Below are 57,671 nucleotides of genomic sequence, written 5' to 3'. Positions count from 1 at the left end.
CGAACAGCACGGGCGACAGCGCGATCGAGAACTCGTCAATCAGGCCGGCGTTTACGTACTCCAGAATCGTCGCTCCGCCACCTGCGATGCGCACGTCGCGGTCGCCAGCGGCCTCGCGGGCTTGGTCGAGCGCGGACTCGAAGCCGTCGTTAACGAAGTGGAAGGTGGTCCCACCCGGCCGCTCCCAGGGGTCACGTTTCTCGTGCGTCACGACGAACACCGGCGTGTGGAACGGAGCCTCCTCCGGCCACGCATGCTCGCCGGCGTCGAACATGCGTTTGCCCATCACGCTCGCGCCAGTGCGCTCGAACGTCTCCCTCACGATGTCGTTATCGCGCCCCTCCTCGCCGCCCTCGCCAAGCTGCAGGTTCTCCCGAAGGAACCGCTGCGGGAAGATCCACTGCTGCAGTTCCATCCACTGCTGCCCCATCAATTCCTCCGAGGATTCGGGGGCGATAAACCCGTCCAGCGACATCGACACGCTGAAGAACACCTTCCCAGCCATCAGCCCTCCGCTCCCTTCCGAACGATCTCGGTGACGTATGCAGCCAGTTTGCTCAGGGTCTGCTGGCCCCCCTCGATTGCGTGATGCTTCTCGGCAGCCTCGTCGCGCAGCTCCTTGGTGGGGAACACCGTGCGCATCTCTATCCGGGTCGCCGCACCGTCAGGCTCGAACGTCAGGACCGACCCGAAGGCGTTCGGGTCGCCGCGGAACTCACCGTGCAGCATCGCGATCCGCTCCGGCGGGGCGATCTCGGTCCAAGTGATCCACTCGGTGTAGTCCGTCCCGTCCGGTCCGTGCATCACGAAGTCCCACTCCCCGCCGACGCGGAACTCGAACGAGTGCGTGGTCGTGGTGAACCCCTCCGGCCCCCACCACCGCGACAGGTGCCGCACACCGGTAAACGCCTCGAACACCAGGTCCCGTGGGGCGTCGATGACCCTGGAGATCACAATCTCGCGGTCGGCCGTCGCGGACTGCGCCGGCACTCCTCGTCCCGTCTTGCTCATCAGCTACTCCTCCTGTTTTGCCTGCTTGAGTTCCTGCACGTAGGTGTCCAGACGGTCAAAGCTCTCGTTCCAAAACTGCTCGAACCCGCCGGTCCATTCATGGACAGCTCGCAGCCCACGAGCGTCAAGGCCGTACATGCGTTGCTTTCCAGCCTTGCGGTCCCGCACGAGCCCGACTTCTCGGAGCACGCGCAGATGTTTGGACGCCCCCGGCTGGGGTATCCCCAGCTCCTGGGCCAACTCGATCACCGGCCGTTCACCCGCCCGCAGCAGCACTAGGATCTCCCGGCGCCGTGGCTCGGCGATCGCGTTGAATACATCCGACGTTGTCGCTGCTCGTGCCATGCAACCATCATATACCCATATAGGAATGCGTGGAGTAAAGAATCAGGCCGGTCTTGTCAGACGACTATCGCGGCCCTTGTCCCTGACTCAGCCCAGGGTCCAGGTGGGGCGGTGTGAGAACTTCCGTCCCAGGGGGACCCGAAACCTGCCCGGGGACCAACGCGCCAGCCTGGCCTGCCACTCGACGCACAGCGGAGAGCGCGGACGCGACTTGCATCGATAGCCTTCCTCCGGCCAACAGGGGCTTTCCCATTCTCGAATTGTTATATGATGAAATCCTAAATTAATGAATGAGTGAAAGCTGCCCATGGTCGACCAACCCGATTTCCACGCCCCGCTTTACGAGGTCAAAGCGAATCTCTTCAAAGGCCTTGCCCATCCGGTACGCATCCGCGTGCTGGAACTCCTGGCGGAGTCGCCCCAGGTTTCCGTAGCCGACCTCATTGCCGGCACGGGCCAGGAAGCCTCGAACCTCTCGCAGCACCTGTCCGTATTGCGGCGCCATCATCTGGTACTGGCCGAGCGCCGCGGCCTGCAGGTGTTTTACCGGCTGGCCTACCCGCAGGTCGCTGACCTGCTGACGGTGGCCCGCAGCCTGCTGACCGAAGTGCTGACCACCACCCAGAAGAATCTTGAACTGTCCATGGCCCTGCCCAATGGATCGGCGAGCGCAGAGGACCGGCCGTGAACCTCCTGAGCTCGGCCCGCCAACTGCTGCCGGGCAAGGCAGACTATGCGCCGCTGAAGAGCAGTTGGAAGAATGATCTGATTGCCGGGATCACGGTGGGCATCGTTGCCCTGCCGCTGGCCCTGGCCTTCGGCGTCAGCTCGGGAGCCGGTGCCGCCGCCGGACTCATCACCGCCATCGTGGCCGGGATTGTGGCCGCTGTTTTCGGCGGTTCCAATGTCCAGGTTTCCGGCCCGACCGGTGCCATGGTAGTGGTGCTCGCCCCGGTTATTGCCCTGCACGGCATGCAGTCCCTGGCCCTCGTGACGATCATGGCTGGCGTCGTCGTTCTGGTCGCCGGCGCCCTGAAACTCGGCCGCGCGGTTGGCTACATTCCGTGGCCGGTGATTGAGGGCTTCACCCTGGGCATCGCCATCATCATCTTCCTGCAGCAGGTCCCGGCTGCCTTCGGCGTTCCAGCCGGCGACAGCACCAATGCCGCCGTCGCTGCGTTCCAATCACTGCAGAACACGGATCCTGCCACCTTTGTCTGGCCGGTTGTCCTGGTCCTGATTGTCGCCGCCATCATGCTTGTCGCACCGAAGGTCCATCCGCAGCTGCCCGGCTCCATCATCGGCATCATTGTCGCCACCTTGGTCGCCGGTTTGGCCGGGCTCCCCGTTACGAGAATCGGTGACCTGCCGGACTCGCTACCGGCACCGTCCGCTCCCTTCTTCGACCTGTCACTGGTCACAACGCTGCTTGCTCCCGCCCTGACCATCGCGGCGCTGGCCGCCATCGAGTCACTGCTATCGGCTCGGGTGGCCGCGTCCATCTCGGATACCGGGCCCTATGATCCGGACCGCGAGCTGGTGGGCCAGGGCCTGGCATCGGTGGCTTCGGGCTTCTTCGGCGGCATGCCGGCGACCGGCGCCATCGCCCGGACCGCCGTCAACATCAGGGCCGGGGCAAAGACCCGCGCCTCAACGATCGTGCACGCGCTGGTACTCCTTGGCGTCGTCTACCTGGCCACCGGGCCGGTGGGACAGATCCCGCTGGCAGCACTTTCCGGAGTGTTGATGGTGACCGCTTTCCGGATGATCTCACCGGCGACGCTGCGCAGCGTCATCGGCTCCACTCGTGCCGATACCGTCACCTTCTTCGTCACGGCCGTTATTACGGTGTCCTTCGACCTGATCCAGGCGGTGGAAATCGGCATCATCTTCGCGGCCTTCTTCGCTCTGCGTTCCCTCGTCAAAACAAGCGGTGTGCACCGCGAGGAACTTCCCGGCCTGGCACAGGACGGCGACGAACAGATCGCCCTCTTCCGCCTCGACGGGGCCCTGTTCTTCGGCGCGTCCGAGCGCGTGCTGGAACGGGTGAGCGCCATCCGCAATGTCCACGTGGTCATCATCCGGATGTCCCAGCTGCAGATCCTCGATGCCACCGGGGCAAGAGTCATCGCCGAGCTCGTGACCGCCTTGGAACGCCGCGGGATCACGGTCCTCATCAAGGGGATCCAGGAGCGGCACCTGAAGCTGGTAAAACACGTGGGTGTGCTGGAATCTTTGCGCCACCACAAACACCTGTTCGCAGAGCTGGAACCAGCCGTAGAACACGCACGCAGCCACGTGTCGCGTATCCGGCAACAAACAACGACGGCGGTGCGGCGCACACTTTAGGGGATCTACAACAGCGCCGGCAGCCTGTTCTGGATCATCGTTCTGCTTGGATGGGTCAACACCGTGCAGTCCTGCCTCGCACTCTCCTCGGGTAGCTTCACCGCCCAGGTCCGGAGGATTACCTGACTCGGCTGCCCCGATGAAATCGATGTGATAAGCCATTTTCATCTCCGTGACCACATTGGCGGACGCACCGTAGCAGGCTTGGCAGGAACAAATTTCTTGTGCACGTCTTCTCGGTCCTTCATTCCGGGGAGCGGGAGCGCCCCCAAGGGCACGCGGCGGACTTGTCCTGCGGTCGTGATGTTCCCCCTGTGAATCAAGTTTCGGGGGGCCGACCACTGACGGATCCCGACGACAAAGTCTGCGGGACCGGCCGAGACGATGACCTCGGCAGGCTCCTCCCCGGGATTGGTCAGCGAGACCTCCTCGTCCTTGAGGACCAGTGCAGAAGAGCCGACCTCTGTCAGCAGCCAGGAAAAACCGCCCATCGGCGGCCATCAGGAGGTGGCTGCAAGTGGGCCACTCCGCACTTGAAGAATTCCCAGATGCGAGGCGACCGATAGGTGCCCACGGAAGGTCGGCAACTTCATGAGTCCAGAGAGGTCAAGAGCGCTTTGAAACTGTCTGCGACGAGGAGGAGCCCCGGCCGCAGGCTTTCGGCCTTGCCCTTGTTTTCCAGGTCCGCCAGTCGAGGTCCGGCCACGACGCGGACCGAATGAACGGAAAGCAGCTAGGTTTGTCGCCTCATAATCGCGGCGTGAGCGGCGAGGTCCCATGCCCCCTGCATCCTCGATCGACGGCGTTTCAGCTGGCCGTCAGTGGGCAGCCCAAATGGCCATGAGGGCACAAATGGGCAGAGTCCCATTGGCCAATTATGGGCAGTCTCTATTGGCCGCCAACAAACCGCGACATCGACAGAGGTTGCGCCGTCTGTGATGGTTACCCGCCCTGCAAGGGGAGTGACGATAACGTCCGATCCTGCATGCGGCATTCCTCCTCCGGCAGAGATCCTCACCCGGACGAGGCCGACATCCGGCCTTGTTCCCTGATGGCGTCAGCCAAACCGGTTTTATGCACAGAGGAGCGTGTCCGCCTTGATACCTGCCATTACGGTGATCGGTCCGGGCACCTTTACCGGCTTTTCATCACATGGCAGTGCAAGGATCGAAGGAGGGGCTGGCAGTGCGGGAACGAGGTTCCGGCTCCCCCTGCTGGAACGCTCTGCCGCGCTGGCGTTGATCTACGCTGGATGCTCCCCAACGGGTTCGCTGACCAGATGTTTTGGGATTAACGCCGCCGGGGGATGGTGTCGACCTTGTCCCAGCCGCGCCGCCGTGCTCGCGAGCCCTCATGTGCATCGCGGCTGCGGTACAGCACGTAGGGGCGGAAGAAATATCCTAACGGCGCGGTGAACGCGTGGACCAGGCGGGTGAACGGCCAAAGCGCGAAGAGCGCGATGGCAGCCAGTGCGTGGATCTGGAAGCTGAGCGGGGCATCGGGCATCAACTCGGGGCGCGGGTTGAAGTAGAAGATGCTGCGGAACCAGACGGAGACGCCTTCGCGGTAATTGTAATCTCCGACTGCACCGGAACCGGTGTTGACCAGCCCGCTCAGAATAACGATGCCGAGCATGAGGTACATCAGCTTGTCCATTTTGGTGGTTGCTCCCAGCACCAATTTGGTGAAGCGGCGGCGGTAGAGCAGGCCAATCAAGCCAACGATGGTGAACACACCTGCCAGAGCGCCCACCGAGATCGCCATAAAGTGGTAGGCCTCGTGCGAAATCCCGACCGCGTCGGTCCAGCTTTGAGGAATACCAAGGCCCATCACGTGACCGACGAAGACGGCCAGAATGCCGAAGTGGAACATCGGATTGGCCCAACGCAGAATGCTGTCCTCATACATCTGGCTCGATCTGGAAGTCCAGCCGAACTTGTCGTACCGGTAGCGCACGATATGGCCGAGTACAAAGATCGTGAGGCAGATGTACGGAAAAATCAGCCACAAAAATACATCCAGGACAGTAGCCATCATGCGCCTCCGGGCATCGGTAATAGATCAGGCATCCCATAGGGGCTAAGGCCTACTTGCTCTTCTTCAGGACCATCGGCAGCGAGCTGTCGGACCGCTTCGTGGTCTTTGCCTTTCAACGCCGGCAGGGTGGCGCAAACCGCTTCCAGAGCCCCACGCCACGGCGAGTTAATTTCAATCAGGTGGAGCCGGAGGAGTTCGAGACCGGCCCGATTGTCAAGAATCATTTTCAGGCCGGCTTTTTGATCGGTCATGGCCGCGAATTCCAAGACGACACAGAGGTGGTCGGGAAGTTGGTCTTCGGTCAATACCAGGCCGGCCTTGGCATAGACCTGCTTGATACGCAGTAATGCCAGACCTCGTTTCCTGGTCTCGCCCTGGGCAAAATAGGTCAAGAAAAGGCACCCGCGCCGGCGGGTGTCGAACGTGTCGACGTAGTCGCTTTGGGATTCGTGAATGGGCTGGCAGCGAAGGTGGTCGATTGTTTCCTGCAAGCCGGTGCCGAGTTTCGCCGGCAGAGAGGCGGATACCTCGCTCAGCAGGTCAAGGCGGGAGAAAAGTTCATCATCGGGGTAATCCAGCAACATCGATGCAGATTGCCATGCCCGCGTCAGTTGGTCCGGTGAGTATTTGAGTGTCGGTATGCGCGCGGTCATGGCTTGTCGTTTCCATCAGGGAAGAGGCCGTCCGGCGTGCCCTGCCCGTTCCAGTTGAGCAGGTTTATCCGCACCCCTTCGGGCCTTGCAGGTCCGTTATATGAGCTGACTCCCGGGTCGGCGCCCATGTTGGGGTCTGCACCGAATGATGCGTCCATTCCGCCCATTCCCGGTCCGCCGTCAACGTTCAGGGAACATTCGGTGGCGATGTTTTCCAGTTTGTGGGCATCTTCGTAATGGGCCGGCGGGATGACGTAGCGTTCGTCGTATTTGGCGATGGCGAGCAAACGGTACATGTCTTTGATTTCCTGGCCGGTCATTCCGACTGCCTCGGCGATCGACTCGTTGGTCTCCCAACCCATGTTGATGTCGCGCATGTAGGAACGCATAGCGGCGAGTTTGCGCAGCACTTTATCCACCGGTGCCGTATCACCGGCAGTAAACAATCCGGCAAGGTATTCGATCGGGATGCGCAATCGGTCGATTGCGGCGAACAGGTTGTCCTTGCGCTCGGCGTCTTCGCCGGTCTCGCTGACCGCGTCCACAACCGGGGAGAGCGGCGGAATATACCAGACCATCGGCATCGTGCGGTATTCGGGGTGCAGCGGCAGAGCGACTTTGTATTCGTTGATCAGCGACCAGATCGGTGAGCGCTGGGCGGCCTCGATCCAGTCTTCCGGTATATCAGCGAGCCGCGCCTGCCGGATAACTTCCGGGTCCTTCGGGTCTAGAAACACGTCGCGTTGGGCTTCGTAGAGACCGTGTTCGTCGGTGGTGGAGGCAGCCTCCAGGACGCTGTCCTGATCGTAAAACATTAACCCGAGATAGCGCAGCCGGCCCACGCAGGTCTCGGAGCAGATCGTGGGCTGGCCGATTTCAATGCGCGGGTAACAGAAGGTGCATTTTTCGACCTTGCCGGTCTTGTGGTTGAAATACATCTTCTTGTAGGGGCATCCGGTCACGCACTGTCGCCAACCGCGGCAGCGGTCCTGGTCGACCAGGACGATGCCGTCCTCTTCGCGCTTGTAGATCGCTCCGGTGGGACACGAGGCGACACAGGAGGGGTTCAGGCAGTGTTCGCAAATTCGAGGCAGGTAGAACATGAAGGCTTGCTCATATTCGAATTTGATCTTATCGCCGACCTGTTTGAGGATCGGGTCGTTGTGTCCGTGCTCGACGGATCCGGCGAGGTCGTCGTCCCAGTTCGATGACCAGGTGATCTCCGTGTTCTCACCGGTGAGTAACGATTTGGGCCGTGCTACCGGCATATGGTCCTGCGCCGGTGCCGTCGTCAGGTTCTCATAATCGTAGGTCCATGGTTCGTAGTAATCGTTGATGCCCGGAAGGTTCGGGTTGGAGAAAATGGTGGCCAGGTTTTTCAGCCGGCCGCCGGCCTTGAGTTTCAGTTTGCCGCGTTTATTGAGCGTCCATCCGCCCTTCCATTTGTCCTGGTCTTCGTAGGTCCGCGGGTATCCCTGCCCTGGCCGGGTCTCCACGTTGTTGAACCAGACATGTTCGGCTCCGGACTTGTTCGTCCATACCTGTTTGCAGGTGACCGAGCACGTATGGCAGCCGATGCATTTGTCCAGGTTCATGACCATCGCCATCTGAGCCATGACTTTCATCAGTACGTCACTTCCTGACTGCGCCGCCGAATCACGGTGACCTCGTCGCGTTGGTTACCGGTGGGTCCCATGTAGTTGAAGGCGAACGTCTGCTGCGCATAGCCGCCGATCATGTGGGTGGGTTTGATCATTAGGCGGGTCAACGAGTTGTGGTTGCCGCCACGCTGGCCGGTCGTCTCGGATACCGGCATATCAATCAGCCGGTCCTGGGCATGGTACATATAGGCGGTTCCCTCGGGCATCCTGTGCGAGACGATCACCCGGGCGTTGACCACACCGTTGCGGTTGGTCGCCTCGACCCATTCGTTGTCCCTCACGCCGATCTTCTGCGCATCAAGTGGCGACATCCAGATGCCCGGCCCCCCGCGGAACAACGAGAGCATGAACAGATTGTCCTGGTATTCGGAGTGGATCGACCACTTGTTATGCGGAGTCAGATAACGCACCGAAACGCCATGGCCGGGCGTGGCCCCGATTTCGGGTTCATCGAAGAGCGCGGTCATGTCCAACGGCGGCCGGAAGGTCGGCAAACCCTCGCCGAGTTCGGTCATCCAGTCGTGATCAAGGTAGAAGTGCTGCCGGCCGGTCAGTGTGTGCCACGGTTTCAGCCGCTCCACGTTGATGGTAAACGGTGAATACCGCCGCCCACCTGTCTCGGACCCGGACCATTCCGGTGACGTGATGACGGGCACGGGGCCGTGCTGCGTATCGGCGAAGGTGATGCGTTTGCCTTCGTGCTCGGAGGCAAGGTCATGCAGCAGTCTGCCGGTACGCTTCTCGAGTGTCTTGAAGCCCTCTGTTGCTAAACGGCCGTTGGTGGTGCCCGACAAGGTCAGGATCACTTCACAGGCCTGTTTGTCCTGGAGGATATCGGGCCGGCCGTCAGCAGGGCCGCCCCGGACGACACCATTCATCTCTTTCAGCGCGGCGATCTCTTCGCCTAGGTCGAAGGTGATTCCCTTCGTGGTGGCACCCAGTGTGTCCATCAGGGGACCGACGGCGCGCATCATATCCCCGATCGCTGTGTAGTCCCGTTCCACCTCTACGATCTTGGGCATGGTGACACCGGGTACCGGCTCACAATCGCCGTACTTCCAGTCCCGCACCCGGCCGTGTGGCGAAGCCATCGCGTCAGGTGTGTCGTGCGTGAGGGGAACGGCGACGACGTCGGTCTGTTTACCGAGGTGGCGCACAGCCAGTTGGCTGAAAACCCGTGAGATCTGCTGCCAGGCATCCCAGTCGGTGCGCGACTGCCATGGCGGTGAGATGGCTGGGTTGAACGAGTTGACGAAGGGGTGCATGTCCGTGGTGGACAGATCATGCTTTTCGTACCAGGTGGCAGCAGGCAACACAATGTCGGATAACAACGTCGACGTCGTCATCCGGAAATCGAGTGTCGTCATCAGGTCGAGCTTGCCGATTGGCGCGTCCTCATGCCACTTGACCTCTTTGGGACGAAACCGCTCCACCGTCTCCTTCGCACTGACGGTATGCGAAGTCCCCAGCAGGTGATTATAGAAATACTCGTTGCCTTTAGCCGATGAGCCGAACAGGTTCGACCGCCACAGCGACAGCACCCGAGGAAAGTTCTCCGGCGCGTCAGGGTCTTCAGCCGCGAAGTTGAGCCGGCTGGCCTTCAACTCTTCCACCACATAATCGGCCGCCGATTTGCCTTCCTCACGTGCCTGGGCGCCGATCACCAGCGGGTTCCGGTCAAAGGTCGGGTAGGACGGCATCCAGCCCAGCCTGGCGGATTGGGCGATCACATCGGCGGTGGTCTTGCCCGCCAGCTGGCCTTTGCCGGTCTGGGCCGTGAGCGTGTCCGCTCCGAACTGGTCATAACGGAATTGGTCGGTATGCAGATACCAGTATGCGGTCTGCACCATATTGCGCGGTGGCCGCAGCCAGTCCAGACCGTTTGCCAACTGGGTATACCCGGTCAGTGGGCGCACCTTTTCCTGGCCGACATAGTGCGCCCAGCCGCCGCCATTAACCCCCTGGCAACCGGTAATGGTCGTCATGGTCAGGAACGTGCGGTAGATGGTGTCCGAGTGGAACCAGTGGTTTGTACCTGCCCCCATCAGGATCATGGAACGGCCTTTCGAATCCTGCGCGTTCTGCGCGAATTCCCGCCCGATGCGCTCGGCCTGTTCTGCGCTAACACCGGTAATGTTCGCTTGCCAGGCCGGCGTGTAGGGCGACTCCGCATCGTCGTAGCCGCTGGGCCACGTCCCGGGCAGTCCCGGGCGTCCGACCCCGTATTGGGCCAGCATCAGGTCGAACACTGTGGTAACCAGCCTGCCGGCCACCCGGCGTGCCGGTACGCCGCGCCGGATGACGCCCACGTTCCCCTGGCCCGCATCGAAGCGCGGCATATCGACGGGAACATTTTCGTCAGCGGTCTCAAACAGGGACAGTGTCGGATCGATGTCGCCGAGGTCGAGGTTCCATTTGCCCTCACCGGTTTCACCGTACCGGTGACCCAAAGTGCCCGGAGGAACAACGAGCCGGTTAGTGGCCCCGTCTACCAACACTGTTTTGAATTCGGCATTTTCCTCCTCAGGCACAATTTCGTCAGAGAGGTCCCCCGCGGTCAGGAATTTACCCGCGGTAAACGTGGTTTCACCAGCTGTGTCTATCGCTTCATCGAGGGTGACAAGGAACGGCAAATCGGTGAATTTCTTGACATAGTCAGTGAAGTACGGTGTCTGGCGGTCGACGTAAAACTCTTTGAGGATCACGTGTCCCATCGCCATCGCCAACGCGCCGTCGGTGCCTGGCTCAGCCGGTAACCACTCGTCAGCAAACTTGGTGCTGTCGGCGAAGTCGGGCGAAACGACAATTACTTTCTGGCCGCGGTAGCGGGCTTCAATCATCCAATGGGCGTCCGGCGTCCGGGTTACGGGAACGTTCGTGCCCCAGATCATCAGGTAACTGGCGTCCCACCAGTCGCCGGACTCAGGCACGTCCGTTTGGTCGCCGAACATCTGCGGTGAAGCTACCGGCATATCGGCATACCAGTCGTAGAAACTTAACATCGACCCGCCGATCAAGTTGACGAACCGTGCCCCGGAGGCATGGGAAACCATCGACATCGCCGGGATCGGCGAGAAACCCGCAACCCGGTCCGGACCCCATTTACGGATCGTGTGCACGTGGGCGGCAGCGACGATCTCAATCGCCTCGTCCCAGCTCGCGCGCACCAGCCCGCCCTTGCCGCGCGCACGCTTATATCGCGCAGCCCGCTCAGGGTCTTCGGTGATGTCAGCCCAGGCAAGCACCGGATCTTTCAACCGTGCCTTGGCTTCGCGGTACATCTCGAGCAGGACGCCTCGGATGTATGGATACCGGGTGCGGGTCGGCGAGTAGGTGTACCACGAGAAGGAGGCACCGCGCGGACATCCCCGCGGCTCATATTCGGGCTTATCAGGACCTGCCGTAGGGTAATCGACCGCTTGGGTCTCCCAGGTAATGATGCCGTCTTTGACGTAGACGTTCCATGAACACGAGCCAGTGCAGTTCACTCCGTGAGTCGACCTGACTACTTTGTCGTGGCTCCAGCGATCCCGATAGAAGGAATCCCCTGAACGTCCGCCCGTCTTGAGCAGGGTACGGCCATCGGGAGAGACCTGTTGTTTTTTGGTGAAGAACCTACGGGTTTTGATCAACGCATCTGTCAACCCGCTGTTCATGGTAGTACTCATGGTGGTCCTTTCGCGCTCGGTTTCATTGGAGGACCAATGTGAATCTGAAACGAAGTTCCGGACCCCACGTTCGCCACAAGGGAAGCGAGTGCAGTCTCTGCTCACGCTAACAACGTCGGAGGTACCTGACAATGGGTCCAGGGTCCCCACCTGCAACGCCTGAGCAGCCGTTGCTGGCTGCGCTACCTCTCCTGAGAGGGCTCGGGCTGGCCAGTGTCTGGGCCAGAGTCTTGGGGGTTCCCTCTTCGCCGACGGATGGTACTGACCGCATCGGCATAAAGCCTTGATAAGGTCTGGGCTATGACGACTGCTGGTAGGGCAGCGGCTGCTGGCGAGTCGCAGTACCCGTCAGCGGACAGTACTGCCGATTTCGTGCGCAACATCGCGACCGTCCGTTCGCGAATTGCCGCTGCGGCCGCACGCGCCGGACGCAGCGCGTCCGAGGTGCGGTTGTTGCCGGTGAGTAAGACGGTCCCCGAGGACCGTATCCGCCTCGCGGTGCAGGCCGGATGCCGCACATTCGGAGAGAACAAGGTGCAGGAGGCCAAGCGCAAGCACGGCAACCTCGCCGGGCTTGACGTGTCCTGGTCAGTGATAGGGCATCTGCAGACCAACAAGGCAAAGGACGTCGCCGAGTTCGCCGGTGAATTCCAAGCGCTCGACAGCTTACGCGTCGCCGAAGCCCTTGACCGGCGTCTGCAATCTGCCGGCCGTGGTCTCGATGTGTTTGTGCAGGTGAACACCTCTGCCGAGGATTCCAAGTACGGGATACCGCCGCAGGAGCTGCCCGGATTCCTCGCCCAGCTGCCGCGGTACACGGCGGTGCGCGTGCGCGGACTCATGACACTGGCAACGTTTAGCTCAGATACTGACGACGTGCGTGCCTGCTTCGCGTTACTGCGCACCCTCCGGGACCGGGCACGCGGGGAAAACCCCGACTTTGTCGGACCCGCTGAGCTGTCGATGGGCATGTCCGGAGACTACGAAACCGCGATCGAGGAAGGCGCCACCGTCGTGCGTGTCGGACAAGCAATATTCGGTGCCCGAACGCTGCCCGACAGCTATTACTGGCCCGGTAGCGACGGCCGCCAGGAGAGCGGCCCCTAACCTGCCCCTGGCCCTGCCCCTGGCCCTGGCCAACCGATGCGCAGAGGTCAGTGCGGATACGGTGTGTGCCTGGCCCAACCGTCATCTTGCCTCGCGCGCGGGCCGGTAGCCCGCGCGGATAGGGGTGGATAGACTTCAATAGAGGATCGGTGCACCTTAGACAATGAATTGCTTGGCCGGGCCTACAGCTTCAACTTATTTCGCGCAGCGAGATGATTCGAGGAACGCATGACAGTTCAGGAACGACGCCGTCTTCCCCTAACGGACCGATCTGCTGCCCCGCACACGTGTCCAAGATCGGTTCGTCTTGAAGTTCTGGGCCGCGTGCCCCTCTTCGCAGCACTCACGGCGGCAGAAATACGGGATATCGAGCCGAGGACGCAAGCGCGTGGCTACCGGGCCGGGGAAACCATCTACCGGGCCGGCGATGAGGCTGAGAGTCTGTTTGTGATGGCCTCCGGCACAACGAAGCTGTTGCGGCCTTCTGCCCATGGCCAAGACGTTGTAATGAACATTCTCGGGCCGGGTGAAGGGTTCGGAACACTCGGCATTTTGGGAGAGCCAACGTACGCGGACGCTGCTGAGGCCATGGCTGCTTCGTGTGTCCTGGAGATATCCGCTGATGTTTTCAAAGATGTCATGGAACGTCATCCGCGTCTGGCATTGACTGTCCTGGATGAAGTTCTTCACCGTTTTGAGCAGGCCCAGCAGACTATCCGGAGTCTGTCTGCCAATAACGTCCGGCAACGTGTCGCTGTCGCCCTTCTCGCATTGGCTGACAAGCTTGGTGCTCCGCAGGGCGAAACACTTGCCCTGGAACTTCCCCTGACTCGCGCCGATCTGGCTGCCCTGACGGGAACGACCCCCGAAACGGTCAGCAGGGTGATGAGCAGGCTTCGTGATGAGGGAATTATCGAAACAGGGCGGCGTTGGACCACCGTGCTCAACCGGACCCGCCTGGCAGCCGCAGCCCAGGGATGAACTTCCGTTACACCACACCTTCCAGCCCCTACTGCCTTATGTTTTTTGGGGACGTGAACAGGTCAACCTCATCAGGTTCCGGCCCGAAAAGCCTCAGGATGCTCCTGCGCTTGTTTTTCGGGCTTGTTGACCCAGAGAACCGCCGGGCTAGTGGTATTCCCTGCCCGTTTTCGCCACAGTGAGCAGAACCACCGAGTCATCAGCTGCCTTTACCGAATAAAATCCCAGCGGCACAACGAGTAGGTCTCCGGTCCGCCCCTCCCATTGGTCAGCTTGCGTAGCCAGATGCACCCGACTTTGCAAGACAAAAAACCGTTGCCTCGCCGGGATTCAAGTGTTCGCGCTCCGTCCACTGGCAGCGCGACGGGCAGTATTGGGGTGGCACCGGCCGATTGCGGTCAACGAGAACTTCTGCATCTAATAACCCTTCCGGACCGGGTTCATAGCTGGATTATGCCATCCGGCTATGATTCCGGCGCTCGGATCAGCCCACGCCAGAATCCGTTCCAACCGCAGGCCCCGGCGCCCTGGCCGTTGATGCATGACGATTCCCGGGGTGGAAAGGGTGGCGCCGTACCCGCCGCCGGCAGGATATGAAGCCGGCTGCCCGGCGCCGACCTCTGCGCGCCCAGCATTATGGGCGGCGTTCGTCATGGCCTCGTGGCCGTTATGCCCACAGCTGTACAGAAAAGCCGGCGAGGATGATTGAGATCATGTACGGGGAGAAACAGTGTCCGTAACGTAGGTTGGAACCAACTGCCGTCACAGTTGCTATGACGTGCAGCACTGCATATGGAGGTTTCGATGGCACTGGTACCTAATAACACCCTGATAACAGAGACACCGGAACAGGGCCGGGAACTGGCCATCATGCTGGCCCGCAAGACCGTTGCCGCAATTCAGACAGATGCCGAGACCCGACAGCAGCTCCGGCCCGGATATGCCACGAATGCTGATTCCCTCACTATGGCCACACACGTTGTGGCCATAGAATTCGCCACCGTAGCCGCGGCCAATGACTACTGGCGCAGCCACGCTGTTTCTTCCTGAGACTGACAGTTCCAGCACCAACGCTGGCTCTTCCCGGTTCGTGAACCGTAGCCGGGATCTGCCAGATGCAAAGGAGTACTTGGCAGCCGGTGAACCTGTCCCCGATGGGCTGGAAGCCCCGCCGCATCAAATTTGCCCCGAGACAACCCATCTAGGAATTTCTGCTACGGGAGAGGAAGACATGACGACGAACAGCTTCAGCGCGCGGGATCAACTGAGCGTGGATGGCAAATCCTATGAGATCCACCGGATCGACCGGATCGAGGGGTCCGGGCGGCTCCCGTACAGTCTCAAAGTGCTGTTGGAGAACCTGCTGCGCAACGAAGACGGCCGGCTGGTTACCGCTGAACAGATCACAGCACTGGGTGACTGGGATCCGCAGGCCGAAAACAACGCGGAAATCCAGTACACCCCTGCCCGGGTGCTGATGCAGGACTTTACCGGTGTCCCCTGTGTTGTCGATCTGGTGGCGATGCGCGATGCCATGACCGGCCTCGGTGGGGACCCGAAGAAGATCAATCCGCTGATTCCTGCCGAACTGGTCATCGACCATTCCGTTATTGCCGATGTCTTTGCCCGTCCCGATGCCTTCGGGATCAACGCCCAGCTCGAATTCGAACGCAACCAAGAGCGCTACCAGCTCCTGCGCTGGGCACAACAGTCATTCGACGACTTCCTGGTCGTCCCGCCGGACACCGGTATCTGCCATCAGGTCAACTTGGAATATCTCTCCCGCGTGGTCTTCACCCGGGAAAGCCCTGAAGGACTGCAGGCCTACCCGGACACCCTGGTGGGCACCGACTCCCACACCCCGATGGTCAATGGCCTGGGCGTCCTGGGCTGGGGTGTGGGCGGCATCGAGGCCGAAGCTGCCATGCTCGGCCAGCCGATGAGCATGCTGATCCCCCAGGTTGTCGGCCTCAAACTTACCGGCGAGCTGCCGGAAGGGACGACCGCCACCGATTTGGTCCTCACGGTCGCGGAATTGCTGCGCCGGGTCAGGGTAGTGGGTAAATTCGTCGATTTCTTCGGTCCCGGCGTGGCCAACGTCCCGCTGGCAACGAGGGCAACTCTGGGCAACATGAGCCCGGAATACGGATCCACTGGTTCGATCTTCCCCATCGACGACGAAACACTGGGCTACTTGCGCCTGACAGGCAGGGACGAACACCAGATCAGGCTGGTGGAGGCTTATGCCAGGGAACAGGGGCTATGGCACGACCCGGACCAGGTGCCGGACTACAGCCAGATCGTCGAACTCGATCTGGGCACTGTCACGCCCTCGATTGCGGGACCGAAGCGGCCGCAGGACCGCATTCCGCTGGCCGTGGCCCCGCGCGCCATCCGCGGCCTGCTCGCCGGAGAAACGCACGAAGACGCCATCCAGGGCGGCCTTGATGATGCTTCCGCGGATTCCTTCCCGGCCAGCGACCCGATTGCCATCAGCCAGCGGATTGAGCGGGATGATCCGCCGTTTGAGTATGAGGACGATGGCAAAGCCTTCCAGTGGCCGTCCGACCCTGCCGAAGTACTCCTGGACGGAAAAACTTCGACCATTGATCACGGCGATGTGGTCATCGCCGCTATCACCTCCTGCACCAACACCTCGAATCCGACGGTCATGATCGGCGCTGCGCTGCTGGCGAAGAAGGCAGTAGAAAGGGGTTTGAGCAGCAAACCATGGGTGAAGACCACTCTCGCCCCCGGCTCGCGCGTGGTCACGGACTACTACAACAGGTCCGGGCTCACCCCCTATCTGGAGAAGCTCGGCTTTGATCTGGTCGGCTACGGTTGCACTACCTGCATCGGCAATTCCGGGCCGCTGATCCCGGCTGTGAGCACTGCCGTGGCCGATCATGACCTGTCCGTCGCCTCAGTGCTTTCCGGCAACCGGAATTTCGAGGGCCGTATCCACTCCGAAGTGAAGATGAATTTCCTCGCCTCGCCGCCGCTGGTGATCGCCTACGCCCTCGCCGGCAGCATGCACGCCGACCTGCTCAACGATTCTCTGGGCACGGACGGCGATGGCAATCCGGTTTATCTTCGGGATATCTGGCCGACGACGGCTGAAATCAAAGCCGTCGTCGATGGGAACCTGGAGGCGAAGATGTTCACCGAAGGGTACTCCGATGTCTATGCCGGGGATGAGAACTGGCGGGGTATGCATATACCCGAAGGAGACAGGTTCGCCTGGGACGAGACTTCCACTTATGTGCAGCGTCCCCCTTACTTTGACGGCATGGGCCGGGATCCGGAACCTGTACGGGACGTAACCGGAGCACGCGTCCTGGCATTGCTGGGGGATTCAGTGACAACTGACCATATCTCGCCCGCCGGAGCCATCAAGCAGGATTCCCCCGCCGGCCGCTATCTGATGGAGCAAGGAGTCGAACCGGCGGACTTCAACTCCTATGGTTCCCGCCGGGGAAACCATAACGTGATGATCCGGGGCACCTTCGCAAACGTCCGTCTGCGCAACCAGCTCGTGCCCGGCGTCGAAGGAGGCGTCACCCGGCATTGGCCTGACGGCGGACAGCAAAGCATTTTCGACGCCGCCACCTCCTACGCAGCAGAGAATGTCCCGCTCATAGTCATCGCCGGGTCCGACTACGGCTCCGGCTCATCCCGCGACTGGGCGGCCAAAGGCACCTCGCTGCTCGGAGTAAAGGCTGTCCTGGCCACGTCCTTTGAGCGGATCCACCGTTCCAACCTCATCGGCATGGGAGTGCTCCCGCTCCAGTTCCCGGACGGACAAACCGCCCAGTCCCTGGGCCTGACCGGTCAGGAAACCTACTCAATCACTGGACTCGAAGGCCAAAACCCGCTCCCGCGCGAGGTCACCGTACAGATCGAGTCCAACGGGCAGACGAGCGAGCTCACAGCAACGCTGCGGATCGATACACCGGCGGAGGAAGCGTACTTCGTCCACGGCGGCATCCTCCCCTACGTTCTGCGCCAACTGCTTTCGGACTGACGCTGCTGATCGCCGCACGAAAGGTGAGGTAAATGACGGTTAAGACGACTGCCGGCCGGTACGGCCGGGCTTTGCGCTCCTCCGTTGTCCTGCACGCTGTAATGGCTGTAGGCGGCCTGATCATGGCGCTCTACCTGGTCGCCCACATGTACGGAAACCTGAAGATATTCTCCGGGCAAGCGGCCTTCGACGGGTACTCTTCCTACCTGCGTACGATCGGCGAGCCCCTTCTGCCGTACAGCGGCGCACTATGGATCCTGCGGGTGGTTCTACTGGTAAGCGTAGGCGCCCATATTTATGCGGCGTTTGTACTGTGGCACCGGGCCAGGGCCGCGACGGGCGGTAAAGGCGGTTGGCGCTACCAGACCACCCGAAACCGGCGCGGCGTGCAACGCAGCTATGCATCCTTCACCATGCGCTGGGGCGGAATCGTCATTCTGCTTTTCGTCATCTACCACTTGTTGCACCTCACGGCGAACGTTATTGCGCCCGGCGGGGCGTCCGAAAGCCCTTATGAGCGGATGATCAACGGCTTCTCAATCTGGTGGGTAGTCCTTTCTTATGTCATCGCCCTAATTGCGCTGGGCTTCCACCTGAGGCATGGAGTGTGGAGCGCCTTCGCGTCTTTGGGCGCGAACACCAGTGTTGTGCGCAGACGCCGGCTCAATCAACTGGCTTACGCCGTAACGATAGTGATCATCGGCGGGTTCCTGATCCCGCCGGTCTCGATACTGATGGGGTGGGTTCGCTGATGAACGATCTGTACACGCTGGGAGAGCCGCTCGTCGACCTCAAGGATCCGGGCGGACCCATCGAAGACCGTTGGGATAAACGCCGCTTCGAGGCCAAGCTCGTCAGCCCCGCCAACCGCAGGAGACTGTCCGTTATCGTCATCGGCACCGGACTAGCCGGCGGTTCCGCGGCAGCGACTCTCGGAGAAGCGGGCTACCACGTCAAGAGCTTTTGCTACCAGGACAGCCCCCGACGGGCACACAGCATCGCCGCTCAAGGCGGGATCAACGCTGCGAAGGACTACCGCAACGACGGCGACAGCATCCGCCGCCTCTTCTACGACACCATTAAAGGCGGCGACTACCGTTCCCGCGAGTCCAACGTCTACCGCCTGGCCCAGGTCAGCGAGTCGATCATCGACCAGGCCGTCGCCCAAGGCGTACCGTTCGCCCGCGAATACGGCGGCCTCCTGGACACCCGCTCCTTCGGCGGAGTGCAGGTCTCACGGACGTTCTACGCGCGCGGCCAAACCGGCCAGCAATTACTGCTCGGGGCCTATCAGGCACTCGAACGCCAGGTCCAAGCCGGCACCGTGGACCTTCACACCAGACACGAAATGCTGGACCTGATCGTCATCGACGGCAGGGCCAGAGGCGTCGTTATCCGGGATATGATCACCGGCGAAATCGAAACACATCTAGCCGACGCGGTGGTGCTGGCCTCTGGGGGGTACGGCAACGCCTTTTACCTCTCCACTAATGCGATGGGCTGCAATGCCACGGCCATTTGGCGGGCACATCGCAAGGGGGCCCTTTTCGCGAACCCCTGCTTCACACAGATCCACCCCACCTGCATTCCCGTCAGTGGTACGCACCAATCAAAGCTGACCCTGATGAGCGAATCCCTGCGCAACGACGGACGCATCTGGGTGCCTGCAAAGGCCGGTGATGACCGGGACCCCAGGGAAATTCCCGAGACCGAACGCGATTATTTCCTCGAGCGGATGTACCCGGCCTTCGGCAATCTGGTTCCGCGGGACGTCGCGTCCCGCGCGGCCAAGAACCAATGCGATGCCGGACACGGGGTAGGTCCGACCGGGCTTGGCGTTTACCTCGACTTCGTCGATGCGATTGGGCGCCTGGGCCGCTCCGTGATCGAGAGCAAGTACGGCAATCTCTTCGACATGTACCGGAAAATCACGGCCGAAGATCCCTACCAGGTACCGATGCGCATTTATCCTGCGATCCACTACACCATGGGCGGGCTATGGGTCGATTACGATCTGCAGAGTTCAATACCCGGTCTGTTCGTCATCGGAGAAGCCAACTTCTCCGATCACGGAGCCAACCGGCTCGGCGCCAGCGCCCTCATGCAGGGTCTGGCCGACGGCTACTTCATCCTGCCGAACACCATCAACGATTATCTGGCAGCCAATCCGCTCTCCCCCGGCATCGACACGTCGCATCCCGAGGCCGTCAAGGCTGCGACTGCGGTACGAGACCGCATTGAAAAGCTGCTAGCTATCAATGGCGGGCGCTCCGTCGATTCATTCCATCGGGAACTGGGAAGCATTCTCTGGGAACACTGCGGAATGGAGCGCAACGCGGAAGGCCTTGAGCACGCCATCGGGCTGATCCGCGGGCTCAAGGAGCAGTTTTGGAGCAACGTCAGGGTCACGGGACACGATGAAGAGCTCAACCAGGCATTGGAGCGTGCCGGAAGGGTTGCTGATTTCTTCGAACTTGCCGAACTGATGTGCATCGATGCCCTGAATCGCGCCGAGTCCTGCGGGGGCCACTTCCGCTCGGAAAGCCAAACCGACGAGGGCGAAGCACTGCGCCGTGACGGGGAGTATGCGTATGTTGCCGCCTGGGAATTCACCGGCCTCGGGACTCCACCACGCCTGCACAAAGAGAACCTCGAATTCGAGTATGTCGAGCTGCAGCAAAGGAGCTACAAATGAACATCACCTTGCGTATCTGGCGCCAGCAGAACCACGATGACCAAGGCCGAATGGTTTCCTATGGCGTCGATGACATTTCCCCGGACATGTCGTTCCTGGAAATGCTCGACGTACTCAACGAGCAGCTCACGCTCACCGGCGATGATCCTGTCGCCTTCGATCATGATTGCCGTGAAGGAATCTGCGGCATGTGCAGCCTGATGATCAATGGCCTCGCCCACGGACCGGAAGCACTCACCGCCACCTGTCAATTGCACATGCGCCACTTCGCTGACGGGGATGTGATTGACATTGAGCCATGGCGCTCCAACGCGTTCCCTGTGATCAAAGACCTGATCGTGGACCGCAGTGCCCTCGACCGGATCGTTCAAGCAGGCGGTTATATCAGCGCGCCCACCGGTTCAGCGCCCGATGCGAACACAACGTCGGTAGCCAGAAAGGACGCAGACCGCGCCTTTGACGGGGCAGCATGCATCAGTTGCGGTGCCTGCGTGGCAGCGTGCCCGAACGGGTCCGCCTCCCTCTTTCTCGGTGCGAAAATCACCCATCTCGGTTCGCTTCCCCAAGGGCAGCCGGAACGCGATTCACGTGCAGTCTCCATGACCGCCCAACACGACGCGGAAGGGTTCGGCGGCTGCACACAGATCGGCGAATGCACAGCGGTCTGCCCCGCGGGAATCCCGCTCGATATGATCTCCCAACTCAACCACGACGTGCTTTCGGGCCTCACGCAACCAGGTGGCCAGTAGGCCATGACATCGCGCCAGTACTACACCCGACGGTCGATCACGACAACGATGGAGGACATCAAATGACACACTCAGCAGAATTCGACGCGAACCAGCCCGACGAGGACGTCGGCGCAACCGCTCATTCTTCACGGAGCCACCATGAAAGGCTGTGGGCGGCACTGGTCGACCGCGCCGACAGGCTCACGGCAGCGGCGGATGGTCGCGAGGACGACCGGCAGGCTCGAAGCATCCTCGTGGAGTTCCTCCACGGCGACGTCCTGGCCCATTTGCAGACTGAGGCCGGAGTCGTGTACCAAGAGGCTCGCAGCATTGGCGCCGAACACCTCGTCGCCACGCTGGAAACTGATCACAAGTTCATGGTTAAACTCGTCGAGGAGATCGAGCAGGCAGACACCGAGCAGGAGGCCGCGCGGTGTGCCCGGGCCCTGGTAGTGCTCATCGCACTCCGGATTGAAAAGGAAGAAGCGATCGTGCTACCAGCACTCGCTGAGGCCGGTGTCGACGTCAACACGCTGCTCGAAGGAGTGGTCGCGGGTATGGCCACCGATTACGACGCTCGCTTCACCTACCTGTGATGTCGATTCCACGCGGATTTCGGTTCGATGTCCATAGCTGAATTGTGTGCCGCCAGGCCGATTCTTCGTCGGCCAGCTCGGCTTAGAGGCTAAGCTACCCGCCGTTGACCGACGGAGCACGAAGCATGTTGACAGGATTGGAGCGATGATGAAGGACACGGAGGAACTACCTGCCAGCGTTTGCTGGGCACTGCTGCGCACGACAAGTGTCGGCCGGCTCGCCGTATGGGTAGAGGACCATCCCGATATTTTTCCGCTCAATTACACGGTGGATCACGGGACCCTTGTTTTCCGCTCACGAGACGGCACGAAAGTTTCCAACGCTCTCTCCGATGCACCGGTGGCCCTGGAAATAGACGGCTACGATGCCTCGTTCTCCATGGCATGGAGCGTTGTCGTCAAGGGCCGCGCCGAGGATATCCATCAGGCCCAGGACCTGATCGACACCATGGATCTCCGGCTTTTCCCGTGGCAGGCAGGAGAAAAGAACAGATTCCTCCGGATCGTTCCCGATCTCGTGACAGGCCGCCGGTTTCCCGTGGCAGACCCTGACACCTGGCGGACACCGTTGTCCGGGGTGAGGCGTTCATCAACGGAATAACCCAACCAACCATTCAATGCTTTGGAGGACGATCATGACCTACGTCATCGCGCAACCCTGCGTGGACGTCAAGGACAAGGCCTGCGTTGAAGAGTGTCCGGTGGACTGCATCTATGAAGGCGAACGCTCCCTCTACATTCACCCGGATGAATGCGTCGACTGCGGCGCCTGCGAACCCGTCTGCCCCGTTGAAGCCATCTATTACGAGGATGACACACCCGCACAATGGGCCGACTACTACAGGGCCAATGTCGAGTTCTTCGACGATCTGGGCTCACCCGGCGGCGCTGTGAAACTCGGCAACATCGGCAAAGACCACCCGCTGATTGCAGACCTGCCGCCACAAAACCAAAACACGGGCCTGTGAAGACCCAGTCCCAGGAAAGGAGCGGCGAAAAAGCGGCCGGTCAAAGTCTTCCGGAGGGAATTGCGCCACCGCCAAATTCCGGACCGAACCGTTCCAAGTGGGGTGCACGCCAGATCCGCTCGACCCTCCCGGCGCGAATGTCAAAGCGCTACAGCATATGCTCGGCTTGCGGGCTATTTTTGTCCCCTGACCCGTCCCAGCGCAGGACCGTGGATAAGCTGGAGCGGTGCAGACGGGTTTGAGCAGCAGGATGGACCAGGCTGTCGCGACGCTGGCGCCGGGCTACTTCGCGCTGGTCATGGGTAGCGGCATTGTCTCTATCGCGCTGCAGATCCAAGGCTTCACGACGCCGTCGTTAATCTTGCTGGGGGTTTGCGCCTCCGGCTACGTGCTGCTGCTGGCGCTGCATGTGCTCCGGCTGGTCCGCCACCGCCACAACTTCTCCGAGGACTTCAACGATCCGCGCAGGGGCTTCGGATTCTTCACCTTCGTCGCCGGAACCAACGTGCTGGGCATCAGGCTCTCCATGGACGGCCAGATCGGCTGGACAACAGGCTTGCTCGGGCTCGGCTTCATCGCCTGGCTGCTGCTCGGCTACGTGGTGCCCTGGACAGCTGTGCTGGGCAGAACCGCCCGCCCCGTGACCGCGACGGCGAACGGCACGTGGTTCATCTGGGCCGTTGCCGCCCAGTCCTGCGCCGTGGCCGCCGCGACCATTGAACCGGCCCTGCCGTCGCTCCGCCGCGAGCTCGCTGTTGTCGCGCTGTTCTGCTGGTCCATCGGCATCTTCCTCTACGCCGCGTGCGGCATCTTCGTTGCGCTGCGCATGATGCTCTACCGGCTCAAGCCCGAGGACCTGACCCCGCCCTACTGGGTGGCGATGGGCGCAATGGCGATCTCCGTGGTCGCCGGCGCCCGGATTGTGGAGATGGACGATGCCCCGATGGTCACCGCCACGCGCGGTCTGGTCGCCGGGCTCTCGGTAGTCTGCTGGTCCTTCGCGACTTGGCTGATTCCGGCCCTCATCGCCGCCGGCTGGTGGCGGCACTTCCGGCACCGGGTCCCGCTGCGGTACGACGCCACCTGGTGGAGCATTGTGTTTCCCGTCGGGATGTACGCCGTCGCCTGCCTCACCCTGGGCCAGGCGGACAGCCTGCCGATTGTCGAGGGCATCGGCGCGGTCTGGATCTGGGTGGCCTGCGCGGTCTGGCTCACCACGTTCACGTTTATGTGCCTGCACCTGCGCGCCACGCTTTTCCGACGCGCCATCCGGCCGAAACCCGCCGCGGCCTGAGCGATTCCACATCCTCGGCGGCGGTAACTAAAGTTGGACCATGGCCGACTCCCTCACCACCACCGCCACCGAACATATTGGTGCCGCAGGCGAAACGATTCCTGACGCCTACTACATCCGGTTGGACGACACCCGCTTCCACTCGACCTTGCATTCCCAAGGCGCCTGGAATTCGCACGAGCAGCACATGGCCAGCGCCTCGGGCCTGCTGATCCACGCGGTGCAGCAGAACCATCCGCGGCCGGAAGTGGTGCTGAGCCAGGTCACCTTCGAGATCCTCGGGGTCATCCCGGGCGGCGAAATCGAAGTGACAACGGAAGTGGTCCGTCCCGGCCGCACCATAGAGCTGATCGAGGCGACGCTCAGCGGCAACGGCCGCCCGGCCATCCGCGCCCTGGTCTGGCGCCTCCTCACCGGGGACACCAGCGAGGTGGCCGGCGGCGAAGGCGGACGGCTCAAGCCTCCGGCCGAATGCCTGCCCTATGAAATGGAGTCGGTCTGGGACGGCGGCTTCATCCGCTCCACCGAATTCCTGTCCGTCGAGGACCGCGGCCCGGGCAGCGGGGCCGCCTGGATGCGCACGCCGTACGCGATTGTCGACGGCGAGGAATCCGAGCCCATTGCCCGCTTCCTGGGCCACGTTGACACAGCCAACGGCATCGCGGTCCGGCAAAGCCCGCGGGAGTACATGTTCCCCAACCTGGACCTGACCGTGCACCTGTTCCGCCAGCCCGAAGGCGAATGGACCGGCATGGACGCCCGCGTGCACTTCGGCGCGTCCGGCGTCGGCATGACTGCCACTGATCTTTACGACGAGCGGGGCCTGGTGGGCAAGGCCGCGCAGATCCTCACCGTGCGCAAGTTCCCCGAGCGGTAAGCACCGGCTGTTCTCCACGGGCTGGCGGTTCTCCACAGGAAGGTGAAAGCTTCCAATGCCCATGCCCTAGGATCGAAGTGGGGCCGCCGGAGTGACGCACCAGACAACGGCGGTTGTCTGTCCTGCCCAGTCTCGCAAAGAAAGCAGTCCGCCGTGGAGTTAGTTCTGCCAGCCGTTCTCATCGTCGTCGTTCTCATCATTATTTTCAGTTTCATGCGGGCCTACCGTGTGGCCGGTCCTTCCGAGGCGCTGATCATTACCGGCCGGGGCGGCCAGGATGACCAGCGGGTGGTCTCCGGCGGCCGGGTCATTGTGTACCCGTTCATCCAGCGGGCCTACACCATGTCGCTGGCCTCGCGCCAGATCCGGGTGGAAATCGACGGCATCTCGAAGAACGGCATCCAGCTCCAGCTCACCGGCGTCGCGCAGGTCAAGGTTGGCGGGGATGATGTCTCCATCCGCCGGGCCGCCCAGCGTTTCCTGAACCAGCAGGACCAGATCGACCACTACACGCAGGAGATCCTGGCGGGCTCGCTGCGCGCCGTCGTCGGAACGCTCACGGTGGAGCAGATCATCCAGGACCGCGCGTCCTTCGCCGCCTCGGTTTCCGAAGAGGCCGAGCACTCCATGAACAACCAGGGCCTGGTCATCGACACCTTCCAGATCTCGGCCGTGGACGATGAAGGCGACTACATCAACAACATGGGCCGCCCGCAGGCCGCCGAGGTGGCCAAGCTGGCTGCTATCGCCGAGGCGTCGGCCACCCGTGAAGCCTCCGAAGCACAGGCGCTGGCCGACGAGAAGGTTGCCATCGCCCAGCGCACGCTGGCCCTGAAGCAGGCCGACATCAAGGAAGAGACCGACGCCCGGCTGGCCGCTGCCAACGCCGCCGGCCCGCTGGCCGAAGCCGCGCAGCGCCAGCGGATCCTTGAGCAGGAAGAACTGGTTGCCGTCCGCCAGGCGGAGCTGAAGGCCAAGCAGCTGGACACCGAAGTGCGCCGGCCGGCCGATGCGGAGCGCTACCGCCAGGTGCAGATCGCCGAGGCCGCCAAGACCCAGTCCATGCTGGCTGCCGAAGCCGAACTGGCGCGGCGCGAAAACGAGGCCAAGGCCGTGGAGCTTGAAGGTGCCGCGAAGGCCGCCGCCATCCGCGCCCAGGGTGAAGCGGAGGCCGCCTCCACACTGGCCAAGGCCGAGGCCTACAAGCAGTTCAACGACGCCGCGGTGCTGGACCGGATGCTGGACACGCTCCCCCTGATCGCGCACGAACTGGCCGCACCCTACGCCAACATCTCGGAGCTGAACGTCATCTCCAACGACGGCGAGAGCAAGCTCAGCCAGAACATCTCCACCAACCTGGTGGAGACGCTGTCCATGCTCAAGACGATGACCGGCGTGGATCTGACCGACGTGGCCCGGAACATGACGGCCGACAAGTCATCCAAGGCGGGGGCTGCCGGAACCAGCACGGATCTGCTCGCAGCGTCCGAAAACCACGAGCACGCCGGGAGCTAGCGGTTAGTGCGTTGGCCCGGCGGGGCTCCCTGGCCCGCCGGGCCGTAGCCGGATGACAAGATAGTCCAATGGCACTTCGCATTCTGACCGTCGGCCGCAAGCACGAGTCCTGGGTGGCCGAGGGGATCGACCGCTACGAGAAGCGGATGAAGAAGCCCTTCGATGTCACCTGGCTGCCCATCCCGCACTCCGCCCGCGAGCACGACGCTGCCCGCAAGGAGGAATCCGAGCAGCTGCTGGGCAAGCTCGGCGGCAAGTACGCCAACGACTTTGTCATCCTGCTGGACGAGCGCGGCAAGAACATCGACTCCCCCACACTGGCCCGCACGCTGCAGGCGCCCCTGGATACCTCGCGCAACATCACGCTGATCATCGGCGGCGCCTACGGTGTGGACCAGAGCATCCACCAGCGCGCGGACTTCGTCTGGTCGCTATCCAAGCTGGTGTTCCCGCACCAGCTGGTCCGGCTCATCCTGATCGAACAGCTCTACCGGGCTCAGGAAATTGCAAGCGGCCGCCCCTACCATCACGTGTGAGGCAACAGGGGCTTTGCCGGACGCATGATTTGAGGCGCGCGGGTCCTTGGCGGCTAGACTTTTACAGACTGTAGAAGAACGGCAGGAAGGGAGGCGGCCATGCATTCCGCGGAACTCTTGCGCCCGGCGCCCGTCAGCGCTGCCCCCTTCAGCTCTGTCCCTCTCAGCTTTGCCCACTTCCGCCTGCTCCGTGCCGCCGCCGTGAGCGCCACCGTGTTGTGCCTCGCCGCCGCCGCGCATGTGGCCGGTGGTGGCACCATGCCGGCCGCCGGCGTCGTTATTGGCCTGAGTGTGCTGACGCTGCTGCCGGTGACCTTGCTCGCCGGACGCAAACTCGGCCCCACCACCATGGTTGCCATTCTCTCGGGCAGCCAACTGGCCCTGCACCAGGCCTTCACCGCATTAAGTACGACGGCGGTGTGCACCGAAGCGGGCCACCATGCCTATGCGGGGGCCGGGTCGCTGGAATGCGTGGCCGGTGCCGCGAGCGCTGCTGGTGTTGCCGCGCACGGGTCGGCCGGGCATGGTGCCGCAATGGTCGGCGCCCACGTGCTCGCCGCCGCGCTGACCGGACTGCTCCTGGTCCGGGGCGAAGAGGCCGTCTGGGCGCTTGCCGCCTGGCTGCGGCCGCTCGCCAAGCTGCCCTCTGCCGTCGTTCTTCCCATTCGTCCCGCTCATACCGCGCCGGCACCCGGCGCGCTGCTGCGCCCGCGGACCCTATGCCAACTGAAACTCGAGCCGCTGCGCGGGCCCCCGGCGCTTTCCTTTCACTAAGCAATCCGGCTTGCGGCGCCCTTCGGGCAACAGCCCGGCCATCGCGCAGGCCATCCAGCTCACGCGCCCTACTTGGCGCACCCTGAAAGGTAATAGCCATGACCACCCAGACCACGCACACCGCCCGCACTGCCGGAACTGCCGGCGATGCCCGCACCACCCGCCGCCCGGCGCGCACCCTGCGCACCGGGCTTGCCGCCGCCGCGACCATCGGACTGCTCGGCGTCGGTGCCGCATCGGCGTCGGCCCACGTCCATGTCACCCCGGACAGCACGGCTGCCGGCTCCTCGTCCCTGCTCACCTTCGACTTTGCGCACGGCTGCGAAAGTGCGCCCACCACGGAAATCGCGATCAGCCTGCCGGAGCAGATCGATGACGCCACGCCCACGGCGCATCCGGGCTGGGACGTCGAGAAGGTCGAGGAGACCCTGGAGACGCCCAAGAAGCTCGAGAACGGCACCACCATCACCAAGCGGGTGAGCGAAATTGTCTACACCGCCAAGGAACCCCTGGCCGACGGCGTCCGCGATGCCCTGCAGATCCAGGTGCAACTGCCAACGGCCGAGGGCGAATCGCTGGCGTTCCCCGTGCTGCAGACCTGCACCGAGGGCGCCACGGACTGGGCGCAGGTGGCCGAAGCGGGCCAGGACTCCCACGATCTGAAGTCCCCCGCGCCGTCGTTCGCGGTGACCGCGGCCGAGGCAGCCGGCCACGGCCAGGGCACCGCTGAGGGCGGCTCCGCCGACACGGAGCAGGCGTCCAACACCTCCGCGGCCGGTAGCGGTGGAAACAACGACGGCGGTGCGGGTACGGCCGGCTGGGTCGGTCTGGTGGCCGGACTGCTGGGGCTGCTCGCGGGTGTTGCGGCACTGGTACGCACCCGTGGAGTGAAGAAGTAACGAACGCTCCGCAAAAAGTCGGCGAAACCCGGTCCTTGGCGGCCGGGTTTCGTTGATTCCGGGCCGGCTGGCCTTACGCTGGTGTCATGGTGAAACGTAACAAGCTGCCCGGTGCAGCAGCGGCAGTTCTGATGGGTTGTGCTGTACTGCTGGCCGGCTGCGGCCAGCCGGAATCGCAGGAGCCCGCCGGCAGCGCTCCTGCCACCTCGTCCGCCGCCCCCCAGGCCTCGGACCAGGCCTCCGGTTCGGCATCGGGATCAGGCTCCGCCGCGACTGAAAGTGCGCCGGCGGAGGAAGCGGAGACCTCCGCCCCGGCTGCCGAAGAGACGGACGCTCCCGCCGAGGGAACCGCCGAAACGGGCGAATGCAAGGCGGACCAGCTGGAGGCTGCCATCAAGACCGAACCGGGTGCCGGCGCGGCCGGCAGCGTCTACCGCAGCCTGGTGGTCACCAACATCGACTCCGAAGACTGCACTGTCCGCGGCTACCCCGGGGTGTCCTACGTGGACGCCGCAGGCAACCAGGTCGGCGCGCCGGCGGACCGGGACGCCGCAGCGGAGAAGGTGACGGTGACGCTGGCGCCGGGCGAATCCGCCGTGGCCCAGCTGCAGCAGACCAACGCCGGCAACTACGGGCCCGAATGCAACCAGTCGGATGTGGCCGGGGTTCGAGTCTACCCGCCGAACGACACCGCTTGGCTGACAGCGCCGCAGGAGACCATCGGGTGCGCCAACGAGGCCGTGGTGCTCATGACGGTCGGCACTTTTGTAGCCGCATAACCGCCGGTGGTGCGTCCTGTCGGCGGCGGGCGATAGTCTCGAACTATCGAAAACAGCTCGCCGGTTCTTTCCAGGTTTTCCCCGGCCACCAGTGCGTGGTTCGCCGGGGCCTTCAGCGCGCCCACGGATGCGCAGGAGGGCGCCTGGAACGCCATTTCGGCAGGCTCCCATGCGCTGGTGGTCGCCCCTACCGGCTCCGGCAAGACGCTGGCAGCCTTCCTCTGGGCACTGGATGGCTTCATCACTGCGGCCGAGCAGGCCCCGGAGCTGCCGATCGAAGAACTCCCGGCAGGCAAGCGCGGCAAAAAACCCTCCCGCGGCACCAAGGTCCTCTATATCTCCCCGCTGAAGGCCCTTGGCGTGGACGTGGAACGGAACCTTCGCGCGCCGCTGATCGGCATCACTCAGACCGCCAGGCGTCTGGGCCTGCCCGCCCCGGATATCACCGTAGGCGTCCGCTCCGGGGATACTCCGGCTTCGGACCGGCGCAGATTGCTCACCCACCCGCCGGACATCCTGATTACGACGCCGGAATCCCTGTTCCTGATGCTGACCTCCAAGGCGCGCGAGACGCTGGCTGCGGTGGACACGGTCATTGTGGACGAGGTCCACGCCGTCGCCGGGACCAAGCGCGGGGCGCATTTGGCGCTCTCGCTGGAGCGGCTGGATGCGCTGCTGCCGAAGCGGGCCCAGCGGATCGGGCTTTCGGCCACGGTTGAACCGCTGGAGACGGTAGCCCGTTTCCTCGGCGGCAGCGCACCGGTGGAAATCGTGGCGCCGCCGTCGCAAAAGAAGTGGGACTTGACCGTCTCCGTCCCGGTGGAGGACATGACGGCGCTGGCGGCACCGTCGGCGGAGGAGCTCGGGCCGGGCGCACAGCCGGCATCCATCTGGCCGCACGTCGAAGAGAAGATCGTGGACCTGATCGCGGCCAACCGGTCCACCATTGTCTTCGCCAACTCCCGGCGCCTGGCCGAACGGCTCACGGCCCGCTTCAACGAAATCTGGGCCGAACGCCAGGCCGCCGCCGAGGTGTGGGCGACGGAGCAGCCACCGGACAATGCCGCCGGGGCCGACGGGCCTTCACCCGGCGTGGAAACTGCCACACAGGCCAGCCCGGCCATTACCGGCTCCCCGTCCCGCATGCCCGCGCAGATCATGGCCCAGGCCGGATCGGTTTCGGGAGCGGAGCCGCTGCTGGCGCGTGCCCACCACGGTTCGGTCAGCAAGGACCAGCGGGCGCTGATCGAGGATGACCTGAAGTCCGGCCGACTGCGCTGCGTTGTGGCCACGTCCAGTCTGGAACTAGGCATCGACATGGGCGCCGTGGACCTGGTGGTCCAGGTGGAATCGCCGCAGTCGGTGGCCAGCGGGCTGCAGCGCGTGGGCCGGGCCGGGCACCAGGTCGGCGAGACCTCGCAGGGCGTCCTGTTCCCCAAGCACCGGCAGGACCTGGTGAACACTACGGTCACCGTGGAGCGCATGCTGGCCGGGCGGATCGAGCCGCTCTACATTCCGGCCAACCCGCTGGACATCCTCGCCCAGCAAACGGTGGCGGCCACAGCGTTAGGTCCCGTGGAGGTGGAGGAATGGTTCGACGTCGTACGCCGTTCCGCACCCTTCGGCACCCTGCCGCGTTCCGCGTTCGAGGCCACGCTGGACCTGCTCGCTGGCCGCTATCCTTCGGACGAGTTCGCCGAGCTGCGCCCGCGGATTATTTGGGACCGCGTGGCCGGAACCATCATCGGGCGGCCCGGCGCCCAGCGGCTCGCGGTCACCTCCGGCGGCACCATTCCGGACCGCGGGCTCTTCGGCGTGTACCTGGTGGGCTCCGAAGACGGCGCGGGCAAGGGCGGCAGGCGGGTCGGCGAGCTGGACGAGGAGATGGTCTACGAATCGCGCGTCGGGGATGTCTTCGCGCTGGGCGCCACGAGCTGGCGGATCGAAGACATCACGCATGACCGGGTGCTGGTCTCCCCCGCGTTTGGCCAGCCCGGCAAGCTCCCGTTCTGGAAGGGCGATTCGCTCGGCCGCCCGGTGGAGCTGGGCCGCGCGCTGGGCGCCTTTGTGCGCGAGTTGTCCGCAACAGCCGAGGAACCGGCACTGGAACGGCTGCGCGGCAACGGCCTGGACGAATGGGCCGCCGCCAACCTGGTGGCCTATCTGGCCGAGCAGCGGCAGGCCACGGACGTAGTGCCGAGCGACAGGGCACTGGTGGTGGAGCGCTTCCACGACGAGCTCGGCGACTGGCGGGTGGTGCTGCACAGTCCGTTCGGCATGCCTGTGCACGCGCCCTGGGCCCTCGCCGTCGGCGCCCGGCTGCACCAGCGCTACGGTATGGATGGCTCCGCGATGGCCGCGGATGACGGGATTGTCCTGCGCGTGCCGATGATGGAGGACGAGCCGCCGGGCGCGGAGCTGTTCCTGTTCGATCCGGAGGAGCTGGACCAGATCGTCACGGCCGAGGTCGGCGGCTCGGCACTCTTCGCGTCCCGGTTCCGCGAGTGCGCCGCCCGCGCGCTGCTGCTGCCCCGGCAGAATCCGGCCAAACGCACTCCGCTGTGGCAGCAGCGCCAGCGCTCAGCCCAGCTGCTGGATGTCGCCCGGAAGTACCCCACCTTCCCCATCGTGCTCGAAACCGTGCGCGAATGCCTGCAGGATGTCTACGACCTGCCCGCTTTGAAAGACATCGCCTCTTCCATCGAGCGTCGGGAACTGCGCATACTCGAGACCACCACGCCGCAACCGTCGCCGTTCGCCCGCTCGCTGCTCTACGGCTACGTCGCGTCCTTCCTCTACGAAGGCGACTCCCCGCTGGCCGAGCGGCGCGCGGCGGCACTGTCGCTGGACCCGTCGCTGCTCAATGACCTGCTGGGCCGGGCCGAACTGCGCGAACTGCTGGACGCGGACATCATCGCCCGCACGGAGCGCGAACTCCAGCGCCTCAGCGAGGACAGGAAAGTCCGCGGCCTCGAGGGCATCGCGGACCTGCTCCGGTTGCTCGGACCGCTCACGACGGCGGAAATCGCCTTGCGCGTCGAACTCCCCGAGGGCGTGGCGCCGGCAGAAGCCGAGACCACGACGACGGATAGCGAGCCTGCGGTGGACGGTGCCGCAACGGTCTACGTCGAACCGCTGCTGGCGGAGCTGGCCAAAGCCAACCGCGCACTCAAGGTGGGCATCGCCGGCGTCGGGCGTTGGGCCGCCGTCGAAGACGCCGCGCGGCTGCGCGACGCGCTCGGTGTGCCGCTGCCGATGGGCGTGCCGCTGGCCTTCATCGAGCCGGTGGCGGATCCGCTCGGTGACCTGGTGGGCCGGTACGCCCGCACGCACGGGCCGTTTACCGCGCCGGAATGCGCGGCCCGGCTGGGGCTCGGCGTTGCCGTGGTGGACACCGCGCTGCGCCGGCTGCTCAAGGACGGGCGCGTGGCCGAGGGCGAGTTCCGCCCGCCGGAAAGTGCCGTCCCGCCGGTGACCGGCGTGGTGGAGTGGTGCGATGTCGAGGTGCTGCGCAAGATCCGCCGCCGCTCGCTGGCCGCCCTCCGGCAGGAAGTGGAGCCGGTGGATCCAGCCACCTACGCGCGGTTCCTGCCGGTCTGGCAGAATGTGGGCTCCGGCTTGCGGGGGCTGGACGGCGTGGCCACCGTGATCGACCAGCTCTCCGGCGTGCCGGTGCCGGCCTCCGCCTGGGAACCGCTGATCCTGGGCACCCGCGTGGCCAATTACGCGCCGTCAATGCTGGACGAGCTGACCGCCACCGGCGAGGTGCTGTGGGCCGGCGCCGGATCGCTGGCCGGAAACGACGGCTGGATCACGTTGCAGTTGGCCGAGAACGCCCCGCTGACGCTGAACCCGCAGCCCGATTTCGAGCCCAGCGTGCTGCAATACGAACTGCTGAACGTGCTCGCCTCCGGCGGGCAGTTCGGCGGTGCAGCCTTCTTCTTCCGCCAGCTCGCGGACGCGCTGGCGGCCGGCGGCACGCAGGCCACGGACGCCGACGTGGTGACAGCCCTGTGGGAACTGGTCTGGGCCGGGCGGATCACCAATGACACGTTCACCCCGGTGCGCGCCCTGCTCGCCGGCGGCACCACCGCGCATAAGCAGCGGCCGTCCGCGCCGCGGGCCCGCTCGGCACGGCTGGGCCGGATCGGGCGGATGCACGGGCTCGGCGCAGGGAGCGGCCTTGGCTCGGGTGCCGGGCTGAGGCCGGGGACCGGCGCGGGACACCCTGGACGCGCGTCACTTCCGCTCGCGGCCGGGCGCTGGTCGCTGCTGCCGCCGCCGGAAGCGGATCCGACCATCCAAGCGCATGCCACCGCCGAACTGATGCTGGACCGCTACGGCGTGGTGACCCGCGGCTCGGTGGCCAATGAAGGGATTCCGGGCGGCTTCGGGCTGCTCTACAAGGTGCTGGCGCGGCTGGAGGAAAGCGGACGCTGCCGGCGCGGGTACTTCATCGAGCACCTCGGCGCCGCGCAGTTCGCCGTACCGGCCACCGTGGACCGGCTGCGCTCCTTCAACCGTGATGCACAGCTTGGCGAGCAACCCCCGTCCGCGCTCGCGCTCGCCGCCACGGATCCGGCCAATCCCTACGGGGCGGCGTTGCCCTGGCCGGTGCAGGACGGCGGACACCGGCCGGGCCGCAAGGCCGGTGCGCTGGTGGTGCTGGTGGACGGGGAGCTGGCGCTGTATGTGGAGCGCGGCGGCAAGACGCTGCTGACCTTCACCGAGGATGCGGACACGCTGACGCTGTGCGCCGAGGCGTTGGTGGGCATCATCCGCCACGGCGCTGCGGACAAGATGGCGGTGGAGAAGGTCAACGGCGCACCCGTACTGGACACGGACGTGGCCCGGGCACTGACCGGCGCCGGCTTCTACACCACGCCGCGGGGACTGAGGTTCCGTGCCTGAGGGGGACAACGTCTGGCGCACCGCGCGTAGCTTGCACACCGCGCTGGCCGGGCAAGTGCTGTTGCGCTCGGACTTCCGCGTGCCCAGGCTGGCCACCCTGGACCTCGCGGGCAACACCGTGGACAACGTTGTTTCCCGCGGCAAGCACCTGCTGATGCGCACCTCCGGCCCCGCCGGGGCCATGAGCATCCACTCCCACCTGCTGATGGACGGCAGCTGGCGGATCTACGCCCCGGGGCAGCGGTGGAACAAGCCTGCGTTCCAGGCCCGCGTGGTCCTGGAGACCAAGCCGGCCACCGCCGTCGGATTCCTGCTGGGCATCCTCGAAGTAATCCCGACGGCGGAGGAAGCCAAGGCAGTGGGCCATCTGGGGCCGGATCTGCTGGGCCCGGACTGGAACGCGGAGGAAGCGCTGCGAAGGCTGCGGTCCGATCCGAAGCGCAGCATCGGCCTGGCGCTGCTGGACCAGCGGAATCTCGCCGGCATCGGCAACATCTACCGCTGCGAGCTCTGCTTCCTGGCCGGCGTGCACCCGCTGGCGAAGGTAGGACAGGTACCGGACCTGCCCCGGATCGTGCAGCTGGCCAAGACCCTGCTTGAGGCGAATAAGGACCGCAACCGGCGCAACACCACCGGCGGGCCGGCAGGCCGGAACGCGAGCCCGGTCTGGGTCTACGGGCGGGCCGGTCAGCCCTGCCTGCGCTGCCGCACCCCGGTGGTCCATACGAAGCTGGGCGAGACGGAGCTAACGGAGCGGGACCTGTATTTCTGCCCGCGTTGCCAGCCCGAGACCATATGATTAGCAACAGAATTCCAGAAGGGGGACTATGAGCTGGGTCGAGACCATCCCGGCCTTCGTGACGGCCGTGGTGCTGGTCTTCGGACCCGGCCTGCTCTGGGGCAGCGTGCTGGGCCTGCGCCGCCTGGCGCTGGTCGCCGTGGCCGGTCCGTTCAGCATCACCGCCATGGTGGTCGCCGCGGAACTCGGCGGGCTGACCGGACTGCCCTGGGCCTGGCCAACGCTGCTGCTGGTCACCGTGATCGTAGCGGTTGCATTGTGGTGGCTGCGGCGGCTGATGCGCAACCGGCTCCACCGCCAACACACCGCGGCATCGGCCCCGGCGCCGTGGCCGACGGTCGCAATTACCTGGGCCGTCTCCGCCGTGCCGCTGGCCGGCTACATGTTCTGGATCATCGGCTCACCGGACAACATCGCCCAGTCGCACGACAACATCTTCCACCTCAATGCCCTGCGCTACATCGCGGATACTTCCAACGCCTCCTCGCTGACGCTGGGCTATCTGGGCACCACGGACCAGGGAGTCTTCTACCCGGCCGGCTGGCACGCCGTCGTTTCCCTGGTCATGACCACCGCCAGCCTCCCCGTGGCTGCCGCCATCAACGTCACCAACATTGTCCTGATCACCGGCATCTGGAGCACCGGCTGCCTCTTTTTGGTCAGCCGCATTACCGGCGAACGGATGATGCCGCTGCTGGTGGCCGCGGTGCTCTCCACCGCCTTCAGCAGCTTTCCCTACCTGTTGCTGGAATTCGGCGTGGTCTATCCGTTCATGCTCTCCATCGCCATCCTGCCCACCGCCCTCGGCCTGGTGATCCAGTTGCTGCGGATCGGACTGCCCGGCACCATCTCCACCGAGGGCAACATCCTGCTGCTGGTCGGTCTGGTGCCCGGCATGGCGCTGGCGCATCCGGCCACTGTGATGGGACTGCTGGCGCTTGCGACGCCGATGGTACTGGCTGCGGCGCACCGCGTCTCCCGCTCGGGTACTTCCCGCGACAAGACGAAGGCAGGGCTCGGCACCGTGGCCTACCTGGTGGTCCTCGGCGTCCTGTGGGCACTGCTCCGGCCGGCGCGCAGTAGCTCGGAAAACTGGGACAACATGGGTAACGCGCTCCTGGCGCTCTGGGAGGTGCTGGTGCATGCCCCGCTCTACCGGCCCATCGGAATCCTGGCGACGGTGCTCACCATCGTGGGGGCCGCCGTCGTACTTAATGTGCGCAAGCACCGGTGGGTCCTGGGAATCTATCTGGTCGCCGCCGTGATTTTCGTGGTGGGCAACTGGAAGGAAGCTCCGCTGATCCGCTGGCTGGTGGCCGGGATCTGGTACAACGACTTTTTCCGGATCAGCGCCATGCTGCCGGTGGCCGGCATCCTGATCGCCTCCCTGGGCGGCGTGGCGCTGGCCGGGACGGCGCGGTCCTTCTTCCGGGCCTGGCTTGCGCGGAAGGAGAAGAAGCAGCCGGTGTGGTTCCGGCCGGCCGCCACGGCGGTGCTGACCATCGTGGCGCTGGCGGTCGCGCCGCTGTTCGCCGCCCAGCGCAGCATCCAGGAAGCGGCGTTCAAGTACCGGTTCACGGACGATTCGTACCTGCTCACCGAGGACGAACTCGCGCTCATCAAGCGGCTGCCCGAGCAGGTACCGGCGGACGCCGTCGTCGTTGGCAATCCGATGACCGGGGCATCCTTGTCCTACTCGTACACGGGGATCCAGACGCTGCTGCCTTCCGGCACTACCTCCCCCGCCGTCAACGGGAAGCTCATTCTTCAGAAGCTGGATGAAATGACCACGGACCCGGCGGTCTGCGAAGCCGTACGGCAAACCGGAGTGGAGTTTGTCCTGGACTTCGGCACGAGTTCGGTCCACCCCGGCGAGACCAGTATGCTGCCGGGGCTGCGGGACTTGGGCGCAGAGAACGGCTTCGAGCTCGTGGACAGCGAAGGCGACGCGGCGCTCTACCGGATCACCGGCTGCAGCTGACCGGCACTGAGCTACCCCTCGCAGTCCTTGCAGTAGAACAGGCCGTCCTGCTCCCGCGCGAGCATGGAATGGTGCCGGATCAAGAAGCAGGATGAACAGGTGAATTCGTCCTCGCCGGGCGGGATGATCCTGACCTGGAGCTCCTCGCCGGAGAGGTCGGCGCCGGGCAGTTCGAAGCCTTCGGCCGCGTCCGCTTCGTCCACCTCGATTTCCGGAGACCGGTTGTCAGTCTTGTGCGCTTTCAGCTCTTCGATGGACTCTTCGGGCTCGTCCTCGGTCGACTTTCGCGGTGCATCGTAATCTGTCGCCATCGCGGGCCTCCACTTTCAACTGTTGACCGTCCTCGTACGCTTCAGCACGCTCCCGCAAGAACGTTGGTTCCCCACTATAGGGCAGGGCCAGGGGTTGCTGTCATCTCTTTCGGCCGGAATGGCAGCGGCGCTCATGGCGGGAGTGGGCAGCGGCGGCCGGACGGCGGCTGCGCCGGGCGCCGGTACCCTTGAAGGGTGATGAAATCCCCCCTCCCTGTGCGCGACGGCGTTAACGCCACGCGGCTGCGCCTGCCCGGCAACGGGCCGTGGCAGACGGCGCTGGACTATATGCTGCACCGCTGGGGACACGTGGATCCGGAGGGCATCAAGGACCGCTTCGACCGCGGCGAAATTGTCGGCGAGGGCGGTGTGCGGCTGCACCGGGGCACCCCACTGGAGGAGCACACCTTTATTTGGTACTATCGGACGCTGCCGGCCGAGGACCGGCTGCCGGTGGAACTGAACATTCTGCATCAGGACGAGAACATCCTGGTGGTGGACAAGCCCCATTTCCTCCCGACCACGCCGGGCGGGACCTACATCAGCGAATCGGCGCTGGTCCGCCTGCGCGTCCAACTCGACATCCCGGACCTGATTCCCATGCACCGGCTGGACCGCCTCACGGCCGGCGTGCTGCTCTTTTCCACCAACCCCGCCACCCGCGGCAAGTACCAGGTGCTGTTCGAGAAGCGCCGCGTGGAAAAGGAGTACGAGGCGATCGCGGCGGTGGACCAGCGGCTGCAGTTCCCGCTCGTCGTGCGCAACCGGATGATCAAGTCCCGCACCTATCTGCTGGCCGAGGTGGTGGAGGGCGGGTTCAACGCCGAGACCCGGATCGAGCTGGAAGAAACCCGTGGGGTGCTTGGCAAGTACCGGCTGGAACCGCATACCGGCAAGACCCACCAGTTGCGCGTGCATATGGCCTCGCTGGGAGTGGGCATCCTGCACGATCCGTTCTACCCGGTCCTGCTGGACAAGGCCCCGGACGATTACAGCCGCCCGCTGCAACTGCTGGCCCGCGGCGTCCGGTTTACCGATCCGCTCTCCGGCGCGCCGGTCGAATACCGCAGCCGGCTGGAGCTCTCCGAGTGGGCAGCCGCTGCCGCTCCGGAGCCTGCGCGCCGCTGAGCAGGCGGGCCGGGCCGGGTGAGCGATCAAACTGCGCGAGCGAACTGGGCATTTTGGCCGAGCCCCTTACACGGCCGGCACTACGTGGTTAGAGTCGATGCAACGAGCCGTTGTCCGATCGGGCCGTGAGCGGTAGCGGCGAAATGGTCCGGCCGGCCGGTGCCAAACACCGACAAGAGGGCCCTGCCATGTTCCACCGCAATGTAGCCGAGAAGATCCATCTCATCGAGCACGCCAACGTGAACTGTTACATCGTCGAGGACGGCGACCAGATCATGCTGGTCGACTCCGGCCTGCCGGCCATGTGGAAGATGACCGTCGCTGCCATCCGCGAGCTTGGCCGTTCGCCGCGGGACATTTCCGCGCTGGTCCTCACGCACGCGCATTTCGACCACCTCGGGTTCGCCGCCCGGGTCCAGCATGACCTCGATGTTCCGGTCTATGCGCATCCGGGCGACAGCTATATCGCCGAGCACCCGTACCGGTACAAGCACGAAAAGAACCGGCTGGCCTACCCCTTCAAGTACCCCGCCTGCATTCCCATCCTGACCCGGATGACGCTGGCGGGAGCGCTCAATGTCCGGGGCGTTACGGATCTTCGCGTGCTGGGCGCCGAGGCGGGCCTGCAGTTGCCCGGCGCGCCGGCGGTTATCCATACCCCCGGCCATACCGAAGGCCACTGCGCACTCCACTTCCCCGAACGGGACACCATCATCACCGGAGACGCCCTGGTCACCCTTGATCCGTACACCGGTAAGCGCGGGCCGCACATTGTCTCCGCTGCCGCCACGGCAGACACCCGGCAGGCGCTGAAATCGCTGGAATTGCTGGCCGAAACCGGCGCCGGCACCGCACTGCCCGGCCATGGCGAACCGTACCGCGGCGGGATAGCCTCCGCCGTGGACGAGGCCGTGCGCCGGGGCGCCACGTAGCACCGGCGGTGGGGACGGTCAGGACAGCAAGGCAGGCCGGAAGGAGGGAAGCCCGCTATGGAATCCGTCGTGGAGGTTGATCCGGACGATCTCTACGGTCTGATCGCCGCCCTGACGCAGGACCGGTGGCAGCCCTCCCGTCCGCACATCCGCATCGCGGTGGCGTACCGAGGCCACACCTCAGCGGAGCGCGACCTGTCCACCGGGCTCGTGCGGCTGCGCGGGAGCTCCAGTGCTGAGGTGGAACCGCACCTGATGCGCAACTTCCGCAAGTACGCCCACCGGGACACATCCCCCGGGGACTCGGACTGGAACTGGTTAAGTGTGGCCCAGCACTACGGCCTGCCCACGCGGCTGCTGGACTGGAGCCATTCACCGTACGTCGCGCTGCACTTTGCCACCAGGGACACCTCCCGGTATGACGAAGCCGGCGCGGTCTGGTGCGTGGATTATGCGGCTGCCCATGAACTGCTGCCGCCGGAGCTGCGCAGCGAGATCGAACCGGCCGGCGGCGGGCTCTTCACCACGGAGATGCTCTCCCGCTCGGCCTACACACTCTCGGAGTTCGACCGGTTCCATGACGACGACGGACAAAGCATCCCGCTGTTTTTCGAGCCTCCCTCGCTGGACGAGCGCATTGTGAACCAGGCCGCGATCTTTTCAACCATGTCCGACGCCGCCGCAGGTCTGGACGAGTGGCTGCAGCGCCATCCTGAGCTGTACCGGAAGGTGATTGTTCCCGCGCAGCTCAAATGGCGGATCCGGGACCATCTGGACCAGGCCAACGTGACCGAACGCGTACTGTTCCCCGGCCTCGACGGCCTGTCCCGCTGGCTGCGGCGCTACTACAGTCCGCGTGACCCGGTACGGAACCCGCGGGACGCCTGAGGAAGCGGCTTGCTCATGGCGACGGCGAGCGCCGCTGGTCCAAGCGAGCGCTATTTGCCCAGCAGGCTCCGGTGGACGGTGCGGAAGGTCTCGGCCAACCCGGCAGAAAACAGCACGAACTCGATGAGCTGGACGCCGCCGTCGTACTTTATGGTTTCACCCAGTCCCGCCAGTGCAACGCTGCCGCCGTCCCAGCCGTAGACCCCGGCACTGATCGCCGGAAAGGCCACGGACCGGGCTCCGAGTTCATCAGCCACGCGGAGGCTTTCGCGGAAGCAGGACGCCAGCAGGGCCGGATCGTTCTGGCCGGCGTGCAGGTTAGGGCCCACGGTGTGGATGACCCAGCGGGCGGGTAACCGGAAGGCCTCCGTGGCGACGGCGGAACCGACCGGCAGACCGTCCGGCAGCTGCGAGGACCGCAGTTCCCGGCAGGCGGCCAGCAGCTCCGGACCGGCGGCGCGGTGGATGGCGCCGTCCACCCCTCCCCCGCCCAGCAGGCTCGAGTTGGCCGCGTTGACCACCGCGTCCACCTCGCGGCGGGTGATGTCCCCTTCGAGAATCCTGATCTCCATACTTTGTACTCTGCCACCGGTGCGGCATTGCGGGTAGATTGGGGAGGTGGAAATCCCCGAGGGACCGTGGCAATGGCTGTATTATCCGATGACCTTGCTGATGGTTGTTCTGGATGCACCCATGCCCGCCGCGCCGTCGGAAATCATGGTCATCGGCGGCGGCACGCTGCTGGCCCACGGCGAGTTGATCCTGCCGCTGGTGGTCCTGACGGCGTTTGCCGGCAGCATGGCCGGGGACGTGCTGCTGTTCCTGCTCTTCCGCGGCGGCATCAACACGCTGCTCAACCGCTACCGGTGGGGCCGCAGGGTGGACCGCGCCGTCACCCAGGCGCTGGAGAAGGCCGGCCGGTCCTCCACCTATGCGGCCATTGTCGCCGCGCGCTTTATCCCCGGCGGCCGGACCGCGTCCGTCGCGGCAGCGGGCTTGGCCGACGTCCCCCTGAACGCCTTCCTGGTTTTGTCCGCCTCGGGCTCCACCATCTGGGCCCTGTGGATGACCGGGCTGGGGCTGGCCACGGGACTCGCCACGGATCTGCCGTTCTGGGTAAATCTTGTTTTGGGCACGGTGATTGGCATACTGGTGGGCACGGCCATAGCTGCCGTCATCAGCCTGCGCCGCCGCAGCCAGCCGGCGCCGGTGCTCGGGGGTGCCGTCGACGTCGAGGAGTAGCAGAAGTGACCACCCCGCTTCGATCCAATCCGCCATGGACGCCGTAAATCCCTACCTCCACAAGACCCGGACGATCCTCGCCACCGATCTGGCCCGCCAACTCGCGGTCAGCACCAGCCTGGTGTTCGCGCTGCTGATCGGCGCGCGCGGTGGCGGCCTGCTGGGCGGCACCGCCATCAAAGACACCGCCGGCGGCGCGTTCGCCCCGGGCTTCACCCTGCTGGCCCCGGCTTCCGGCGCGTTCAGCATCTGGTCGGCGATCTACCTGGGGCTGGTCGGCTACACCGTCTTCCAGTGGTGGCCGGCACAGCGCCGCGCCCCGCGCCAGCGCGCCGTCGGCTGGCTGGTGGCTGCCTCGCTGGTCCTCAATGCCTGCTGGATCCTGAGCGCCCAGGCCTCGAATGTGGGGCTGAGCCTGATCGTCATGATGCTGCTGCTGGCGGTACTGCTGGCCGCGGTCTACTTCCTGACCCGGTATCCGACAAAGTCCCTCGTGGAAGGGCTCCTCACGGATGCTCCGGTAGGGCTGTACACCGGCTGGATTCTGGTGGCGGCAGGCGCCAACGCGGCCAGCTGGCTCACGCTGCGCGGCATCGACCTGTTCGGCTGGGGCGCCGATGTCTGGGCGGTCATCACCCTCGGCGTGGTCTCCTTTGCCGGCGCGGTGGTGGCGATGACAAGCCGCGGCCGGATGTCCGCCGTGGCGGCCTTGTGCTGGGGACTGGGCTGGATCGCGATGTCCCGGCTTCTGGGCGATCAGGGTTCCGTTCCGGTGGTCGTCGCCGCCGGCTTCGGTTTCTTTTTTGTGCTGGTCTGCGGGACGTCGCGCCGGTTCCGGGTGGGGCACGAGGAGCGGCGGGCCATCCGCCGCGGTTACGTTCCCGAGATCTGAATCCAAACAACGACGGCGGGCCGCGGCGGCCAGGAGGAACCAGCATGACCAGCAACTATGGTACTTTCGTCCAACGTCCCGCAGGACCTGCCGAAACGAGCGAAAGCACGTGGTTGCGGTGGCGTGACATGGACGTCCATGTTGCGCGCATCGGCGAGCCAGGCGCCCCGGTGCGGTTGGTGCTCTTCCACGGGGCCGGGGGCAACGCCGCTGCCATGCGTCCCTTCGCGGAACATCTGGCAGGCCTGGGAACCTATGTGAGCGTTCCGGATCTGCCCGGCTACGGCCTCACGCGGTCACCTGACCCGGCCGGCATCCGTTATGGACACTGGCAGCAGTTGGCGCAGGACTTTGTCCTCACCGAAGCCGACGACCGTCCACTGGTCCTGATGGGAGCCAGCATGGGCGGGCTGCTCGCTTTCGAAGCGGCAGCGGCCACCTCGCTCGCCGCCGCCCTGGTAGTGACGTGCTTGCTGGACCCCCGGGACGACCGGGTCCGGGCACGGCTGACCTGGCATCCGGGGCTGGGGAGAGTAGCCGGCCCTGCGCTCCGGCTCCTGGCCGGGCCCCTTGCCCGGGTGCGGGTTCCCATCCGCTGGCTTGCCGATATGCGTCATATCAGCAATGATCCCGCGCTGGTGCGTACCGTCCTCCGGGATGCCCGCGGCGGCGGTGGCTCGATGTCCCTGGGCTGGATGCGCAGCTTTATGGAATGGCAGCCCGATGTTGAACCGGAAGACTTCAGCACAGGGCGGGTCCTGATGGTGCATCCTGCCGAGGACCGGTGGACGCCGCCGGAGATCAGCGGGCCGTTTTTCGAGCGCATCGCGGCGCCCAAACAAAATCGTGATGCTAGAGAACGCGGGGCATTTTCCGATCGAGCAACCCGGGCTGGACCAGCTCGTGGCGGCCGTCGGGCAACTGGTGGCGGACCTTCGGTAGCGCTCCGGTTTGGGCGCGAGGTCAGCGCAGCGTCTGCCACTTTCCGCGACTGCGGCGCAGGACTGCGAGCCTCTCCGTGATGGCCACCTGCTCAACGGCAAGGCGCATGTTGGCAGCGGCTTGCAGCGCCTGGCGGTTTTCGGCGTCGTACGCATTCGGGTCAACGGTGAAACGCACGGTGATCCGCGGAACCCCCGCAACGACGTCGAGCTGGTTCGCTTCGACCACGTGGGCGGAGCCGACGGCAGCGACGGCGGCCTCCATCACCTGCTCCGGAACGTGCCCGGGGCGCAGGCCAGTGATGTTGAGCTGGGCTCGGAAGGATGGCATCGCACAACTCTATCTGCGCCACGCGAACGAATCCGGCCCAATCCCGTCAGTAATGGTGGCGGGCGGCAATGACCACCAGCTGGGCATCCTCCACGGCATAGACCAGCCTGTGTTCTTCGGTGATCCGGCGTGACCAGTATCCCGCCAGCTGGTGCTTCAACGCTTCCGACTTGCCAATGCCTTCAAACGGAGTGCGCCGGCATTCCTCAATCAGCCGGTTGATGCGCTTCAGGATGGCCCTGTCCGTTGCGAGCCAGTACTGGTAATCCTGCCAACCGATATCGGTAAACAGGACATTCACTCGGCGAGCTGCCTGGCTGCTGCTTTGCCGGCTCGATGCTGGGCGATGCTTTCGGTGAGACGGGCGGCGTTTGCGGGGGTTCGCAGCAAGTATGCCGTCTCCTGCAAGGCCTCGTAATCTTCAAGCGACATGAGCACAGCGCTGCCCTTTTTGGACACAATCTCAACGGGGACGTGGTCCTCGTTAACCTGCTCGATCAACGGAAACAGCCGCGCGCGTGCTTCCGATGCGGTTATGGCCATGAATCCTCCTAGTGGTACTGGATATTGTACTACTGAGGTCTGCCGGCGGACGGAGCGGGCGGTGCAGTCTCCCGGAGGAAACGGATCGCCTCTTTGACCCGCCGCGGGACGCGGGTACCGGGCGGCAGGGCGGCGACCACGGCGTTAGACGGCAGCTCGTCGGCCAGCGGAACATAGGCGACCCTGAGCCCGTCCCCCGTGGTGTCGTTTACCGGGCGGGTATTGACCATGGAATAGCCCAGGCCGCGGGCGACAAGGGAGCGGATGGTTTCCATGTCCGTGCTGGGCCAGCGGAGCTTTGGCTCGACGCCCACGGCGCGGATCATGCCGGTCACCCTTTCGATGGTGGGCGGCACGTCATGAAGGATGGCCCATTCATCCTGCACCTGGGCGAAGGTAATGGAATCCTCGCCTGCCAGCGGGTGCGTCGCCGACAGCATCAGGTGCGGTTTCACCCGGGCAATTTCCGCCAGCTCCACGCCGTCGACTGCCTGCAGCGAGTAGATCAGGGCGAGATCGATCCGCCCCTCCAGGACCTCCTGCTGCAGTTCGGCAGCGCTGCCCTCGTGGAATGAGACGTCCACCGCCGGATACTCCCGGCTGAAATAGTCCACCAGACCAGGCAACAAGCGCGGGGACAGGGTGGGGCTGCAGCCGGCACGCAACGGTCCCCGCATGTCATCAAACCCGCCGGCAACGGCACCCTCGATGTCGCCAATCATGCTCAGGATGTGCCTTGCCCTCGCCGCGAGCTCCACTCCCGCCGGCGTTGCCACCACTTTCTTCGCGCGGGTCCGGATCAGCAGATCAACACCTACGGCGTGCTCCAGCTGGGCGATGGCCATGGATGCCGCCGCCTGCGAGATATTCGATTCCTTCGCGGCCGCGGTGACGGAGCCATGATCCAGCACGGCAACGAAGTACTGCAGTTGGCGAATGGTGAACTCAACCATCAACTCCCCTTATGAACTCCATCAAATTGATTGACTATACACATTATGTGATCGCAGACACACTTGAAGAAATCAACGTTCTTCATCTCGAGGAGTATTCATGACCGTGTCGAACCTCAAGCCCCGCATCGTCACGCTGGGCACGGCCGGCGGCCCCCGCTGGTGGACGCCCGCTGAGGAGAACAACCGGACCGGAATCGCCACCGCCGTCGTCGTCGGGGATTCCTTCTACCTGGTGGACTGCGGACACGGTGTTGGCCGACGTCTGAGCCAGGCCGGCCTGAAGCTGGCCAACCTGCGCGGCATCTTCCTCACCCACCTGCATTCCGACCACACGGTGGATCTGGCGAGTCTTGCGATCTTCGGCCTGTACGACCTTCTCGACCGGCGCAACGATCCGGTCAGGATCATCGGTCCCGGAAACCGCGGCATGTTGCCCTACACCTCGCCGCGGGCCACGGTTGAGCCCGTCCCGGTGGCGCCGCATTGCCCGACACCGGGAACCCGCGAGATGTTCGAGCAGCTGATGTACGCGCATGCCACGGACCTCAACGACAGGATCATCGACAGCCTGCGCCCGTCCCCGTTTGAGCTGTTCGAAGCCTCCGATATCGAGATTCCGCAGGACATCGGCTACCACCCGAACGAGAACCCGACGCCGGCCATGGATCCGTTTGTGATCTTCGAAGACGACCTCGTCAAGGTCTCGGCCATCCTGGTGGAGCACCCGCCGGTGGCGCCGGCCTTCGGGTTCCGCTTCGATACTGCGGAGGGCTCGGTGACATTCTCCGGCGACACTACCTACACGCAGAACATGGTCACGTTGGCGCAGGACACCGACCTGCTGCTGCACGAGGCTATCGACTTCGATTTTGTCGAGGCCCTGTACGCGGACAAGAAGGACGAAGGCTCCCGGGCGGCCAGGGACCACCACTACAAGTCGCACACCAGCGTCCGTGATGCGGCCAAGGTCGCCAGCGAGGCCGGCGCCCAACAACTGGCCCTGCACCACCTCGTTCCCGGCATGGCCGGCGATTCCGTCTGGCAGCAGGCCGCCGAACACTTCCACGGCACCTTCCACGTACCGGCAGACCTCGAACACATCGAACTCCGCCCGTCCCGCTGAATACCAGCGCTCCATCCATGAACCCCTCCCCAGATCCCTCGACCCCGCCCTCAGGAGGAATTGTGTCCGAGTCACTGACGACCGTTACGCAGTCCGCACCGTCCGCACCGCAGCACCAGTCCGGCTCCGAGTCCTTGAACACGAAGGACATGCGCCGGATCCTCGCGTCCAGCTTCATCGGCAGCGCCATCGAGTACTACGACTTCATCCTGTACGCGACCGCGGCCAGCATCGTTTTCAATACCGTTTTCTTTGCCAACCTCAGCCCCGCCTTCGGCCTGTTCGCCTCATTCGCGACGCTTGCAGCCGGCTATCTGGCGCGTCCGCTCGGCGGAATCGTCTTCGGTCACTTCGGCGACAAGATCGGGCGCAAGAAAATGCTCGTGCTGTCCATGCTGCTGATGGGCGCCTCGACGGTCCTCATCGGCCTGCTGCCCACCACCGCCGTGATCGGAATCCTCGCCCCGGTCCTGCTGGTGACCCTGCGCGTCATCCAGGGCATTGCCGTGGGCGGCGAATGGGGCGGCGCGGCCTTGATGGCGCTGGAGTCCGCACCGCAGAAGAAGCGCGGCCTGGCCACTTCCTTCGCCACCGCCGGCGGCCCCGCCGGTGCAGTCCTCGCCACCCTGGTGGTTTCGCTGACGTCCGCCCTGACCGGCGATGCGTTCCTGCAGTGGGGCTGGCGCATTCCGTTCCTGCTCAGCGCGGTACTGATCGCCGTCGGTATGATCATCCGGCTCAAGGTCGCTGAAACACCGATGTTCCAGAAGCTGCAGGAAGCCGGCGAAAAGAAGCGCATGCCGCTCTTCGACGTGCTGCGCAACCATCCGCGCGCCGTCGTTGTTGCCCTGATCGCCACCATGAGCTTCTACGCCTGCCAGGGCATCCTGACGGTGTGGGGCGTTTCCATCGCCGTCGGCAACGGAGTGGATCGCTCCGGCGTACTCAACTGGAAGGCGGCAGGTGCCGTCCTCACCCTGATCATGTGCTTCTACACCGCCCGGCTCAGTGACCGGATCGGCCGCCGCAAGGTCCTCACCGTCGCAGGTATCACCGGCATTGTTCTGGCCTACCCGCTGCTGATCCTGCTGAGCAACGGGACCCTGTGGGGCTTCGCCATCGCCATCGTGGTCGGCAACGGCATCGTGCAGGGCGCCCTCTTCGGCCCCATCGGCGCCTACATCGCCGAGCAGTTCCCCACCCGCATGCGCTACACCGGGGCCTCGCTGTCCTACCAGGGTGCTTCGGTGCTCGGTGCAGGCTTCACACCGATGATCGCCACCGGCCTGATGATCGCGGGCAACGGCAGCATCTGGTTGGTCGGAGCATTCTGGATCGCCGTCATCCTCGCCGGCACCATTGCGGTCCGGGCGACGCCGGAAGGCACCAAGGTCAACCTCGACTGACGCGAGCCACCGAACAACTGAAGAGGAAATGCCCGGATGGAGGTTCCATCCGGGCATTTTCCGTTCGACACGTTAGGCAGCCGCAGGTTACGGCCGGCGGTGGATGGACTTGTAGCTGAGGTAGGCGTTGAGCCCCTCGATGCCGTATTCCGTGCCGAGGCCCGAATCGTGCCGGCCGCCAAACGGCGCGGAATGGTTGGAGGCAAAGAAGTTGATGCCCACCGAGCCGGTGTCCATCCGGTCAGCGACGGCGAGGGCAGCGTCCTGGTCCGTGCCGAACACCAGGCCGCCCAGCCCAAACTCGGTGTTGTTCGCCAGCGCGACGGCCTCGTCCACGTCCGTGTACTTCAGCACGGAAATCACCGGGCCGAAGATCTCCTCGCGGGAGATCCGCATCGTCGGTGTGACGTCGGCGAAGACCGTTGGCTCCACGAAGAAGCCGCCTTCGAGCCCGCCCCCGAGCCGCGCCACACGGCCACCTGTCGTTACCCGGGCACCCTCCGCCCGGCCGGCGTCCACGTACTCCAGCACCGTCCGGTACTGGGATTCGGTGGCTGCCGGCCCGAAGACGGTGGCTGGATCGAGCGGGTCTCCCTGCACTCCGGCGGCGATGGTGGCGGTCACCATGTCCACCACCTCGTCGTAGCGTCCGGCCGGGGCCAGGATCCGGGTGGAGATGTAGCAGGTCTGGCCGGTGTTGCGCATGCAAGAGCGCACCAATCCGTTGGACATGGCATCCAGATCAGCGTCCGGCAGCACGATGGCACTGGACTTTCCGCCGAGCTCCAGCGTGACCGGGCGCAGCAGTTCACCGCAGGCCGCCGCGATCTTCCGGCCCACCGGCGTCGAACCGGTGAAGGCCACCTTGTCCACGCCCAGGTGCCGAACCAAGGTGTCGCCCAGTTTGCCGCTGCCGGTGACCAGGTTGACCACGCCGGCCGGCACGCCGGCGGCGGCCACGGCGTCGACAATCAGCCGGAAGGACAACGGGGTGGGCGAGGCAGGTTTCATCACCACGGTGCAGCCGGCCAGCAGCGCCGGCGCCAGCTTGATCACCATCAGGTTGATCGGGAAGTTCCACGGGGCGATCAGCGCGCACACGCCCACCGGATCCCGGCGCACCACGGACTCACCGCCGCCGCGCGGGAACGGGCGGACGTCCTCGCGCTCCAGGTACTCCGCCAGCGTGGCGAAGTAGCGGAAGATGCTCGCCGCGTTGGCCGCGGCCCCGGAGGACTCGGCGATCGGAGAACCGTTCTCGCGGGTGTTGGTCAGCGCCAGCTCATCCGCCCGCTTGTCCACCTCGTCCGCGATGCGCAGCAGGTAGGCAGCCCGCTCAGATGGTGCGAGCCTGGACCACCCGCCGTCGAACGCCTTGCGCGCCGCACCGACCGCGGCGTCGATATCCTCGGCGGTGCCGTCCGGCACCGAGCCCCAGACCTGGCCCGTGGCCGGATCCGTGACGGAGTTGCGGCCGGTGCCGCGGGCGAGAACCCAGGCGCCGTCGATAAAGACGTCGTCCACGTGGGTGTAGGGCAGGGTCAGCGCGGCGCGGGCGTCCACGGCGGGGCCAGAGAACGACGCCGGTACTTGTCCGGTTGCTTCGGTGGCCGTTGCGCTGTGGGCGGTGGAAGTCATCGGATCGCTCCTGTCTTGAGCAGTGCGTTGGACCGAGCGAGGTCGGCCGTGCCCATCTTGTAGGCGGCTTCTGTGATGAGTTCGGGGATGATCTCCGCGGCCAAGCGGTCCGTGTAAACAGCGGGCGTCATGCCGAACCAGGACGAGGCCAGCGCGATGCCGGCGTGGTCGAAACGCCACAGCCGGTCGGCGTCGCGGACCAGGGCATCCTCCAGCGAGAAGGCCACATGGCGGGTGTCGTGCCCGTCGATGATTTCGCAGACCCGCGCGATGAACCCGTCCGAGTAGCCGAGACCGGGCAGTACGCGGCGGGCCACCTTGCAGCCCTCGGCCTCGTGCTCGAAGCGGATGGCCGCCTTCCGCCAGTCGCCCGTGAAACCTTCGGAGAGGATGCGCGATTCTTCCACGTGCGCCCAGCCGGTGTCATGCAGCACGATGGCCACACGGACCAGCTCGGCGTCGGCCTCCGGGTAGGCCCGGCAGAGCCGTTCGGCGTAGGCCAGCGAGATGGGCAGGTGGATGTCGTTGCCGCGGCTGCGGGTTTCCTCCACCACGGCCTTCCAGAGCCTGTCCAGGTCCTCGGCCGCCGGCGTGCCGGCGATGGGCGAGGTATCCAGGGTGCCGGTGGCCGGAACGGGCCGTACAGGGTGCGCGGCGGCAAAGGCGGTGGCGCGGGGATCTTCCGCGTGCGCTGACGGGTCCGCTGCCGGCCAGGCGGTGCCGGCGGCGTCGCTGTTGGTCTGCGGACTCTGCGTGTCGGGGGTTCTCATGGGGCTCCTTAGCCGTCCGTGATGATGGTCTTCAGGATGACGGCGGGATCCGCCGCCGCGTCCGCGGGTATGTTCTGGCCCTTGGCCAGGGCGTTCTTGACCGACATGAAGTCCAGCGGTGCGTTGACGCAGTCCACGGCAATGATCCGGCCGTTGCGGTAGTAGAGCACGGAGAATTTGCCGCGTTCCTCGTCGCGCCGGACCACGGTCTGGTCGTAGCCGAGGGTCAGTCCGGCGATCTGCAGTTTCAGGTCCGCCTGGTTGGACCAGAACCACGGGATACCCGCGTAGTCCTCGCGCCGGCCCATCAGCGAATAGGCGGCCACCTTGGCGTGCTCGATCGCGTTGTTCACGCTTTCCAACCGGATGCGTTCGCCTTCCGGCGAACCGGGCAGCGGGTTGGGCATGTTCGCCACATCGCCTACCGCCACGGTGGTGCCGTCGGAGGCAAGGGCGTGCGAGTCGACCACAATGCCGTTATCCACTTCCAGGCCCAGCTGCTCGGCGAGTTCGGTGTTGGGGACCACACCGATTCCGACCAGCACCAGCTGCGCCGGGATCACTGTGCCGTCCCCAAGCTCGACGCCGGCCACCCGGCTTCCGCCCTCGGCTGCGGTCAGGCGCTTCATCCGGGCATCAAGCCGGATGTCGATGCCGCGGCCGCGGTGGGCCTGAAGAAAGTAGTCGCTGGTGTCTTCGCCGACGGCGCGGCCGATCAGGCGCGGGCCGTACTCGAGTACCGTCACGGACTTGCCCATCTTGTGCAGGCTCGAAGCCGCTTCCAGCCCGATGAAGCCGCCGCCGACCACCACCGCTTCGCGGACGCTGTCCAGCTGCGCTTTCAGGGCCAGGGCGTCGTCCGCGTTGCGCAGGTAGACCACGCCGTCCAGTTCCGCCCCGGGCAGGTCAAGCTTGCGCGCCCGGGCACCGACGGTCAGGGCCAGCCGCTTGAAGCCGAATTCGGCGCCGGAGGCGGCATGCGCTGTGCCGGAGCCGTCGTCGTTCTTATCGATCCGGGTGATGTACTCGCCCTTGACGAGGGTGATGTTGTGCTCGTCCCAGTAAGCGTTGGAGCGGAAGATCAGCGATTCGCTCTCCACCGCGCCCTGCAGGAACTCCTTGGACAGGGCCGGGCGCTGGTACGGCCGGTGGTCCTCGTCGCCGAGCAGCGTGATGTGCTCGTCGAAGCCCACGGCCCGCAACGAAACGGCCAGCTGCACGCCGGACTGGCTGGCGCCGATGATCAGCAGCCCGGTCCGGGCGGGCGCCTTCCCTGCTGCGGCAGCGCCGTCGTTGGTCTTGGTTTCCGCGTCAGCGGTTCCGGTGCTCATGATCAGACCTGTGTTTCCGGTGTGGTGACGTGGATGTCCTGGCCGTCGCAGAGCTTCAGCTGGCAGGACAGGCGGGAGTTGTCCTCGCGGTCCACCGCGGTGCCGTAGAGCATTTCGTCCTCCATGTCCTCCATGGGCGGCAGCTCGGGCAGCTCGTCCTCGCGGACAAAAACGTGGCAGGTGGCGCAGGACAGCGAACCGCCGCATTCGGCGACGATGCCGGGGACGCCGTTGCGGACGGCCGTCTCCATGACCGAGTCCCCGGTGTTGCCGGTGATCTCGCGTGTGGTGCCTTCCGTGTCGGTGAAATAAACCGTTGGCATGGCTCCTCCTTGGGGTGGAATCTTGTGTTGGAAGTTGGGTGGAAGCTTTAGATGAACTGGCGGCCGCCGTCGACCACCATGGTTTGTCCGGTGATGTACGAGCTGTCCGGACCGGCCAGGAACAGCGCGGCCCCGACGATGTCTTCGGGCTGGCTGGCCCGCTTGAGCGCCCCGCGGTCCACGCCGTAGCTTTCGGCGTCCTCCATTAGCGAGTAGCTGGCCTCGGTGAGCGTGAAGCCTGGCGCGATCGCGTTGACGGTGATGCCGCGCCGGCCCAGCTCCTTGGCCAGCACCCGGGTCAGCGCAACCACCCCGCCCTTGGAGGCGACGTAGTGCAGCCACTGCTCCGAGCCGGAGAAGATGGTGGCGCTGGAGAGGTTGATGACGCGCCCGCCGTCGGCCAGGTAGGGGCTCGCCGCACGGGTCACCAGCCACGGGCCCTTGAGGTTCACATTCATCACCAGGTCCCATTCGTCCGGGTCGATGTCCTCGAACGGCGTTCGGGTCACCGTGGCGTAAATGGCCGCGTTATTGAGTACGACGTCGATGCGGCCGTTCCCGAATTCCGCCACTTGGGCGGCGAGCGACTCGGTGGACGCGGGATCCGTCACGTCGGCCCGGTAAGCCGCCGCGTCGGCACCGGCTTCGCGGACCAGCTTGGCCGTTTCTTCGGCGCCTTCCAGGTTCACGTCCGCGACGGCCACCCGGTAGCCGCGGCCGGCGAAGCCGAGTGCGAAAGCCCGGCCGAGACCCCCGGCGGCGCCGGTGATCAGCACGGTCCGCTGCGCCGTATCAGGGTCGGCCCGCTCGACGCCGCGGGTAGCAGCGGCGTCGTTGGCGTCCGTGGGTTGCTGCGTCATCTTCAAACCTTTGCGTTGGGTCGTGCCGGGCCGGGGCCTTGGGAAGGGACAGCTCGCCCGGCCCGGCACTGGGATCACCTGGGTGGAGGTACTCAGGCGTGGCTGTGGCTGTGAGCACCGGGACCGGTCACGAGGGGTTCAGGTTCCTCGTTATCCAGAATCTGGACGATGCCCTTGGTACCGTCGACCCGCAGCAGCTGCCCGGTCTTGATGGTGGTCGAGCCGCTGCCCGTTCCGGTGACCGCCGGCAGCCCGTACTCGCGGCAGACAATGGCGGCGTGGCTCATCATGCCGCCGATATCCGTCACGGTGGCCTTGATCTTGCCGAAGATCGGGCCCCAGGACGGCGAAGTCACGGTGGCCACCAGGATCTCGCCCTGCTGGACCTCGGAGAGCTGATCCGAGTCCGTCACGACGCGGGCAAAGCCCTCGACGACGCCGGGTGAGGCCGCCATGCCGCGCAGTCCGCCGCCCTCGACTTCCTCGCCCGCGCCCAGCCACTGCTGGACCTGCTCGGTGGTGATGCCCCAGAGCATCCGGGTGAACGGTTCGGTGATGGACTCCGGCGGCGTGTTCAGCGCCGGCTGTGGACGGGCGGTCTTGAGCGCATCGACAATGCCGCGGCGGCGTTCGATCTCCTCCGGCCAGTAGGTGGGGCCGATCGGCTCGGCGCCCACACCCCAGCCGGTGACCAGGTCGAACAGTGCGTCGCGGACCTCGTTGCGGTTCAGGTAGAGCAGGTCATCGGGTTCGGTCCAGAAGCCCTCGGCGTGCATCATCCGCGACAGTTCGCGGATCTTGCGCCAGAACACGCCCATGGTCCAGTGCTCAATGTAGAAGTTGTGGTTTTCCACGTACGGGTAGGCGGTGGCGGCGAGCTGGCGCTTGGCGTCGAAGAGGGCCTGGGTTTCACCTTCAAGCAGGTCCCGGTACTCCTCGACGATGCGGTCCTTCTCCACGATCAGTTCCTCGGTCGGCCGCATGATGTTCTGGCCCTCGCCGAGCCGGCGGATGTAATCGGCAATGTAGCCCAGCGGGATCTCCTGGTGCTCGTACCAGTACTTGTCGTGCCCGTAGAAACCGTTGCCCACGGTGAAGTTGAACCACGGATCCTTCGCGCCTTCGTACTGGGCAATCCAACGCTCCCCGCCCGGTGCCGCAGCAATGGCACCCAAGGTGGCATCGACGTCGTCCGTATTGCCGAAGGCGGACTCCAAGTGAAGCTCCACGGCCAGTTTGGCGAGTTTCTTGAGCTCATCGTCCGGCCGGAACAGCTCCATGTCCACGCCCTGGACCATGGTCGCGATGGACTGGTCCGGGATGTTGGGGAAGACTTCCTTGCAGAAGTTGAAGAAGTCCAGGTAGGCGATGTAGCCCAGGTTCAGGAACTCGAAGTGGTACTGCCAGTTCTGGTAGGCCAGCTGGATCAGGCGGTCGTAGTTCTCCAGCAGGACCTCGGAGCCGTCCATCGCCTTGCCGGTGGTGATGTCGTCCATCGGGACCATGTCCGGCAGCTTGTTGTAGGACAGCGTCTCCATCTCGTCAATGGTGCCGCGGACCTTCACGTGCCACTGCCGCAGCAGCTCCTCCCAGTTCTGGAAGTAGTGACCCACCCGCTGCTCGAAATGCGGGACCCGGGCCGCGATCTGGTCCTCGGGAACCGGGATCGGGGACATGTACAGGTAGCCCAGATGCACACGGAACTCGATGCCGTTGGCGTTGGGAATCATCAGGTGCCGGGCGTTGTACTGGCCCAGGCACTTGACCGCGAACTCCCCGCCAATGGTTTCGAACGGCTTGAAAACGGTAGGCCAATGCTGGCTGTCACAGAACCAGAACTTCGCGTCCTCCTGCTCCTTCAGCTTGTCCTGGAACACCAGATAATACGGGTAAATCTGCTCCCACCCCTCGGCGCCGGCAGGCACCGGCAGCTCAGAGGGCTTCGGGAAAGACTTCATGGACATGACGGACCTTTCGATGGTGGCTCGGCGGTGAGCCTGTGGGTCGATAACGGCGGGTTTCAGACCGAGGGTTTGAGCAGCGAAGCGGTGATGCTGCCGAGGCTGAAGGCGCTGCTGGCGGTGCCGGTGGAGCGGGTGGAGCTGGTGGCGAAACCGGCAACTGGTGCAGAGCCCGCTACCGGGGTGGAGCCGGTGGTGGAAACAGCCTTGGTCCCGGTGGCGCCGAAGGCTGCGGCGTATCCGCCGGTGCTGGTGGCTGTGGGAACCGCCGGCTTGGAGGAATGTACCGTTTCGGGGCGGGACTGAAGCAGCAGCAGATTCTCGCCGTCGGGCAGGTCCGCATCCAGGGCCCATTCCACGTCCTGCGGGCACTTGTAGTGCTTCTCGGCCCGTTTGGCCATCTGTGCCACGGCCTTGGCTTCCTCATCGTTCAGGCTGCGGCGGGCGCGGCGCTCGGCATCGACCTCCCGTTCCACGAGGGCGCGTGCGGTGCTGTCGGGAACGAGTTCCGCGTGCTTGTCGCCCAGGTGTTCGGACACGAGCGCAAGCGTCACCTTGTCCAGCACGATGTTGTCCGGGGTGACCTGGCCCGAGACCACCATTTCGCCGACACCGTAGGAAGAGTCGATGGTGATCTTGGAGCGGTCCCCGTTGGCCGGGTCCATGGTGATGGCAACGCCGGAGACCTTGGAGTTGACCATCTTCTGCACCACCACGGCCATGGACAGTCCCTCGTCGGGAATGTTGTTCTTCAGCCGGTAGATGATGGCGCGCGAGGTGTAGAGCGAGGCCCAGCACTGGCGGATGTGCTCGGTGACGGCTTTGATGCCTTCCAGCCACAGATAGGTGTCCTGCTGGCCTGCAAACGAGGCGTCCGGCAGGTCCTCGGCCGTGGCGCTGGAGCGCACAGCCACCGGGACCGGCGTCTCGAACCGGGACATCAGGGATTCGTAAGCCTGGATGGTCATGGCCCGGATGGCCTCGGGAACAGGCCGGGAGCAGATGTCCTCGCGGATAGCCGCGGAGACCTTGTCCACCTGGGCCACGTCTTCGGGATCGAGGCCCCCCAGCAGTTCGTTGATGTGCCGGGTGATGCCGGCTTCTGCCATAAACGCATCAAATTCGGCGGTAGTGACCACGAACCCGGGCGGAACCGGCATGCCGGCAGCGGTCATCGTGACCAGGGATGCGCCCTTGCCGCCGAGCGTTTCGAGCTTCGGCTCGAGGCCGCCGTCGAAGAACTGGATGTACTCGTTGCTTTCCATGTGCTTATGCCTCCCAGCTGACTGGAACGGTTTCGGGGACCCGGAAGGACAGGTTTTCGCGGAACGCGATGTCCTCGGGGTCCTGCAGTTTCAGGTTCGGGGCAAGCCGGGCGACTTCCTCGAGGGCGATCTTGGCCTGCAGTTTGGCCAGCATGTTGCCCAGGCAGTAGTGGATGCCGAAGCCGAAGGACAGGTGCTCGCGGGCGTTGGGGCGGGAGATGTCGAAATCTTCGCCGTTCTCGAACTTGCCCTCTTCGCGGTTCGCCGAGCCCATCAGCAACAGCAGCTGTCCGCCTTCTTCGATCTTCACCCCGCCGACCTCGGTGTCTTTGAGCGCCTTGCGCCGCCAGCCGACAATCGAGCCGGCATAGCGCAGGACTTCGTCGATGGCGCCGGGGATCTTCTTCGGCTCCTCGACCAGTACCGCCCACTGTTCCGGGCGGGCCAGCAGCACGCGCAGTGAATTGGCGATCAGCGTGGTGGTGGTTTCGTGGCCGGCGAAAAGCAGGCTGTAGAGGACTGACGCGATCTCGTGGTCGGAGATCTCCGCGCCGTCGTTCTGCGCACGCACCAGGTCGCCGGTGAGGTTGTCGCCGCCCTCCTCATGGGCCACGCGGACCAGGCGCAGGCATTCCTGCCAGTACTCCACCAGGTTGTGCGCATGCGGGATCTGCTGGTCATCGCTCAGGTCGCCCCAGGTCATCGCCGCACGGGAATCGCTCCAGCGCTTGAACTGATCCACCTGGCTGACATCGGCACCGATCAACGTGAGGATGGTGATCGTCGGGACGTCGTAGGCCAGATCCTTGACCAGGTCGCCGGTGCGCTCGGGCCGCGCCAGCATCTTCTCCACCAGGTCCACCACGTTCTGGCGGATGAAGGGCTCCAGCGCCTTGTAGCGGCGGGGCGTGAAGGCCTTCTGGACTACCGAGCGGATCCGGGTGTGCTCCGGCGGGCGGCGGGCGGAGAGTCCCGAGTACGCGGTGAAGCCGCCCTCTTCCATGATCTTCTTGGCGGCCGGGCCGCGCTCGCGGACCGGGGCCTGCGCGTTTTCGCTGGAGAAGGTCTCCCAGTCCTCGAAAACTGCCTTGATGTCGTCGTAGCGGGAAACTACGTAGTAGCCGATGCGCTCGTCGAACATGACCGGCTGCTCGGCCCGCAGTTCCGCGTAGGCGGGGAATGGATCCTTCATCTGGAACGGTTCGTAGCCGTGGTGCCCGGCAGGCGCCTCGGCTCCGTGGCCGAACGGGCAGCGGGCCGCCGTTTCCGTCGAGGGTGACATCTGTTCTCCTTGGGGTTGGTTCCCGTTGGCGGCTGCTGGACCGTCCAACGGGTTCGTTCACACCAGTGTTGTCCACATCACCCCGTGGTGCACATCACGTACTTCCACTGAGTAGAAACTGAATAGAACGACGACGGCGTCCTGGCTTCCCTGGAGCCGTGCAGGCTGCGGCTATTTGCGGTGGCTGCCCAGCAGCGTTTCGAGCGGGATGTGGGCCGTGGCGCGCTCGATCTGCACCGAGACTCCTTTGAGCACAGGCAGGTGCCGGTTCATGGTGGCCGCCTGCGCCGTCGGCAGCACCAGCCCCAGTCCGGCACCGATGACGCCGGTGTGGAAGACCGGAACGGCGATCGAGCA

At 64.8% G+C, this 57,671-nt stretch carries 52 protein-coding genes (2 of these 52 running past the window's edge); 30 read left to right on the top strand and 22 right to left on the bottom strand.

Features of this window, described 5'->3' with window-relative positions; all coding sequences use genetic code 11:
• The 3 genes in view from B0G38_RS11855 to B0G38_RS11845 are tightly spaced (at most 3 nt apart) and all read right to left on the bottom strand, a layout consistent with a single transcriptional unit that may run on beyond the window.
• Positions 1-505, bottom strand: partial view of a dihydrofolate reductase family protein gene (locus B0G38_RS11855; protein ID WP_264669643.1) — the 5' portion only. It extends 116 nt beyond the left edge of the window; the window shows 505 of its 621 coding nt (coding positions 1-505); its start codon is at positions 503-505; the stop codon falls past the left edge of the window.
• A complete protein-coding gene (locus tag B0G38_RS11850) occupies positions 505-1,011 on the bottom strand; it encodes an SRPBCC family protein (RefSeq protein ID WP_264669642.1) in 507 nt (168 codons plus the stop codon). Before B0G38_RS11850 ends, B0G38_RS11855 begins: the two co-directional genes overlap by 1 nt.
• A gap of 3 nt (positions 1,012-1,014) precedes the next feature.
• A complete protein-coding gene (locus B0G38_RS11845) occupies positions 1,015-1,356 on the bottom strand; it encodes an ArsR/SmtB family transcription factor (protein ID WP_264669641.1) in 342 nt (113 codons plus the stop codon).
• A gap of 307 nt (positions 1,357-1,663) precedes the next feature.
• Here B0G38_RS11845 and B0G38_RS11840 point away from each other — a divergent pair, with 307 nt between their 5' ends.
• Positions 1,664-2,044 (top strand): ArsR/SmtB family transcription factor, encoded by a 381-nt coding sequence (locus tag B0G38_RS11840; RefSeq protein WP_264669640.1) that lies wholly within the window; start codon positions 1,664-1,666, stop codon positions 2,042-2,044.
• Complete coding sequence (locus tag B0G38_RS11835) at positions 2,041-3,705, top strand: SulP family inorganic anion transporter (protein ID WP_264669639.1); 1,665 nt, start codon at positions 2,041-2,043, stop codon at positions 3,703-3,705. The genes B0G38_RS11840 and B0G38_RS11835 overlap by 4 nt, the downstream gene beginning before the upstream one ends.
• Before the next feature lie 1,290 nt (positions 3,706-4,995).
• Here the strand turns inward: B0G38_RS11835 and narI are convergent.
• The 4 genes from narI to B0G38_RS11815 are packed head-to-tail and all read right to left on the bottom strand — an operon-like array spanning position 4,996 to position 11,724.
• A complete protein-coding gene (narI, locus tag B0G38_RS11830) occupies positions 4,996-5,742 on the bottom strand; it encodes a respiratory nitrate reductase subunit gamma (protein WP_264669638.1) in 747 nt (248 codons plus the stop codon).
• Positions 5,739-6,395 carry a nitrate reductase molybdenum cofactor assembly chaperone gene (narJ, locus tag B0G38_RS11825; RefSeq protein WP_264669637.1) on the bottom strand — a complete coding sequence of 219 codons (657 nt, stop codon included), beginning with the start codon at positions 6,393-6,395 and terminating at the stop codon, positions 5,739-5,741. Before narJ ends, narI begins: the two co-directional genes overlap by 4 nt.
• A complete protein-coding gene (gene narH, locus B0G38_RS11820) occupies positions 6,392-8,020 on the bottom strand; it encodes a nitrate reductase subunit beta (RefSeq protein WP_264669636.1) in 1,629 nt (542 codons plus the stop codon). Before narH ends, narJ begins: the two co-directional genes overlap by 4 nt.
• Complete coding sequence (locus B0G38_RS11815) at positions 8,020-11,724, bottom strand: nitrate reductase subunit alpha (RefSeq protein ID WP_264669635.1); 3,705 nt, start codon at positions 11,722-11,724, stop codon at positions 8,020-8,022. The genes narH and B0G38_RS11815 overlap by 1 nt, the downstream gene beginning before the upstream one ends.
• Before the next feature lie 300 nt (positions 11,725-12,024).
• On the opposite strand from B0G38_RS11815, the gene B0G38_RS11810 reads away from it, so the two are divergent.
• From B0G38_RS11810 to B0G38_RS11715, 20 genes are all read left to right on the top strand, one after another.
• Positions 12,025-12,831, top strand: a complete 807-nt coding sequence (locus tag B0G38_RS11810) for a YggS family pyridoxal phosphate-dependent enzyme (protein WP_264669634.1) — start codon at positions 12,025-12,027, stop codon at positions 12,829-12,831.
• A gap of 324 nt (positions 12,832-13,155) precedes the next feature.
• Positions 13,156-13,812 carry a Crp/Fnr family transcriptional regulator gene (locus B0G38_RS11805; protein ID WP_264669633.1) on the top strand — a complete coding sequence of 219 codons (657 nt, stop codon included), beginning with the start codon at positions 13,156-13,158 and terminating at the stop codon, positions 13,810-13,812.
• A gap of 804 nt (positions 13,813-14,616) precedes the next feature.
• Complete coding sequence (locus tag B0G38_RS11800; protein WP_264669632.1) at positions 14,617-14,862, top strand: hexameric tyrosine-coordinated heme protein; 246 nt, start codon at positions 14,617-14,619, stop codon at positions 14,860-14,862.
• Positions 14,863-15,043: 181 nt separating this feature from the next.
• Positions 15,044-17,836: an aconitate hydratase gene (acnA, locus tag B0G38_RS11795; protein WP_264669631.1), complete on the top strand. Its 2,793-nt coding sequence runs from the start codon at positions 15,044-15,046 to the stop codon at positions 17,834-17,836.
• 32 nt (positions 17,837-17,868) lie between these two features.
• Positions 17,869-18,588, top strand: coding sequence for a succinate dehydrogenase cytochrome b subunit (locus B0G38_RS11790; RefSeq protein WP_264669630.1), 720 nt, complete (start codon positions 17,869-17,871; stop codon positions 18,586-18,588).
• Positions 18,588-20,531 (top strand): fumarate reductase/succinate dehydrogenase flavoprotein subunit, encoded by a 1,944-nt coding sequence (locus tag B0G38_RS11785; protein ID WP_264669629.1) that lies wholly within the window; start codon positions 18,588-18,590, stop codon positions 20,529-20,531. The genes B0G38_RS11790 and B0G38_RS11785 overlap by 1 nt, the downstream gene beginning before the upstream one ends.
• Positions 20,528-21,280 carry a succinate dehydrogenase/fumarate reductase iron-sulfur subunit gene (locus tag B0G38_RS11780; RefSeq protein ID WP_264669628.1) on the top strand — a complete coding sequence of 251 codons (753 nt, stop codon included), beginning with the start codon at positions 20,528-20,530 and terminating at the stop codon, positions 21,278-21,280. The genes B0G38_RS11785 and B0G38_RS11780 overlap by 4 nt, the downstream gene beginning before the upstream one ends.
• Positions 21,281-21,342: 62 nt before the next feature.
• Positions 21,343-21,858 carry a hemerythrin domain-containing protein gene (locus B0G38_RS11775; protein ID WP_264669627.1) on the top strand — a complete coding sequence of 172 codons (516 nt, stop codon included), beginning with the start codon at positions 21,343-21,345 and terminating at the stop codon, positions 21,856-21,858.
• A 145-nt stretch (positions 21,859-22,003) separates the two neighbouring features.
• Complete coding sequence (locus B0G38_RS11770) at positions 22,004-22,459, top strand: pyridoxamine 5'-phosphate oxidase family protein (protein ID WP_264669626.1); 456 nt, start codon at positions 22,004-22,006, stop codon at positions 22,457-22,459.
• Between the two features lie 34 nt (positions 22,460-22,493).
• Positions 22,494-22,826 (top strand): ferredoxin, encoded by a 333-nt coding sequence (gene fdxA / locus B0G38_RS11765; RefSeq protein WP_264669625.1) that lies wholly within the window; start codon positions 22,494-22,496, stop codon positions 22,824-22,826.
• A gap of 250 nt (positions 22,827-23,076) precedes the next feature.
• Positions 23,077-24,120 carry a tellurite resistance/C4-dicarboxylate transporter family protein gene (locus B0G38_RS11760; RefSeq protein WP_264669624.1) on the top strand — a complete coding sequence of 348 codons (1,044 nt, stop codon included), beginning with the start codon at positions 23,077-23,079 and terminating at the stop codon, positions 24,118-24,120.
• Between the two features lie 40 nt (positions 24,121-24,160).
• Positions 24,161-24,997: a thioesterase family protein gene (locus B0G38_RS11755; protein ID WP_264669623.1), complete on the top strand. Its 837-nt coding sequence runs from the start codon at positions 24,161-24,163 to the stop codon at positions 24,995-24,997.
• Between the two features lie 153 nt (positions 24,998-25,150).
• Positions 25,151-26,512 (top strand): flotillin family protein, encoded by a 1,362-nt coding sequence (locus tag B0G38_RS11750; RefSeq protein WP_264669622.1) that lies wholly within the window; start codon positions 25,151-25,153, stop codon positions 26,510-26,512.
• A 68-nt stretch (positions 26,513-26,580) separates the two neighbouring features.
• Positions 26,581-27,048, top strand: a complete 468-nt coding sequence (locus B0G38_RS11745; protein ID WP_264669621.1) for a 23S rRNA (pseudouridine(1915)-N(3))-methyltransferase RlmH — start codon at positions 26,581-26,583, stop codon at positions 27,046-27,048.
• Positions 27,049-27,147: 99 nt separating this feature from the next.
• Entirely contained in the window at positions 27,148-27,822 is a 675-nt protein-coding gene (locus tag B0G38_RS11740; RefSeq protein WP_264669620.1) for a hypothetical protein, read from the top strand.
• 98 nt (positions 27,823-27,920) lie between these two features.
• Entirely contained in the window at positions 27,921-28,721 is an 801-nt protein-coding gene (locus B0G38_RS11735) for a YcnI family copper-binding membrane protein (protein ID WP_264669619.1), read from the top strand.
• A gap of 86 nt (positions 28,722-28,807) precedes the next feature.
• Positions 28,808-29,500: a DUF4232 domain-containing protein gene (locus B0G38_RS11730; protein ID WP_264669618.1), complete on the top strand. Its 693-nt coding sequence runs from the start codon at positions 28,808-28,810 to the stop codon at positions 29,498-29,500.
• A 45-nt stretch (positions 29,501-29,545) separates the two neighbouring features.
• A complete protein-coding gene (locus B0G38_RS11725; protein WP_264669658.1) occupies positions 29,546-34,411 on the top strand; it encodes an ATP-dependent helicase in 4,866 nt (1,621 codons plus the stop codon).
• Positions 34,404-35,210, top strand: coding sequence for an Fpg/Nei family DNA glycosylase (locus tag B0G38_RS11720; RefSeq protein WP_264669617.1), 807 nt, complete (start codon positions 34,404-34,406; stop codon positions 35,208-35,210). The genes B0G38_RS11725 and B0G38_RS11720 overlap by 8 nt, the downstream gene beginning before the upstream one ends.
• Positions 35,211-35,238: 28 nt before the next feature.
• Positions 35,239-37,191: a DUF6541 family protein gene (locus tag B0G38_RS11715; protein WP_264669616.1), complete on the top strand. Its 1,953-nt coding sequence runs from the start codon at positions 35,239-35,241 to the stop codon at positions 37,189-37,191.
• Positions 37,192-37,202: 11 nt separating this feature from the next.
• Here B0G38_RS11715 and B0G38_RS11710 read toward each other — a convergent pair whose 3' ends face one another.
• Positions 37,203-37,502, bottom strand: coding sequence for a DUF4193 domain-containing protein (locus B0G38_RS11710; protein WP_169992885.1), 300 nt, complete (start codon positions 37,500-37,502; stop codon positions 37,203-37,205).
• Between the two features lie 198 nt (positions 37,503-37,700).
• Between B0G38_RS11710 and B0G38_RS11705 the strand changes: the two genes are divergently transcribed.
• The 3 genes from B0G38_RS11705 (at position 37,701) to B0G38_RS11695 (ending at position 40,450) form a co-directional block, all read left to right on the top strand.
• Entirely contained in the window at positions 37,701-38,630 is a 930-nt protein-coding gene (locus B0G38_RS11705) for an RluA family pseudouridine synthase (RefSeq protein WP_264669615.1), read from the top strand.
• A 188-nt stretch (positions 38,631-38,818) separates the two neighbouring features.
• Entirely contained in the window at positions 38,819-39,562 is a 744-nt protein-coding gene (locus B0G38_RS11700) for an MBL fold metallo-hydrolase (protein WP_264669614.1), read from the top strand.
• Between the two features lie 57 nt (positions 39,563-39,619).
• Positions 39,620-40,450 (top strand): FRG domain-containing protein, encoded by an 831-nt coding sequence (locus B0G38_RS11695; RefSeq protein WP_264669613.1) that lies wholly within the window; start codon positions 39,620-39,622, stop codon positions 40,448-40,450.
• A 50-nt stretch (positions 40,451-40,500) separates the two neighbouring features.
• On the opposite strand, the gene B0G38_RS11690 is transcribed toward B0G38_RS11695, so the two are convergent.
• Positions 40,501-41,022, bottom strand: a complete 522-nt coding sequence (locus tag B0G38_RS11690; RefSeq protein ID WP_264669612.1) for an O-acetyl-ADP-ribose deacetylase — start codon at positions 41,020-41,022, stop codon at positions 40,501-40,503.
• A 46-nt stretch (positions 41,023-41,068) separates the two neighbouring features.
• On the opposite strand from B0G38_RS11690, the gene B0G38_RS11685 reads away from it, so the two are divergent.
• Genes B0G38_RS11685 through B0G38_RS11675 form a run of 3 tightly spaced genes read left to right on the top strand, consistent with a single transcriptional unit; the run spans position 41,069 to position 43,606 of the window.
• Entirely contained in the window at positions 41,069-41,692 is a 624-nt protein-coding gene (locus tag B0G38_RS11685) for a DedA family protein (RefSeq protein ID WP_264669611.1), read from the top strand.
• Positions 41,693-41,726: 34 nt separating this feature from the next.
• Positions 41,727-42,584: a tryptophan-rich sensory protein gene (locus B0G38_RS11680; RefSeq protein WP_264669610.1), complete on the top strand. Its 858-nt coding sequence runs from the start codon at positions 41,727-41,729 to the stop codon at positions 42,582-42,584.
• A 44-nt stretch (positions 42,585-42,628) separates the two neighbouring features.
• Complete coding sequence (locus tag B0G38_RS11675; RefSeq protein WP_264669609.1) at positions 42,629-43,606, top strand: alpha/beta fold hydrolase; 978 nt, start codon at positions 42,629-42,631, stop codon at positions 43,604-43,606.
• Here the strand turns inward: B0G38_RS11675 and B0G38_RS11670 are convergent.
• From B0G38_RS11670 to B0G38_RS11655, 4 genes are read right to left on the bottom strand one after another with little or no spacing between them, the layout of a single operon-like run.
• Positions 43,548-43,856, bottom strand: a complete 309-nt coding sequence (locus B0G38_RS11670; protein WP_264669608.1) for a hypothetical protein — start codon at positions 43,854-43,856, stop codon at positions 43,548-43,550. The two genes, B0G38_RS11675 and B0G38_RS11670, sit on opposite strands and share 59 nt — an antisense overlap.
• Positions 43,857-43,902: 46 nt before the next feature.
• Positions 43,903-44,157 carry a Txe/YoeB family addiction module toxin gene (locus B0G38_RS11665; RefSeq protein ID WP_264669607.1) on the bottom strand — a complete coding sequence of 85 codons (255 nt, stop codon included), beginning with the start codon at positions 44,155-44,157 and terminating at the stop codon, positions 43,903-43,905.
• Positions 44,154-44,399, bottom strand: coding sequence for a type II toxin-antitoxin system Phd/YefM family antitoxin (locus tag B0G38_RS11660; RefSeq protein WP_264669606.1), 246 nt, complete (start codon positions 44,397-44,399; stop codon positions 44,154-44,156). Before B0G38_RS11660 ends, B0G38_RS11665 begins: the two co-directional genes overlap by 4 nt.
• A gap of 29 nt (positions 44,400-44,428) precedes the next feature.
• Complete coding sequence (locus B0G38_RS11655) at positions 44,429-45,352, bottom strand: LysR family transcriptional regulator (RefSeq protein ID WP_264669605.1); 924 nt, start codon at positions 45,350-45,352, stop codon at positions 44,429-44,431.
• A gap of 100 nt (positions 45,353-45,452) precedes the next feature.
• On the opposite strand from B0G38_RS11655, the gene B0G38_RS11650 reads away from it, so the two are divergent.
• Both B0G38_RS11650 and B0G38_RS11645 read left to right on the top strand, forming a co-directional pair.
• Positions 45,453-46,478: an MBL fold metallo-hydrolase gene (locus B0G38_RS11650; RefSeq protein WP_264669604.1), complete on the top strand. Its 1,026-nt coding sequence runs from the start codon at positions 45,453-45,455 to the stop codon at positions 46,476-46,478.
• A gap of 62 nt (positions 46,479-46,540) precedes the next feature.
• The gene (locus B0G38_RS11645; protein ID WP_264669603.1) at positions 46,541-47,884 is read left to right on the top strand and encodes an MFS transporter; all 1,344 of its coding nucleotides are present in this window, start codon (positions 46,541-46,543) and stop codon (positions 47,882-47,884) included.
• 87 nt (positions 47,885-47,971) lie between these two features.
• Here the strand turns inward: B0G38_RS11645 and B0G38_RS11640 are convergent, their stop codons facing one another.
• The 9 genes from B0G38_RS11640 to B0G38_RS11600 form a co-directional block, all read right to left on the bottom strand.
• Entirely contained in the window at positions 47,972-49,522 is a 1,551-nt protein-coding gene (locus B0G38_RS11640; RefSeq protein WP_264669602.1) for an aldehyde dehydrogenase family protein, read from the bottom strand.
• A complete protein-coding gene (locus B0G38_RS11635) occupies positions 49,519-50,292 on the bottom strand; it encodes an HD domain-containing protein (RefSeq protein ID WP_264669601.1) in 774 nt (257 codons plus the stop codon). The genes B0G38_RS11640 and B0G38_RS11635 overlap by 4 nt, the downstream gene beginning before the upstream one ends.
• An 8-nt stretch (positions 50,293-50,300) precedes the next feature.
• The gene (locus B0G38_RS11630) at positions 50,301-51,623 is read right to left on the bottom strand and encodes an NAD(P)/FAD-dependent oxidoreductase (RefSeq protein ID WP_264669600.1); all 1,323 of its coding nucleotides are present in this window, start codon (positions 51,621-51,623) and stop codon (positions 50,301-50,303) included.
• 2 nt (positions 51,624-51,625) lie between these two features.
• On the bottom strand, positions 51,626-51,946 hold the full coding sequence (locus B0G38_RS11625) for a 2Fe-2S iron-sulfur cluster-binding protein (protein ID WP_264669599.1): 321 nt from the start codon (positions 51,944-51,946) through the stop codon (positions 51,626-51,628).
• 47 nt (positions 51,947-51,993) lie between these two features.
• Complete coding sequence (locus tag B0G38_RS11620; protein WP_264669598.1) at positions 51,994-52,806, bottom strand: SDR family NAD(P)-dependent oxidoreductase; 813 nt, start codon at positions 52,804-52,806, stop codon at positions 51,994-51,996.
• Positions 52,807-52,898: 92 nt separating this feature from the next.
• Positions 52,899-54,770: a PEP-utilizing enzyme gene (locus tag B0G38_RS11615; RefSeq protein ID WP_264669597.1), complete on the bottom strand. Its 1,872-nt coding sequence runs from the start codon at positions 54,768-54,770 to the stop codon at positions 52,899-52,901.
• A gap of 56 nt (positions 54,771-54,826) precedes the next feature.
• Entirely contained in the window at positions 54,827-56,032 is a 1,206-nt protein-coding gene (locus B0G38_RS11610) for a PEP/pyruvate-binding domain-containing protein (protein WP_264669596.1), read from the bottom strand.
• A 4-nt stretch (positions 56,033-56,036) separates the two neighbouring features.
• Positions 56,037-57,314 (bottom strand): cytochrome P450, encoded by a 1,278-nt coding sequence (locus tag B0G38_RS11605; protein ID WP_264669595.1) that lies wholly within the window; start codon positions 57,312-57,314, stop codon positions 56,037-56,039.
• A gap of 171 nt (positions 57,315-57,485) precedes the next feature.
• Positions 57,486-57,671, bottom strand: the final stretch of a protein-coding gene (locus B0G38_RS11600; RefSeq protein ID WP_264669594.1) for an IclR family transcriptional regulator. Its footprint extends 600 nt past the window's final position; only the last 186 of its 786 coding nucleotides appear in the window; its start codon lies beyond the right edge, outside the window — the gene reads right to left on this strand; the stop codon is at positions 57,486-57,488.

This window comes from Crystallibacter permensis (genome assembly GCF_025960875.1).
GTDB lineage: Bacteria > Actinomycetota > Actinomycetes > Actinomycetales > Micrococcaceae > Crystallibacter > Crystallibacter permensis.
The sequence above is the reverse complement of the archived record's forward strand: the minus strand, read 5'-3'. Positions and strand labels throughout refer to the sequence as shown.

Bases quoted from the DNA above. Each gene is read 5' to 3' on its own strand.
- B0G38_RS11745 (WP_264669621.1), top strand. From the start codon at position 26,581: ATGGCACTTCGCATTCTGACCGTCGGCCGCAAGCACGAGTCCTGGGTG.
- B0G38_RS11715 (WP_264669616.1), top strand. From the start codon at position 35,239: ATGAGCTGGGTCGAGACCATCCCGGCCTTCGTGACGGCCGTGGTGCTG.
- B0G38_RS11770 (WP_264669626.1), top strand. From the start codon at position 22,004: ATGATGAAGGACACGGAGGAACTACCTGCCAGCGTTTGCTGGGCACTG.
- acnA (WP_264669631.1), top strand. From the start codon at position 15,044: ATGACGACGAACAGCTTCAGCGCGCGGGATCAACTGAGCGTGGATGGC.
- B0G38_RS11670 (WP_264669608.1), bottom strand. From the start codon at position 43,856: ATGCCATCCTTCCGAGCCCAGCTCAACATCACTGGCCTGCGCCCCGGG.
- B0G38_RS11610 (WP_264669596.1), bottom strand. From the start codon at position 56,032: ATGGAAAGCAACGAGTACATCCAGTTCTTCGACGGCGGCCTCGAGCCG.
- B0G38_RS11605 (WP_264669595.1), bottom strand. From the start codon at position 57,314: ATGTCACCCTCGACGGAAACGGCGGCCCGCTGCCCGTTCGGCCACGGA.
- B0G38_RS11705 (WP_264669615.1), top strand. From the start codon at position 37,701: ATGAAATCCCCCCTCCCTGTGCGCGACGGCGTTAACGCCACGCGGCTG.
- B0G38_RS11635 (WP_264669601.1), bottom strand. From the start codon at position 50,292: ATGAGAACCCCCGACACGCAGAGTCCGCAGACCAACAGCGACGCCGCC.
- B0G38_RS11780 (WP_264669628.1), top strand. From the start codon at position 20,528: ATGAACATCACCTTGCGTATCTGGCGCCAGCAGAACCACGATGACCAA.
- B0G38_RS11615 (WP_264669597.1), bottom strand. From the start codon at position 54,770: ATGTCCATGAAGTCTTTCCCGAAGCCCTCTGAGCTGCCGGTGCCTGCC.
- narH (WP_264669636.1), bottom strand. From the start codon at position 8,020: ATGAAAGTCATGGCTCAGATGGCGATGGTCATGAACCTGGACAAATGC.
- B0G38_RS11630 (WP_264669600.1), bottom strand. From the start codon at position 51,623: ATGAGCACCGGAACCGCTGACGCGGAAACCAAGACCAACGACGGCGCT.
- B0G38_RS11850 (WP_264669642.1), bottom strand. From the start codon at position 1,011: ATGAGCAAGACGGGACGAGGAGTGCCGGCGCAGTCCGCGACGGCCGAC.
- B0G38_RS11735 (WP_264669619.1), top strand. From the start codon at position 27,921: ATGACCACCCAGACCACGCACACCGCCCGCACTGCCGGAACTGCCGGC.
- B0G38_RS11695 (WP_264669613.1), top strand. From the start codon at position 39,620: ATGGAATCCGTCGTGGAGGTTGATCCGGACGATCTCTACGGTCTGATC.
- B0G38_RS11655 (WP_264669605.1), bottom strand. From the start codon at position 45,352: ATGGTTGAGTTCACCATTCGCCAACTGCAGTACTTCGTTGCCGTGCTG.
- fdxA (WP_264669625.1), top strand. From the start codon at position 22,494: ATGACCTACGTCATCGCGCAACCCTGCGTGGACGTCAAGGACAAGGCC.
- B0G38_RS11640 (WP_264669602.1), bottom strand. From the start codon at position 49,522: ATGACTTCCACCGCCCACAGCGCAACGGCCACCGAAGCAACCGGACAA.
- B0G38_RS11755 (WP_264669623.1), top strand. From the start codon at position 24,161: ATGGCCGACTCCCTCACCACCACCGCCACCGAACATATTGGTGCCGCA.
- B0G38_RS11675 (WP_264669609.1), top strand. From the start codon at position 42,629: ATGACCAGCAACTATGGTACTTTCGTCCAACGTCCCGCAGGACCTGCC.
- B0G38_RS11700 (WP_264669614.1), top strand. From the start codon at position 38,819: ATGTTCCACCGCAATGTAGCCGAGAAGATCCATCTCATCGAGCACGCC.
- narI (WP_264669638.1), bottom strand. From the start codon at position 5,742: ATGATGGCTACTGTCCTGGATGTATTTTTGTGGCTGATTTTTCCGTAC.
- B0G38_RS11660 (WP_264669606.1), bottom strand. From the start codon at position 44,399: ATGGCCATAACCGCATCGGAAGCACGCGCGCGGCTGTTTCCGTTGATC.
- B0G38_RS11815 (WP_264669635.1), bottom strand. From the start codon at position 11,724: ATGAGTACTACCATGAACAGCGGGTTGACAGATGCGTTGATCAAAACC.
- B0G38_RS11620 (WP_264669598.1), bottom strand. From the start codon at position 52,806: ATGACGCAGCAACCCACGGACGCCAACGACGCCGCTGCTACCCGCGGC.
- B0G38_RS11845 (WP_264669641.1), bottom strand. From the start codon at position 1,356: ATGGCACGAGCAGCGACAACGTCGGATGTATTCAACGCGATCGCCGAG.
- B0G38_RS11800 (WP_264669632.1), top strand. From the start codon at position 14,617: ATGGCACTGGTACCTAATAACACCCTGATAACAGAGACACCGGAACAG.
- B0G38_RS11650 (WP_264669604.1), top strand. From the start codon at position 45,453: ATGACCGTGTCGAACCTCAAGCCCCGCATCGTCACGCTGGGCACGGCC.
- B0G38_RS11625 (WP_264669599.1), bottom strand. From the start codon at position 51,946: ATGCCAACGGTTTATTTCACCGACACGGAAGGCACCACACGCGAGATC.
- B0G38_RS11785 (WP_264669629.1), top strand. From the start codon at position 18,588: ATGAACGATCTGTACACGCTGGGAGAGCCGCTCGTCGACCTCAAGGAT.
- B0G38_RS11740 (WP_264669620.1), top strand. From the start codon at position 27,148: ATGCATTCCGCGGAACTCTTGCGCCCGGCGCCCGTCAGCGCTGCCCCC.
- B0G38_RS11680 (WP_264669610.1), top strand. From the start codon at position 41,727: ATGGACGCCGTAAATCCCTACCTCCACAAGACCCGGACGATCCTCGCC.
- B0G38_RS11710 (WP_169992885.1), bottom strand. From the start codon at position 37,502: ATGGCGACAGATTACGATGCACCGCGAAAGTCGACCGAGGACGAGCCC.
- B0G38_RS11790 (WP_264669630.1), top strand. From the start codon at position 17,869: ATGACGGTTAAGACGACTGCCGGCCGGTACGGCCGGGCTTTGCGCTCC.
- B0G38_RS11810 (WP_264669634.1), top strand. From the start codon at position 12,025: ATGACGACTGCTGGTAGGGCAGCGGCTGCTGGCGAGTCGCAGTACCCG.
- narJ (WP_264669637.1), bottom strand. From the start codon at position 6,395: ATGACCGCGCGCATACCGACACTCAAATACTCACCGGACCAACTGACG.
- B0G38_RS11690 (WP_264669612.1), bottom strand. From the start codon at position 41,022: ATGGAGATCAGGATTCTCGAAGGGGACATCACCCGCCGCGAGGTGGAC.
- B0G38_RS11730 (WP_264669618.1), top strand. From the start codon at position 28,808: ATGGTGAAACGTAACAAGCTGCCCGGTGCAGCAGCGGCAGTTCTGATG.
- B0G38_RS11760 (WP_264669624.1), top strand. From the start codon at position 23,077: ATGGACCAGGCTGTCGCGACGCTGGCGCCGGGCTACTTCGCGCTGGTC.
- B0G38_RS11840 (WP_264669640.1), top strand. From the start codon at position 1,664: ATGGTCGACCAACCCGATTTCCACGCCCCGCTTTACGAGGTCAAAGCG.
- B0G38_RS11775 (WP_264669627.1), top strand. From the start codon at position 21,343: ATGACACACTCAGCAGAATTCGACGCGAACCAGCCCGACGAGGACGTC.